Origin of the sequence: Mesorhizobium sp. M6A.T.Ce.TU.002.03.1.1 (assembly GCF_003997275.1) — a bacterium.
Lineage (GTDB): Bacteria > Pseudomonadota > Alphaproteobacteria > Rhizobiales > Rhizobiaceae > Mesorhizobium > Mesorhizobium mediterraneum.
Genome location: NZ_RZTI01000021.1, coordinates 1 through 55,140, shown reverse-complemented (window position 1 = coordinate 55,140; position 55,140 = coordinate 1). Strand labels below are relative to the sequence as shown.

Sequence of the window (55,140 nt, the reverse complement as noted above, 5' to 3'; positions counted from 1 at the left end):
ACACCGAGACGATGGACGACCTCATCGCCGACAAGATCGCGCCGCATGACTGGTCGGCGCATTCAGGCGGCTCGAGCTCGATCTTCATCAATGCGTCGACCTGGGCGCTGATGCTGACAGGCCGGGTGCTCGACGAAGGCGAGGGCGGCATCGAAGGCACGCTGCGCGCCATGGTGCGCCGGCTGGGCGAACCGGTCATCCGCAAGGCAGTCGCCGCCGCCATGCGTGAAATGGGCGAGCAGTTCGTGCTTGGACGCACGATTGCCGAGGCCGTCAGGCGCGGCCGGCCGATGACCCAGAAGGGCTATCTCTATTCTTTCGATATGCTGGGCGAGGCGGCTCGAACAGAGGCCGATGCCTTGCGTTATCTCAAGGCCTATGCCGACGCCATCTCCTCGCTCGATGCCGGCGCCAATGGTCCCGACATCCGCCAGAACCACGGCATCTCGGTCAAGCTCTCGGCGCTGCACCCGCGCTATGAAGTGACGCAGAAGGAAAAGATGCTGCCTGTGATGGCCGCGCGGCTTTTGTCGCTGGCGCTGGCGGCGCGTCATTCGCGCATGGGCCTCAACGTCGACGCCGAGGAGGCCGATCGCCTCGACCTGTCGCTCGACGTCATCGAACGGGTGCTGGCCGAGCCGGAGCTTGCCGGCTGGAACGGTTTTGGCGTCGTCGTCCAGGCCTATGGTCCGCGCGCAGCCTTCACCATCGACTGGCTCTATGCGCTGGCGAAGAAATACGATCGCACCATCATGGTGCGGCTGGTCAAGGGCGCCTATTGGGATACCGAGATCAAGCGAGCGCAGACGCTCGGGCTCGACGGCTATCCGGTCTTCACCCGCAAGGCCAACACAGATGTGTCCTACCTGGCCTGCGCGAAAAAGCTGCTGTCGATGACCGACCGCATCTATCCGCAATTCGCCACTCACAACGCCCACACCGTCGCCGCCATCCTGTCGATGGCCGGGGATCGTGACTCCTTCGAGTTCCAGCGCCTGCACGGCATGGGCGAAGCGCTGCACGAGACGGTGCGGCGGGCTGAAGGCACGCGCTGCCGCATCTATGCGCCGGTCGGCGCGCATTCCGACCTGCTTGCCTACCTAGTCCGCCGGCTGCTGGAGAACGGCGCTAACTCCTCCTTCGTCCACCAGCTCACCGACGAGGAGGTCGAGCCGGAGGATATTGCCCGCGACCCGCTCGAAACCGTCGAGAAACAGGGTCCCGCCGCCAATCCGGCGATCGCGCGACCATCGGCGATCTTTGGTGCCAGCCGACGCAATTCGAAGGGATTCGACATCACTGATCCGGTGACCCTGGCCGCGATCGACCAGGCGAAGAGCGAGTTTTCCGGCCCGGACCGCTGGCACGCCAAGCCGATCACGCGGGCCGCCGGCTACGGCAAGCAGCGTCCGGTGGTCAATCCGGCAAAACCCGACGAGGTGGTCGGCACAGTCAGCGAGGCCAGCGCCAAGCAGGTCGCGACCGCCGTGCGCATCGCGGTGGAGGCGCAGCCGGCATGGGCAAGGCGTGCCGTTGCCGAGCGTGCCGCCATCCTCAACCGCGCCGCCGATCTCTATGAAGCCAACGCCGTCGAATTCTTCGCGCTCGCTATCCGCGAAGCGGGCAAATCGCTGGCCGACGGCGTCGCCGAAGTGCGCGAAGCGGTCGATTTCCTGCGCTATTACGCCGCCGAAGCGGCCAATGCCGAACCGGGCACGGAAGCGCGCGGGGTGATCGCCTGCATCTCGCCGTGGAATTTTCCGCTCGCCATCTTCACCGGCCAGATCGCGGCAGCACTCGTCACCGGCAATTCGGTGATCGCCAAGCCGGCCGAGCAGACGCCGCTGATTGCCTTCCGCGCCGTCGAATTGCTGCGCGAAGCCGGTGTGCCGGAGGATGTCATCCAGCTTTTGCCCGGCGATGGTCCCTCGGTCGGTGGCCCGCTGACCGCCGATCCGCGCATTGCCGGCGTCTGCTTCACCGGCTCGACCGAGGTCGCCAAGCTGATCGAAAAGCAGTTGGCCGAGACCGCGCCGCCCGACGCCATGCTGATAGCCGAGACCGGCGGGCTGAACGCGATGATCGTCGATTCCACCGCGCTGCCCGAACAAGCGGTGCGCGACATCCTTGCCTCGGCCTTCCAGAGTGCCGGCCAGCGCTGCTCGGCGCTGCGCGTGCTCTATGTGCAGAAGGACGTCGAGAAGAAGATGCTGGAGATGCTGAAGGGAGCGATGGAAGCGCTCAGTCTCGGCGATCCCTGGCAGATTTCAACCGATGTCGGCCCGGTCATCGACGATGAGGCACAAAAATCAATCCGCGACTATTGCACCAAAATGGGTCTGCAGGGCCGGCTGATCGCCAAGCTCGAAGCGCCGAAGAACGGCCGCTTCGTCGCGCCGCATGTCTTTCGGGTCAAGGGCATCGAGGAGATGGAGCGCGAGGTGTTCGGACCGGTGCTGCATGTCGCCAGCTTCGACGCCGACGACATCGATGCGGTGATCGCCGCGATCAACCGCAAGGGTTATGGCCTGACCTTCGGCCTGCATACCCGCATCGAAGGCCGCGCCCAGCATTTCGTCGACGGCATCCATGCCGGCAATATCTATGTCAACCGCAACCAGATCGGCGCCGTGGTCGGCTCGCAGCCGTTCGGCGGGGAAGGGCTTTCCGGCACCGGCCCGAAGGCCGGCGGGCCGCATTATCTCAGGCGCTTCCGCAAGGGACCGCAGGCGGGCACGCCTGTTCTTGACGGCTGCAAGGTGACGGCGACAGAGCTTGCCGACAATCTGCCAGACCCAGCGCTTGGCGGCTGGTCGACGCGGGCGGACCGCGTTGCCGTGCTGAGGAAGCATCTGCGCGGCAAGGGTGCTGCGGCCATCGGCGCCGCCGCCAGCATCGACTTCGGCCAGGTCGATCTGCCCGGACCGACCGGCGAGGCCAACACGCTGTCGCTGTCGCCGCGTGGCCGTGTGCTCTGCCTGGGACCGGACGCCGACACGCTGCTTGCCCAGGCGATCCAGGCGCTGGCGGCCGGCAATGCCGTGCTCGCCGTCGCACCGGGTGCGCCGGCGGCACTCTCGGCATTGACCGGCAAGGGTCTGCCGCTTGCGGCCATCGACGGCCGTCCGGACCCGGTCGAGGCACGCTCGCTGCGGGTCGACGTCGTCGCCTTTTCGGGCACGCCCGAGGCCACGCGTATCGTGCGGAAAGTCATCGCCGACCGCGCCGGCCCGATCGTGCCGCTGGTCAGCGAAGTGCTCAACCCGGCGGCCTACGCGCATGAACGCGCCGTCTGCGTCGACACCACGGCTGCGGGCGGCAATGCCAGCCTGCTGGCTGCGGCGTAAGATTCCCCAAGGCCCGCTCGCCGCGAAAGTGCCGCGTGTTGACAAGAAGCCACGTCGACTAACAAGTGGGCAACTCGACAGGGGCGAGGCCGAACAGATGCAGCCACCACGGTTTGAGCTTCCGCGTGTCGGCGTGGTCATCACCTGTCACAATTATCGCGACTATGTCGAGGATGCGATCCGCTCGGTCCTGGTGCAGACCTATCAGAAATGGCACTGCGTGATCGTCGACGACGCTTCGACCGACGGCTCGGCCGATCACATCCGCCGGCTGCTCGAAGCGATCGATGACCGGCGCTTCAGCCTGTTGGCGCGTTCGCAAAATGGCGGCCAGCTTGAATCTTTCCGAGATGGTTTTGCCGCGGGCGACGCGCCGTTCGTGGCGTTTCTCGATGCCGACGATATCTGGTTGCCGAATTTTCTCGTGGCGCACCTTGCGGCCCATTTGAATGCGATGCGCCCGGCATCGCTGTCCAGTTCCGATGTCTTTCTGGTCGACCGCGATCGCAGCTTGCTGGCTGGCACCTACATTCAATTGCGAAAGCCGCGTTCCAGTCTGGACGGACCTGGCGTCGGCATCATCCCCGGCAAACAGCTTGGCGCGATGGCGCCGGAGATCGGCTATGTTTCGGACCATCCGATCACGTATTTCAAGCCCGGCGCCTATGGCTGGATGTGGGCGCCGACATCGTCGATGGTCTTTCGGCGCGCCGCGCTGGAACCGGTTCTGGCGTTCCCGTTCAAGGCCAGGATAGGGACCGACTATCTCGCGGCGACATGTGCGCATCTGGCGGCCGGCAGCCTGCTCCTGTCGGAATGTCTCGGCCTCTACCGCCTGCACGGGGCCAACGCATCCACCAACATCGCCTACACCGGCGGCAATGTGCAGCAATCGCTGGCATACCGAGCGCATGAGATGGTCATGGCGAATGATATCGTCGACTATGTCGTGGCCAGTGCAGAGCAGCTCGCCGCCGCCAATGGCCGGGGTTTTGTGCCCGGATTCCTGTCGCAGCACGCCAAGCGGTTTGGCAGCCTCGGCGACGATCCGCGTGTCATGCCATTTCTTGGTCGCCGAAGCCGTTTGCGACGGCTGCGCAAGCGCTTCGCCAAGCGCCTGGTTTGGGCGCTGCGACGATTGTTCGGCAAGGCCTGAGAACCGGCAGGCCCGGAAGCTTCACACTTCTTCGGGCGCGCAGCCGAACCTCAGCAGATTGCCATGCGGGACCCAGACATAGAATTCCTTCATGTTCCACGGGCGAACGGTGAAAGGGCTGAGTTTCTCGACGCCGCGCGCCGAAAATTCGGCATGCAGCGCCGGCACCTCGCCGCCTCTGATGTAGCAGGACGACACTTCCGGCAGCTTGCGGTCGTCGCTCTTCCAGAAGTGAATCTCCATCTCGTTGCGGCGCATGATGAGATAGTCGTCCATCTCGGGCCCGACGATGCCGAAACCGAGCTGGTCGCGGTAGAAATCGCGCGTCGCCTTGATGTCGGGCGAGGGCAGCACGGGAATGCTGCGCGCCGGGTCGGCTGCGGGCAAGGCCATGTCACGCGCCCTCGACGACCGAAAAGCCTTCGAACTGCGGATGGCCGAGATAGTGCACCTTGGTGGTGCCGGTATTGCGGTGCGCCGCGCGGAAATTCTCGGATTTGGTCCAGGCGACGAAATCCTCATGGCTCGCCCATACGGTGTGCGAGGCGAACAGCGTGTAACCTTCGGCCTCGTTGACCGGACCGCGCAGCAGATGAAATTCCTTGAAACCTTTCATCTCCGATAGGCTCGAATCACGGTTCTTCCAGACGTCCTCGAAGGCGTCCTCAGAGCCGTTCTGGACTTTGAAGCGGTTCATGGCGATGTACATTGGCTGTCCTTTCGGATTGCGGATTATGATGCTTGGTGGATTGCCTGCAACGATGAGGCGCAGGCTGTTAAAATGGACCGATCCGCGCTTTAAATACCCAACTTGATTTGCCAGTTTCGGTTGGAATGGGAGGGAACGGCGCTTGCTTGCGCACCAGTGTCAAAGCGAATTGATCAAGCTCCGCAGAACCTGAGCTTTCGGCGAGCTGTATCTCGCTGATGCTGCCGTCGGCCATGACAACGAATACGACCCTGGCATTGTTGCGAGCGCTCGCTTGTATCGATTTCGAAACACGGCGGTTGGCGCGGGCAAGCTTCTTCTGAACTTCACCGCTGTAGCGGGATTCTATCGCATTGCCTGCCACTGCCTGCTTCTTGCCCGTGCTGGAAGTCACCGCGTCGCGTTCCTCGCCATCCGCCGCGCCGCGGGCCTCGTTCGTTTCGCCCGCTCCGCCAAGTCCTGCTGTCGCGCTTGGCCTTGGGGTCGGGATCGGCGGCTGTCCGATATCGGTAGGAGGCGCGTCAGTTCTTTCGGCAGGAGCAGCCGGCTCTGCCGGCGATTCAATCTTTGGAGCCTCGCTCTGTTCGTCCAGGTGCGGGGTATCGGCCATCAGTATGTCTGGGGCGGCGGTGGGTTGTTTGGCGACCTGCGGCAAGGGCGCGGGGGGCTGCGCGGCCATTTCCCTGGCGGGCCGGTCGGCAGGCGGCTCGGGCTTGACCTCAGGTTTGGCCGGCTGCGGGTCGGGCACCAAGGTGACGTTCATCGCGCCCGGGACCTGACCATCCAAGGCGCTGCCGACCACGTTGGCGCCGGTTTGATCGGTGCCTTCCATCTGGATTGCGTCCTTGGAATCGAATGTGCCGGCAGGTGTGATGAGAAAAGCTGCCGCCACCGCGGCATGAAACAGGCAGGAGGCGATGATCGCCGCCGTCCATTTGCGGCTCATGGCTGACGGCCGGGCCGGCGCAAGCGGTTCGGTCGGTGCAATCGCCAGTTCGCCATTGGCGTCGGGGAGGGGACTGATTTCCTGCATGGTTCGCAACGAGACCTGCCGCGACCGGTGCGGACTTGTCAAATCAAGATCGTTGGCATCTAGCGGCCACAGAACGGAGGTGGCCAAAGGCCATGCCACGATGTTCCGTCCGAGTGCGGGCTCCAGTCCCACTGTGGTCTCAGACCCCGAAGGCGATGCCGGTCTTGGTCTCGGTCTTCAGCCTGCGCATGCAAGCGTCCGGCTCGATGCCGGTGCCGGCGCATTCGGTCGCGCTGTTGATCAACACGCGGCTGACCTTGGCGCAGTCGGCGCCGGCAAGATCGAAACGCGTCACCTTGGTCTTGCCCGCCGGCAGGTCCTTGAAATCGAGCACGGTCAGCCGGTCGACGACGCCAGCCTCGTTGAACAGCGCGATCTCGAACGCCGCTTTCGAGAGGTCGGCGCCGAGAGTGTTGTTGACCACGAACGTCAAACGGCAGCCCTTTTCGGAGGCCTGCGCACCATTGAGTTCAAGCGTGAGAGCAGGGACCGGCGCGGACTGTTGCGCCCACGCCGGACCCATCACAAGCGGCATTGCCAGCACCGAGGTCAGCAGGCGAAGCGATGCCGTCAAGCTTGCCATTGTCGTCAGCCTCCAAATCGCATTGTCGCCGCCAGCTTCAGCGTGACGCCGGGCTCGTAAATTACACTCGTGGCCGATGCATTCAACGGATTGGTGTATTTCACGTCGAACAAATTGTCGGCGCGGAAATCGACCTTGAAATTGTCGGTCGCCTGATAGCTTGCGAAGGCATTGACCAGCGTGTAATCCTTGGCCACGGCGTTGCCCTTCGGCTTTCCATTGTACTGAACCTCGCCGCCGACGGTCAGCTTGTCCTCCAGAAAGCGGAAGCCGAGTTGCGCGGTGACTTGGGAAGAGGGGACGGTGACGAGGTCTGCCCGCTCGCCTTCATAGGAGATGGTGTGGCCATCGATGATCGAGGCCGACAGCCCGGCGAAACCCCAACTGGCGTCATAGACGCCTTCCATTTCAAAGCCGCGGATCTTCGCTTTTGCGAAGTTCTGGTACTGGAAGCAGATCGGGATGCCTGGGCCGAATGGGCAGCCGCTGGTCGGGTCGAATGCTGATAGCGTTACACCGTCGATGTAGTCGTCGACGTCGTTGTTGAAGTAGGCCGCCTTGAAACGAAACGCGTCGCCGGCTTCGAGGATATCGTCGTGCTTATAGTTGACACCGAATTCGACGGTCTTGCCGGTTTCAGGCTTCAGATCGGGATTGGGGAGAAACGGAAAGCTGACGCCTGCCGGATGATTGCCACTGATGAGGGTTTCCGACAGTGACGGGGAGCGATATCCCTCCGCATAGGTGCCGTAGAGTTGCAGTCCCGAAAGGCTGGCGGTTTCGAACGGCGAGACGCCGACGGTGATGCGCGGCGACAGCCGGTCGCCGGAGGTTTCGCCGACATCGCTTTCGAGCTTGTAGCTGTCGTAACGCAGCCCGGCGATAACTTCGAGCCAGTCCCATGTGAGCTTGTCCTGGACGTAAGCGCCGGAAACGTTTCGCTTGCCCGAAGGGGTATAGAAACTGGCGCCGCCTGCGGCACCACCCGTCTCGACGTCGTCGCCAATCCAGTCGCCACCGTAGGTCAGCTCGTGCGCAATGCCGGCGGTCTCGAACCGCGAGGTGTTCCAGATGTCGATGCCCGAAGTGCCGATATCGAAGGTCGACATCGAACCCGCCGGCAAGACGATGGGAAGACCGGTGACTGGATCAAACCGGTTTTGCGGGACAAGGCTTGTCATTTCCATGTCGGTCTTGTTGTAGGAGGCGTTGATGTGGAGATCGAGCCAGCTCTTGTCTTCATCGGTGATGTTGTAGCGGCCCGTGAAGGTATTCGCCTCCAGGTCGACATCGTTCACCGATGTGCCGCCGCTGACCTCGTCCCACCCGTCGCTCGTGCCATTCCAGCCCAGCTTCAGTTCGCTGTTTTCAGTGGGGCGGATGGTCGTCTTGAGCAGGCCACTCAAGACGTCGAAGCCGGTGCCATTCACCGTATCGCCGCCGCCATCCTTGTAGTCGTCATAGTCGCGATAGACGATGTTGCCGAGGACATCCCAGTTCTCGTTGAAACGGTAGGCGCCGGCAGCGCTGGTCGTCCAGCCTTCGCCATTGCTCTCATAGCGCCCGGTCGCAGACGCCGCCCATGTCTCGCCGTCGCGAAGATAGTCGTTCGCGTCCTTGGTTTCGAACAAGACGACGCCACCAATGGCGCCCGAGCCGTAGGTGTTGGCGACCGGGCCGCGGATGACGTCGACAGATTTGATGAGCTCCGGGTCGATATAGAAGGTCGATTGCGTGCCATGATCGGAGCGCTGGAAATTCTGCCGCGCACCGTCGACGATCACCGCGACGCGGCCGAAATCCTGTAAACCACGGATATTGATGCTGGAACTGACGCGCCTTGCATCTGCCTGGACAGTTATTCCAGGCACACCCAACAGCATTTCGTTTGGCGTCGTCGCCATGCGGCGTTCCAATTGCTCCTGATCGACATGACTGACCGAAGCCAGGGAATCGATCGCCGTCTCGCCGGTGCGGCTGATGACCAGGATCTGGTCGAGCAGCGTTGCGCCTGCCGGGGCCAGCGCAGCCTCTTCAGGCGTCTGCGCTTGATCGGGCTGCTGCTGATCTGTTGCCGGTTGGGCGGCCTGTTGAGCATTGGCTGACTGAGCATTGGCCGGCGGGGTGAGCAGAGCGACGGCCGCAGCACCCGCCAGCAATGCGGCGATTCCCGTTGCCATAGACCGGCCTTTTGCCATCGATCGATGCGCCAGGCCTCGATGCGCCGGACCTGGGCTGCTATTCGCCAGCCCCAGCCGTCCCCAATTCGCCAACCCCATGCCCCAACTCCAAAATACCTGGTTCGATGCTGGCTGGCTTGAAGCTTGCTGGCATTTTTCGTCGTGTCCGGCGTCTTAAATCTTGACTCACTTAGTCCGGTATTGCACTGACTAATAAACATGATTATTCAAGTCAAGAAATGAATCGGCATCTACGCAACGCCTAGCCAGACGCCCGGCACAGGAAAGGGATCGAACCAGATGAACACGCACAATCCCAATGACTTTCGCTATCGCGTCCGCCGTTCCGACGACAATTCGGCTCGTTTCGATCGGGTTCCGTTGACCGTGAGAACCCTGTCCAGCAACACGCTGTTCCAGGGCGAGCACGAGATCGGCATCGAGCATCACGGAGCGCTCTACCGGCTGAAGATCACCCGCCAGGGCAAGCTCATCCTCAACAAGTAGGTAGTTAAGACATGGACCAGCGCGTAAAACCCGCCCCGCACGAGATCCGGCGGGCGCGGGCAGACAATCCGAAAGCGCGCGAGCGCGATCTGGCCGCCCAGCTTGGCATTTCGGAGGCCGAGCTGGTCGCCGCGCATTGCGGCGACGGCGTCGTCCGCGTCGAGCCGCGCGTCAACGATCTTCTGACCGGCCTCGAAGCCGTCGGCGAGGTCATGGCGCTGACGCGTAACGAAAGCGCCGTTCACGAGAAGATCGGCGTCTACGACAAAGTCGTCACCGGCAACCACAATGCCATGGTGCTTGGCGAGAACGTCGATCTGCGCATCTTCCCGAAAGTCTGGGCGCACGGCTTTGCCGTCGAAAAGCGCGACGGTGGCGATATCAGGCGCAGCCTGCAGTTCTTCGATGCGGCGGGCGAGGCGGTGCACAAGGTGCATCTGCGGCCCGCGTCCAACCTCTATGCCTATCAGAAGCTAGTGGCCGAGCTCGAATCGCCAAACCAGGAGGCGACGGTCGCAATTTCAGACGGCGGATTTGCCGACGAGACCGAGCCTTCCGAGGCTTCCGCTGATGTCGACGATCTGCGCGACCGCTGGAGCCGGCTGACCGACGTGCATCAGTTCTTTGGCATGCTGAAGACGCTGAAGCTCGATCGCCGCCAGGCGATGCGCATGGTCGGCCAGGACTACGCCTGGCTGCTCGACAACGATGCCGTCAGCGCGATGTTCCATCATGCCGCCGAGGGCGAGATGCCGATCATGTGCTTTGTCGGCAATCGCGGCTGCATCCAGATCCATTCGGGCCCGATCATGTCGATCAAGCCGATGGGACCGTGGATCAACGTGCTGGACGAGACCTTCCACCTGCATCTGCGGACCGACCACATCCATGAGGTCTGGGCCGTGCGCAAACCGACCAAGGATGGCCACGTCACGTCTCTCGAAGCCTATGGCGCCGACGGCAAGATGATCATCCAGTTCTTCGGTAAGCGCCATGAAGGCGAAAGCGAGCGCGAGGACTGGCGGTTCCTGGCAGAGAACCTGCCGCACATTCCAAGCCCGACCGCAGCCTGAGGACAACGACAATGGCTCCTTTGCTTAAACGGGCGCGTGTTTTCAGAACGACGCTCGGGGTCGCGATCGGCCTTGCCCTGGCCTTTGCCGCATTGCTGCCTGCCCGTGCCGCCGAGGGCACGGAGGTCTTCGCCGACCCGTCGAAGATAGCGGCTATCGGCGGTTCGATCACCGAGATCGTCTTTGCGCTCGGCGAGCAGGATCGGCTGGTCGCCCGCGATTCGACCAGCCGTTATCCCGAGGCGGCGCTCAAGCTGCCTGACGTCGGTTACATGCGCCAGCTGTCGCCGGAAGGTGTCCTATCGGTCAACCCGTCAGGCATCCTGGCGCTGCACGGCAGCGGGCCGAAGCAAGCCGTCGACGTGCTGAAGAAAACGAGCATCCCGTTCATCGAGGTGCCCGAGCGCTACGACCATGAAGGCATTCTCGAAAAGATCCATATCGTCGGCAAGGCGCTTGGCGTGGACGCCAAGGCCGATGCGCTGGCAGCCGAGATCGATGCCAAGCTGAAGGCCGCCGAAAAGCAGACCGCTTCGATCAAGGAGCGCAAGCGCGTCCTGTTCGTGCTGTCGATGCAGGGCGGCAAGATACTCGCATCCGGCAGCGAGACTGCCGCCGACGGCATCATCAAGCTTTCGGGCGGTGTCAACGCGGTTGACGGCTATTCCGGCTACAAGCAATTGTCCGACGAGGCGCTGGTCACCGCAAAGCCGGACGTGATCCTGATGATGAACAATGCCGGTCCCGCCGCATCGGATGACGAATTGTTCGCGAACCCGGCCATTTTGTCGACACCTGCGGGTGCTGCGCGCAAGGTGATCCGCATGGATGGCGGCTATCTGCTCGGCTTCGGGCCGCGCACGGCCGACGTCATCCACGACCTTGCCGCCTCGCTTTATGGCGGGCAGGCCGCGGACTGAGCGGGCTTCCAATGGTGGATCAATCGATCGCTGGTGCGGGCACCATGGCGACAGCATCCGACGGCGACCGTTCGGGGCGGGCGCGCATCGTCATTCTGCTTTTGTGCCTGGGACTTGCCGTTGCCGTCCTGCTGTCGCTGACATCAGGCGCATCCGATGCCTCGGCCGTCAGCGTCGTTGGCGACTGGCTGTTGGGCGCAGCACCCGGCAATGAGGCGCTGAGCGCCCGCGACCGCCTGATTGTCTATGACATCCGCCTGCCGCGCGTCATCCTCGGTGTGCTGATCGGCGCCGCGCTTGCCGTCTCCGGAGCGGTCATGCAAGGGCTATTCCGCAACCCGCTGGCAGATCCCGGTCTCATCGGGGTTTCGGCCGGGTCGAGCCTCGGCGCGGTGGCTGTCATCGTGCTTGGCGCCACGGTGCTGGCGCCGATAACTTCGGTGCTGGGCACGCTCGCTCTGCCGCTTGCCGCGTTCTGCGGCGGGCTGGCGACGACATTGGTGCTCTATCAGGTCGCCACCCGGCAAGGCCAAACCTCGGTTGCCACCATGCTGCTTGCCGGCATCGCGCTGGCTGCCCTTGCCATGGCGCTGACCGGCATCCTGATCTTCATGGCCGACGACCGGCAGTTGCGCGACCTGACCTTCTGGCAGCTCGGCTCGCTCGCCGGCGCGACCTGGCAAAAAATCGGCTCAGTCGGGCCGATCATCGTGCTGGCGTTGGCGGCGATGCCGTTCCTGGCGCGCGGCCTCAACGCGCTGGCACTGGGCGAAGCCACCGCCGGCCATCTCGGCATCCCGGTGCAGCGGCTGAAATACACTGCAATCATCGGCGTTTCGGCGGCGGTCGGGGCATCTGTCGCGGTCAGCGGCGGCATCGGCTTTGTCGGCATCGTGGTGCCGCATCTGTTGCGCTTGGCTATCGGCCCGGACAACCGTTATTTGCTGCCGGCGTCGGCCCTGCTTGGCGCTTGCCTGCTGCTTCTGGCCGATGCCATCGCCCGCACCATCGTTGCGCCGGCCGAGCTGCCGATCGGCATCGTCACCGCGATCGCGGGCGCTCCGTTCTTCCTCTGGATCCTGCTGCGCAAGCGTGGGGTCATCGACCTGTGAGAGGGTTTTTATGATCGATGCGCGGGATGTCTCGGTGGCGATCGGCGGCAAGCGTATCGTCGCCAATGTCGATTTCGACATGCGGCCCGGCGAAATCGCGGCCATCGTCGGCCCCAATGGTTCGGGCAAGACGACCTTCCTGAGGGCGCTGTCCGGCGATCTTGCCTATTCGGGAGAGGTCACCATCAACGGCCGCGACCTCTCGGTGATGAAACCGGTCGAGGCCGCGACGATGCGCGCCGTCCTGCCGCAGGCGACGACGTTGTCCTTTCCCTTCACGGTGCGCGAGATCGTCAGGCTCGGCCTGCTCGGCGGGCGCTCGGGCGCGCTTCCCGGTGAGGACGAGCGCCTGCCCGAACGGGCGCTGGCGCGGGTCGACCTCGACGGCTTTGCCGGCCGTTTCTACCAGGAGCTTTCGGGCGGCGAGCAGCAGCGCGTGCAGTTGGCCCGCGTGCTCTGCCAGGTCTGGGCGCCGGTCCTCGACGGCAAACCGCGCTATCTCTTCCTCGACGAGCCGGTTTCCAGCCTCGATATCAAGCACCAATTGATCATCATGAACATCGCCCGCGACTTCGCCAGACGGGGCGGCGGCGTGGTCGCCATCCTGCACGACCTCAATTTGACGGCCATGTATGCCGACCGGATTTTCGTCATGCATCGCGGCAGGCTAGCCGCCACTGGCTCACCGCAGGACGTGCTGAGCGACGATCTGATCGAAAAAGTGTTCGATTGCCGGCTGAGGGTAGGCGTGCTGCCGGCCGGAGACATGCCGTTCGTATTGCCGCAGTCGGTCTGTTGATATTCAGGTGATGCCGGCCTGCAAATGGCGATTTCCTGCGCTTCCGTACTCACGTACCCAAACGTACGCTCCGTTCCGGTTCTCGGAACCCACCTGTTTGGTCGCTTCGCGCCCGTCTTCGACTCCGGCTCGGCCTGACCTGAATCTCAACAGACCTAGCCAAACCGCGATGCGACCAGGATCAGGCGGCCGGCGCCCTTTGCACCAGCATGTCGATGCCGAGCAGGTGTCGCACATTCGGACGCGCCGCCACCATGTCGGCGATCGTGTAGCGCTCAAGCACGGCGAAGAAGGCGTTGAGCGCCTCGCGAAGCGCCGAATTCAGCGCGCAACTGTCGACCAGCGGACATTCGGCGGCATCGTTCTCGAAGCATTCGGCCATGGCGAAGCTCTCTTCGGTCACGCGCACGACGTCGAACAGCGTGATGGATTCGGCCTCGCGGCCGAGCCTGACGCCGCCGTTCCTGCCGCGCACCGTCTCGACCAGACCATGCTCGACCAAAGGCTGCAGGATCTTGAAGAGAAAAAGTTCAGACACCGAATAGGCGGCCGCGATCTCTGGGATGCGGCTCAGCCGATCGGTGTTCGCGGCGCAATACATCAGGATGCGCATGGCGTAATTGGTCTGGCGTGTCAGCCGCATTTTGTCCTCACGAAGCATTAGCTCAAGCCTAATATGGCCTATACCTTGGAATAATTCCAGACAAGCATCGCATAATAGGTGAATTTTTTTGTCAAGTTTGTGTGCAGGGTCGTGCAAAACATCACCCCGATTAATCTGGGGCGCATTCGGGCGGGCGGATTACTAAATTAAGTCCGCGAGATCGACCAGGAGTAGTTCATCCATGTCACAATCAGCACCGACTTTGGCATCCGCCCGGTTCGATGCCGACGCGGACGCCAAGCTTTCGGCGCTTCGGCGCACCAAGTTCGTCGCCACCGCGGCGCTCGCGCTCTGCGTCCTCATCTTTGCGGTGGCCAAGTCCTTCGAGGGCCACTATCCGTGGCTGGGGTTCGTCGCCGCTTTCGCCGAGGCGGCGACGATTGGCGGGCTGGCCGACTGGTATGCGGTGGTAGCGCTGTTCAGGCGGCCGCTCGGCCTGCCGATCCCGCACACCGCCATCATTCCGGAGAACCAGAACCGCATCGCCGACAATCTCGGCCGCTTCATCGAGGTCAATTTCCTGGCGCCCGAGCCGGTGCGCGAAAAGCTTGCCGAGGTCGACTTTTCCGCGCTCGTCGCCGACTGGCTGGCCGACCCCAACCGCGCCGCCGATCTATCGCATTTCGTCGGCCGGCTGGTGCCGCAGACGCTGGCGGCCGTCAAGCAATCGGGCCTGCGCGGCTTCGTCACCAGCCGCATGCTGGAGCAGATCGAAAAGGTGCCGCTGGCGCCGCTCGCCGCCGAGTTGCTGTCGGCCCTGACCGACGACCGCCGCCACCAAAGGCTGTTCGACGAATTCACCAAGGTCGTCGGCCGCTTTTTGAGCGACGAGCAGGCGCTGGCGAGCATGCGGGAGAAGATCCGCGAGGAACTGCCGTCGCTGTTCAACCTTTTTCGCGCCGACGCCTATCTGCTGAAGAAGATCGTCGCCTCCGCCGGTTCGCTGCTCGACGAGGTGAGGGCCGATCCCGAACACCCGATGCGCGCCGAATTCGACCGTTTTGTCCTGACCTTCGTCGAGCGGCTGAGGACATCCAAGCAATACGCCAAGCGCGCCGAGAAACTGAAGCGCGATTTCCTCGCCAGGCCGGAGCTGAAGGCGCTGGCCGGCGACATGTGGGAAAGCCTCAGCCTGTTCATCGAGCAGGACGCCAAGGCGTCGAATTCGATGATTCGCGCCCATCTCGCCAATATGTTCGTCGAAGTCGGCCGCCATCTTGCCGGCGACGCGCAGATCAGAGCCGACATGAACCAGGGGTTCGTCGTGGCGCTGTCTTCCTTCGTCGAAAGCCAGAAGAGCGGCGTCTCGAAATTCATCGCCGATCAGGTCAAGCGCTGGGACCTTGCCCAGCTCACCAGGCTGATCGAGATGAACATCGGCAGGGACCTGCAATATATCCGCTTCAACGGCATGGTCATCGGCGGCCTTGCCGGCGTCGCGCTTTATACGGTGGAACGGCTGTTCCTCGTCGGCTGAACCGCGATGTGTTGCGCCTTCGAATGGACCGCGAAGCGCCAGTGCCCTATTCTTCTCCTCAGGCGCTGCATTCGCAACAAGAGGGGAGAAACCACCATGGCAAAGCAACCGGATCCCGGCTCTTTCATGGACATGTTCGGCAGGTTCGGCCGCGACCTGAAGCTGCCGAACGTAGACGTCGAGGCGATCCTCAACCATCATCGCAAGAACCTCGAGGCACTGGAAAAATCAGCCAGGGCAAGTGCCGCCGGCGCGTCGTCGCTATTCTCCCGACAACGCGAGATGCTGCAGGACACTCTGCACGAAATCGCCGACATGGCGCAGAGCTACAGAGCGCCGGGCGATCCTCGGGAGTTGATGGCCAAGCAAGCGGCGTTCGCCAGGAAATCCTTCGAGACCGCATTGAAGAATGCCGGCGAAGTGGCCGAACTGGCAAGGAAATCCGGCACCGAATCGGTCGAGATCCTGCGCGACCGCATCAAGGAGGCGATGGAGAAAATCCGCACCGCCTACGACAAGAAGTAGGCTATTCCCAAGCCAAAGCAGACGGACTTTTCTCCCGCCTATCCGGCTCCTGAAAGTCGTATTGTTGATTCTCGGCCTCGGCGAGGCACAAAGTTTCTCTTGGCCCGGATAGCCTGTTTTGCGGCGCTGGACACAGGCGTTGACGCGATCCGACCGAGGATGCCGCAGCGGAACGCGCGGAGCGAATTGACAGAGGCGGCCGGTTCGTGGTCGGGAGGCAGGACAAGTGATCGGGAAAGCAGGCGATCGGGAAAGCAGGAATGACGCAAACACGGCCGAGGACGCCGCCGACCTACGAGCAGCTCAGGATGATGACCGGGCAGGAGCTCGGTGTGTCGGACTGGACGACGGTCGACCAGAGCCGCATCGACCAGTTCGCCGAATGCACGGGCGACCGCCAATGGATCCATGTCGATCCAGAGCGGGCGAAGCGGCAAAGCCCGTTCCGCACCACCATCGCGCACGGCTATCTGACGCTGTCGATCATCGGCGCGCTGGCGCTGGACATGGGCATCGTGCCCGAAAACACGCAAGCCGCCTTCAACTATGGCTTCGACAAGGTGCGGTTCCTGGCGCCGGTCAGGGCCGGCGCGCGCATCAGACTGCGCATCACGCTTTTGTCCGTGGAGGACAAGGGCCCCGGCCAGTATCTGATGAAGGCCGCCAACATCGTCGAGATCGAAGGTGAGCAGAAGCCGGCGCTGACGGCCGAAACGCTCGTCATGCTTTACGAGCGGCGCAAGCGGGGCAGGGCCTGAGGCGAAGCGCCAAGGCCTGCATTTCCGTGATAGCGAAAATCAACGCGACATCGCCTCCTCGAGTGTCCTGAAAATTCTCTCGTCTGCCGACTGCGCGACGTTGAAGCGCAGGAAACGGCTGGCAGTTTGAGACAGGCTGAACGCATTGCCGGGCGCCAGCACGATATTGGCCGACAAGGCGCGGCGGGCCATTTCAGCTGCATCCACGCCTTCCGCTAGGCTGCACCACAAGAACATGCCGGCCGGCTGGTCGATCCACGGCGTGATGCCGATCGCCTTCAGCCGCGTGCTTGTCTCAGCCATGGCGCGTGAAAGCCGCGTGCGCAACAAATCCACGTGCTTGCGATAGAGACCGTCCTTCAGCAGCGTCAGCACCAGTTCGGAGGCAAGCCTGCCGCTGCCAAAGGACGTGGCGATCTTGAGGTCGGTCAACCCATCCATCCAGTCGCGTGGAGCCGCGATGAAGCCGCAGCGCACCGACGCCGAAAGCGTTTTTGAGAAGCTGCCGATATGGACGACGCGACCAAGCCCGTCGAACGCCGCCAGTCTGGGCGCGGGGGTGTGTTCGAAGTCGGCAAAGATATCGTCTTCGATGATCGTCAGATCCGATTGGTCGGCGAGCTTGAGCAATCGATGGGCGACGACCGGCGACAGAATTGCACCCGTCGGATTGTGAAGTGCGGAATTGGTGATGTAGAGACGCGGCTGGTGCTCCGTCAGCGCCTGCGCGAACAGCTCGATATCCGGTCCCGACGGCGTATAGGGAACGCCGACCACCTTGGCCCGGTGAGCGCGCAACAGGGCATGGAAGTTGAAATAGCAGGGGTCGTCCACCAGCACCGTGTCGCCCGGCTCGAGCAGGAACCGGCAGAGGAGGTCGATCGCCTGGGTTCCCGATTCCGTCAGCATGATCTGGTCGGGAGACGCCTCGATGCCGTGCCCTGCCATGCGCCGTGCGAGCAGATGACGCAGCGGCGGCAGCCCGAGAGGCGTGCCGTAATCCGTCAGCGTGACATCATCACCTCGTGCCAATGTCCGCAATGCCCGGCGCAATCCAGCCTCCGGCATCCACGATGCAGGCAGCCAGCCGCAGCCGGGTTTGAGCACACCGTCGCCGGCTTCCAGCGACTGGCGCGAAACCCAGAGCGGATCGACGGCACGGTCAAGCCTGGGGCCGATCTCGGCCAGCGATAAGGGAGCCAGCGGTCCGGCGGCATAGAAACCCGAACCTGGACGCGAGCGGATGATGCCTTCCGCCGCAAGACGCTCATAGGCTTCGACCACGGTGGATTTGGAAACCTGCACGGTTTTCGCGAAAGCCCGGATCGAAGGCAATCGTGTTCCCGGTGTCAGGCTGCGCGCGGCGATCCTCTGCCTGATCGTCGCCATGACGCTTTCGACAAGCGTCCCGCTGCCCCCACTTGCCGTCGTCTGCTCATCCATCCGTACTGCTCAACCTACCATGACAGTTTTGCAAAACTGTACCTCATTGTCTCTGGTGGCGCCATGCGTCCGGCCCGATAGAGGCGAGAGCATCAGGAGCGTGCGATGGACAAGACGGCGGGTGGTTGGATGAACGGATTCGTGGGCGTGCTGATTTTCAGCGGATCGCTTCCGGCAACGCGTGTTGCGGTGATGGATTTCGATCCGGCCTTCCTTACCGTCGCCCGTGCTGCCACGGCAGGCATACTCGGCCTCGCGCTTCTGCTCATTTTTCGCCAGAAGCGCCCGGAGCGGCAGGGTCTGTTGTCGCTGGCCATCGTGGCGCTCGGCGTCGTGGTCGGCTTTCCCTTGCTGACCGCGTTGGCGCTCAAGCATATCACCTCGGCCCATTCCATCATCTTCGTCGGCCTGTTGCCGCTGGCGACCGCGATCTTCGGCGTTATTCGTGGCGGCGATCGCCCCAAACCGGCTTTCTGGCTGTTTTCGTGCCTTGGCAGCGCCCTTGTTGCCGGTTTTGCGGTGACGCAAGGCGTCTCGGCCTCGCCGGTAGGCGACATGCTGATGCTGGCCGCAATCATCCTGTGCGGACTGGGTTATGCGGAAGGAGCCACGCTGTCGCGTAAACTTGGCGGCTGGCAGGTGATCTCATGGGCGCTGGTGTTGTCGCTGCCGGTCATGCTGGCCCTGACGCTCATCACCATGCCGCCGTCGCTCGAAAGCGTCGGCAACGCCGCCTGGATCGGACTGGCCTATGTCTCGCTGTTCAGCATGCTGATCGGCTTTGTGTTCTGGTATCGCGGACTGGCGCAAGGCGGCATCGCCGCGGTCGGGCAGTTGCAGCTTCTCCAGCCTTTCTTCGGCCTCGGGCTGGCGGCAATGCTGCTGCACGAGCAGGTCAGTCCTGCCATGATAGCGGTCACTGCCGCCGTCGTGCTTTGCGTGGTCGGCGCGAAGAAATATGCGAGATAGGCGTCAGCCCTTCTTCCTTCTCTCCCCTTGTGGGAGAAGGTGGCCGAGCGAAGCTCGGTCGGATGAGGGGTGCTGGCCGGATCACTCCATTGAAGACGTAAACGCCTAAAATCCTTCGATATTTCACGCCGCGTTTCTTCCAACACCCCTCATCCGTCTCGGCGCTGCGCGCCGATCCACCTTCTCCCACAAGGGGAGAAGGGAGAGCCGCACGGCTAGAACTTCGTCACCACGCCGATTCCGATGCCTTCGAAGCCGCCCATCGCCATCAAGGCCGCGGGCGCCTCGTCGAGGCTGATTCGCTTGCCGACCAGCAGTTCAGGCTTGAGCTTACCGGTGCGGATCATCTCCATCATCGCCTGGTAGCGGTAGGCCTGCATGCCGTGGCTGCCGCGGATTTCGAGCTCGAAGGCGATCACCTTGTCCATCGGGATCTGCGGCCTGGCGTGTTCGCCGAGCATCAGGCCGACCTGCACATGGCGGCCGCGCCTGCGCAGGTTCGCGATCGAGTTGAACGAGGTACTGGAATGGCCGAGCGCGTCCATCGACATATGCGCGCCGCCATTGGTGATCTGCTTGACCGCCTTGACCACATTCGGCGTCTTCGAGGCGTTGATCGTCGCCACCGCGCCGATCTTGCTGGCAAAATCCAGCTTCTCGTCGGTCAGGTCGATCGCGATCACGTTGGCGCCCATGGCGCTGGCGATCATGATCGCCGACAGGCCGACGCCGCCGCAGCCATGCACCGCCACCCATTCGCCGGGCGTCACCCGGCCCTGGTCGACAATGGCGCGGAACGAAGTGACGAAGCGGCAGCCGAGGCTGGCGGCGGTGGCGAACTCCATCTCGTCCGGCAGGCGGACCAGATTGGTGTCGGCATGGTCGATGGCGACATATTCGGCGAATGAGCCCCAGGCGGTGAAGCCTGGCTGGGACTGGTGCTCGCAGACCTGATGGTTGCCCGAACTGCATTCGAAGCAGTGGCCGCAGCCGACGGCGAACGGCACGGTGACACGCTCGCCGGCCTTCCAGCGGGTCACCTGGCTGCCGGCGGCCACCACGACGCCGGCCAACTCGTGGCCGGGCACGTGCGGCAGGCTGATGCCGTCGTCATGACCCATCCAGCCATGCCAGTCGCTGCGGCAGAGCCCGGTCGCCTCGACCTTGATGACGACGCCGTCCAGGGCCGGCTCCGGATCGGGAACGGTCTGGATCGTCGGCGTTTCACCGAACTTTTCGAAGACGACGGCTTTCATCGGCAATTCCTCATGCTTTTATCCAACTCGCTCTATTCGGCATCGATCTGGTTCTCGGGTGCCGCCTTTTGGAAGGCCGGCAGCGCCATGCAGGCGGCGTGGATGCGTGTGATCGTCGGGTAGGGCGCCAAGTCGACGCCGAAACGGGCGTTGCTGGTGACCTGAGCGACCAGGCAGATGTCGGCCAGCCCCGGCGTGTCGTCGTGGCAGAATGTCCCGGTTTCGGACGAGGAAGCCAGAATTTTTTCAAGTGGCTGGAAGCCTTCGTTCACCCAGTGCCGGAACCAGTTGACGACGTCCTCGTCGCCGGCGCCGAACAGAGTGCGCAATGATGTCAGCACACGCAGATTATTCACCGGATGGATGTCGCAGGCGATCATCTGCGCCAGCATCCTGACGCGGGCCCGGCCAAGGGCGTCCTGGGGCAAAAGCGGCGGTTCGGGCCTGGTCTCATCCAGAAATTCGATGATTGCCAGCGACTGCGTCAGCAGCGTGCCGTCGCCCATGATCAGTGCCGGCACCAGCCCCTGGGGATTGACCGAGAGATAGGCGGGCTCGAGATGCTCGCCGTGCCGAAGATGATGCGGCACGTATTGGTAGGTCAGGCCCTTCATCTCCAGCGCGATCCGCACCCGGTAGGAGGTGGAGGAGCGGTAGTAATTATGAAGGACGAGGTCGCTCATTCCTGCACATTCGGCCGATTTGCCCGACCGGGCAAGGCTTGGTGGTCCGAAAATTGCCATCTCAGAGACCGTTTGGAAATTCTACTCTGGCGGCCATCTGATGGCGTTTTCTGCGCTTCCGGTGCTCACGGACCAGATGTCCGCTGCGCTTCGGTTCTCGAAACCACCATCATATGACTCGCCAGAGCGAATTTCGAAACAGTCTCTCAGCCCTTCGGCCAAGAATGGCGATGTACTATTTGCCAATAATCTGGCCATGGTCACTGGGCTATTCTATCCTGCCTGAACCGAAACGAATGCCATGACCGCAGTCAACGATCGCGCCCGGTTTCTGATCATCGACGACCACCCGCTGTTTCGCGAGGCGCTGCACAGCGCTGTGCAAATGGCCTATCCGGACGTCGACACTGTCGAGGCGCGTTCGATCACCGAGGCATTTGAGCTTCTGGCGGATGCCAAGCCCTTCGATCTCGCGCTGCTCGACCTCAGCATGCCGGATGTGCATGGCTTCGACGGGCTGCTGCAGCTTCGGACCCGCTATCCGCGCCTGCCGGTGGTCATCGTTTCGGGGCATGAGGAGCCCAAGATCATTTCCGAGGCGCTGTCCTATGGCGCGGCCGGCTTCATCCCGAAATCGGCGCGCAAGAGCGATCTGGCCGCCGCCATCCGCTCGGTGATGGAAGGTGCGATCTACGTGCCCGAAACCTACGAAGGCCAGCCGCCGGACGCCAACAGCACCGACCGCGCCGAAATGGTGCAGCGGCTTGCCAAGCTGACGCCGCAGCAATTGCGGGTGCTGCAGATGCTGCGCCAGGGCTTGCTCAACAAGCAGATCGCCTACGAGCTGCAGGTCGGCGAGACCACGGTCAAGGCACATGTCTCCGAGATCCTGCGCAAGCTCAACGTCTACAGCCGGACGCAAGCCGTCATCGAGGTTTCGAAGCTCGACAGTGCCGAGCTGTTTCGCGGCCAGGCGGGGTTTTAGGCGCCGGCTGCGGACAGGCGTCCGTTACGCACGACGAAAGTCACGGCGATCGAACATAGAGTTCTTGCGGTCGATGGCGTCGAGCGCGCCTGCCGTGCCGGCCACCGCGAACGTTGGGAATTTGGCCGAGATCTCCCACCTTTCGTCATCCCAGGGCGAAGCAGGAGCGAAGCTCCGTCGCGGAGACCCTGGGATCCTGCCGTAACCTTGGCCGAAGGGTGCCGTGGAGCAGAATTCTGCACCGCAGCGGTGCTCTCAAGTCGCGGCATGGATCCTGGGGTCTGCGCCGAATTACGGTGACAGTGCACCATTTTTCTGTCGTCGCCTGCCTCGCTTTCCTGGTTTCACGGCTTTGCCGATTTGCTCGGCAATCCGGTCCAGAAACGCGTCATTGCCCAACGGCCGACCGATGCTCTCGGCCTTACGCAGCGCGTCGAAGGCCGCGACATCCGTGTCGAGCAAATCGAACAGCCCCGTCGCCGATAGCAGCCGGTCCTTCATCGGCCTCAGATCCGTAACGCCGTCGGGTTCATCCGTCAGATGCGCTCGAGCGCTTGACCAGGGCCAATCTGCCGCCTGCTTCACCAGTCCTGCGCGCACAGGGTTCAGTCCGACATAGCGCACTGCCGACAAGAGGTGATCCTCGTCGATGGCGACGGCACCGAAGCGACCTTGCCAGAAATGCCTGGTTCGCTTTTGCCGCGCGTGGATGGTCCCTGCATAGGCGCGGTGCACTTTGGCGAGCGCGCCGCAGACCGTCCGCGTCAGCCGGCGCCAAGATCAGGTGCACGTGGTTCGGAATCAGGCACCACGCCCAGATGCCGACATCGGCGAGCTGGCAATGCTCGACCAGCAGTCTCTTGTAAAGTGCATAGTCTTCGAGTGTGAAAAACACCTTAGCGCGCCCGTTACCTCCGCTGCGTCACGTGGTGCGGCATACCGGGAGCGACAATGCGGGCAAGGCGAGCCATGCGCTCAACCTACACACAATGACGGCTGTCCAACATGACAAAGTGCACTGTCACCGTAATTAGATCTATCTCCGTCTCCTGGTGCCAAAGGAGCTGGTGCGATCGGGGCATTCGGGGATATAGTAGCGATACAGCGGTGGGGGCCGATATGAATCCGAAATTTCTAGTTGTTGTAGCCATGTTGGCTCCGTTTGCTCCGGCTAACGCCCATTCGGATGAGTATGCGTCCGCGGTTTTTCAGGTATACGGCGACAATTGCTCTCTTGATTTTCTCAAGAACATAGCCGTGCAGCGGCCCTGCGGAAGAGGACATCGAGAAGATCAAGCGATACTTTGAAGGGAAATACCACTCTGAATGCACCCCGTTTTATAAAAACGAGGTCTACCCTCGGGAAGTCCATTTTCAATTATCCAGATGGGATATCTTCGGGAGGGACGGATCGAGCGTATTGAATGACAAAGAACTCATGCGGTTCGGAAGTTATTTACGTCTTTCTAACTTTGCCAAGCAGTATGAGTGTGGAAATCTAATTGATAAATATGTCGATGACTACGGCTATTTGGAGTCAAAACTTGTATCTCATGATGTGGAATCTGTGTCCAGATATTGGATTGAATTTGAAGAATACATAAAGTTTCAGGCCCGCATGGCCTTTAAGAACGAAATGTGCCAGTTCATTAGCACATATAGCGATATGAAGATCGTCACCGTTAAAGACGAGAAAGAAACGATTCAAGCTCGCTACGCGGAATTGGTTGATACTCTGGTTAGAGATCCAAGCTTTCTTAGTGGCGTACTAAACGGAAACCATAACAGTCAATTCACCGAGGTCGGTGGAAGCTATCAAGGGTTTCTCGAATATGTCCAGGGAACATTTGGGGTTCTGACAATCGATCTCGCGCTGTTTCAGAAGCTCCAGAAACACTATTACCCGGATGCCAGTGGGAACTGGACCGGACTTAAGACCGACGAGGAATATGGCCCAATAGACCGCTAGGACGATATCGACCTTAGCGGCAGGGTGCCTTAGGGATAGTCGTCGCTGCCCTTTCCACTGGCTTTTCGCGCTGTCGAGTGTCGGGAATAACGGTGACAGTGCACCATTTTTCTTGCCGCTTGCGGTCTTCTGCGAGTGTCTTTTGAGGAGAAGGGATCAAGCCAGCAAATGCGCCAGCAGCGCGCGCAGTTGTGCCGGTTTCAGCGGCTTGCGCATCAGCTCGATGCCGGCCGCGCGGGCGGCTTTGGCAATTTTTTCCGAACCGTCGGCGGTGACGATCAGCGCCGGCACGGCACGGCTGAGATAATCGCGGACCTCGGCGATGGTCGTGGTGCCGAGATCGCCGCCGTCGAGATGCTGGTCGGCTATGACGATGTCCGGCACCCAGTCCGTATCGCCAAGCATGTCGAGCGCATCACCGGTCGAGGTGGCGGGGCGCACCAGGCATTGCCAGCGCTCGAGCAGCGACGTCATCGCCTGCAGCACCTCGATGTCGTTCTCGACCAGCAGCACCTTGGTGCCGAACAGACCGTAGCCGCGCGGCCGCTCCATGTCGGCGGTGCTGGCAATGGCATCGACGCTAGCGCCGATCCCGACCGGAACGTCGATATGAAAAATCGTGCCATGTCCGACCTTCGACGAAAACGTCACGGGATGGCCGAGTGCGGCGGCGATGCGGCGCACGATGGCCAGGCCCAATCCCAGCCCGCCGCCGGCAAGCCCGGCATCGGTCGGGATCGTGCCGCGGTGGAATTCCTCGAACACGGCCTCGCGCTGGTCGTCGGGTATGCCGCAGCCGGTATCGGCGACATCTATGCGGATCGTGTCGCCGCGATGCCTGGTGCCGACCAGCACGCCGCCGGAGCGGGTGTAGCACAGCGCGTTGGAAAGGATGTTCTGCAGGATACGGCGCAGCAAGGTGCGGTCCGAGCGCACGACGGCGTTGACCGGCCGGAACTTTAGCGTCAGGCCCTTCATTTCGGCGACCGGCAGGAAATCCGAGCGCAGCGACGAAAACAGCATCTCCAGGCTGACGTCGCCGATATCGGGCTGCACGACACCGGCGTCGAGCTTGGAAATGTCGAGCAGGGTGCGGAGCAGATCCTCCATCGTCTCCAGCGACCGCTCGACCTGCCGGACCAGTTTTTTGCCTTCGTCGCTGGTCTGCACTTCGGCCAGCGCCGAGACGGAGAGATGCGCGGCGTTCAGCGGTTGCAACACGTCGTGGCTGGCGGCGGCCAGGAACCTGGTCTTGGACAGGTTCGCCAGCTCGGCGTTTTCCTTGGCCGCGCTGAGATCGATATTGGACTGTTCCAATCTACGCAGTGTCGAGTGCAATTCCTCGGTGCGCGTACGCACTCGATTCTCGAGCGAAATCGCGGTCTGGAACAGCGAGAACGCGTTGCCCTGCTGTTCCATAGAGCGCTCGACGCGGCTGACGAGGGCTGCGTTGATCTTCTTCAGCTTCTCCAGGTCGTTGATGTTCCTGAGCGGCATAAGAACCTCCTACTCCGCCGCCTGCCGCTCTCCGAAAGCGATGCCGGTGAAAGTCTGGTTCAGATGCATCGACCGGTACTGTTCGCCATAGGTGCCGAAGCCGATGACGTTGTTGACCTTGTAGAGTTCCGAAATCTCTCGAAAGACCTGGCGGTTGCGCGCGTCGAGCCTGCGCAGCACGCAGTCGAAACCGAGGATCATGTCGATGCCGCCAAGCCTTTCCTCGACATCCCTAAGGGCGGCCCGCGTCGATTCGACCATGTTCTTGGGCTGGGCGATGGAAAGGACGACGCCATCGTCGATGGCGCAGAAGAACGACAGCGAGCCGTCCGCGTGCATCTTCTGGATCGAGCGGCAGTAAAATTCGCCGCCCACTTTCAACACCACCGGGTGCGAGGCAAAACTCAGCGGCGTCAGCATCTGCGGGATGACGCCGACCGAGGCGGCATATTCCTCGGCGGCATTGGTGGCGTTGAATTCGCGCACGGTGCGGTGATCGGGATCGGATGCGGTCACCACCAGCTTCTCGTCGGTGGGGACGAAATTGTCGGTCTTGAACACGTGGAAAGGAATTTCCGTGGTGATCAGCACGATGATGGCGCTGTCGGAGGCAACCTTGCCGTTCGAGATCAGCCGCGTCGTCTCGAATTTCAGATCATCGCCCGCCGACCCGCCGATCAGCGGAATGTCGTCGAGCCCCCAATGGATGGCGGAGGTCACGGCTTCTTCGGCATAGGACAGCCCGTCGATGAAGCAGAGCGCGAAAGTGGTGTCAGCTCGCTCGTGCCCGACGCGCCCGCGTAACGAACGCCTCAGCGCCTCGACTTCGCCGGTGATCCCGTCCATGCCCGATGAGGACAGATTTTCGACCATGGTGCTGGCTGCCGAAAACGTTGCGGAGGGAAGCAGCATGGCCAGGACCTGGCCGTCCTCCAGGCCTTTGGGCGTAATCTCGCCGGCCGTCGAACAGCCGGCATAGAGGAGCGCCGGCGCTTGGGCTTTCAGCGCTTCCGAAAGGGCGACTGCCTCGACGAGGCTCTGCGAGAAAAACAGCAGGGCGAAGCCGGCATCGACGGCTGCGGCTTCCACCGCCACCGCCCGGGCGAACGCATCCGCGTCGGGTTCGTCGGTAGTGAGCACCGATAGGCCGCATGCATAGCGCGTCCGTGAACTGGCCAGCGGCTTCCTCCTCCATTCCTCCGACGCGCTTTTTGTGCGCGTCTGGCGCGCCGGCGTCGAGGGCATTGTTGTCTTCAAGCGCCACTTTGGCAATGAGCCAACATGACGGATTTGAATTTTCTGCTATTTTTGACGGCGTCAGCGTTCAGAAACTTCAAATCCAGAACCACACTGGCCAGAACTACACTGGAAGGGAGCGTGATCCATGGACGCCCAGGTCAGGAAGCTGTTCGAAAGGTATGAGCAGCTTTTCCGGAAATCCCTCGCCGGCGATGCCGACATGGACGAAGTCGCATCGGTCTACGCCTCCGCCTTCATCGCGGCGTCGCCTGCCGGCGTCATGGTCGGGAACAACGACGACCAGTTCAAGCAGGCTATGGAGCAAGGCTATGCTCATTATCGGGCGATCGGCACGAAGGAGATGCGAATACGCGATGTTCGCATCTCGCCGATAGACGAGCATCATTGCGTTGCCCACGTCGCCTGGACGTCGATCTATGCCCGAAAAGACGGACCGGACGTCACGATAGATTTCGACGTCCACTACCTCGTGCAGCAGCTGGGCGGAGAGCCCAAAGTATTTGGGTGGGTATCAGGCGACGAGCGGGAGGTTCTGAGAAAACACGGCATCGGCTGAAATCGGCTTGGCCAGCCCGGCCGCTGATGGCCGGAAGGCGGCATCGCACAGCGACCGTGTTTCGCTTCGTTGCGCCATTTCCTGTCTTTGCGTGACCGAAAGTACAATAGGCGGATTTTCGGACGAACTGCATTCTCGCAATCTCGGCATTCCGCGGCACTTTTTCCCCGTGCTTTATGCGGTATAAGAATAGCGGACAGATGGAGGGCTCGGGCAACACCGACGCCAGAACGACCAAGGTAGCACCCAGGGAGGTTTCATGTCGGACATATCGTTGACGGTCAACGGAAAGCGGGTAAGCGGCGCTGCCGAAGACCGTACGCTTCTGGTTCATTTCTTGAGGGAGAATCTCGGCCTGACCGGGACGCATGTCGGCTGCGACACCTCGCAATGCGGCGCCTGTGTGATCCATGTCGATGGCAAGGCGGTAAAATCCTGCACGATGCTTGCGGTGCAAGCCTCCGGGTCGAACGTCGTGACGATCGAAGGCTTGGCGGACGGCGCTGACCTGCATCCGGTGCAGGCGGCGTTCAAGGAGCATCATGGGCTGCAGTGCGGTTTCTGCACGCCGGGCATGATCATGGCGGCGACCGACATGATCAACCGTCACCCCGAAGGCCTCGACGAGGCCACGGTACGCGCCGAGCTCGAAGGCAACATCTGCCGCTGCACCGGCTATCACAACATCGTGAAAGCTATCCTCGCCGCATCGGAGACGATGGCCAAGGGGGCGAGGGGCAAGGCTAAGAAGGCCGCTTAGGGAAGAGGCGAATAGGGAGTGGCGAATAGCGAATAGGGTAAAAAAAACCCCAGCTCGCGTTCGCAGAGGAACCAGCAAGTTCACGATCCTTATCTTCCTATTCGCTAGTCGCTATTCGCTTCATGAAAATTCGGGAGGAATTTCTGCGATGGGCATTGAAGGTGTTGGCGCTCGTGTAGCGCGCAAGGAAGACAGGCGGTTCATTACCGGCGCCGGCCGCTATGTCGACGACATGGTGGTTCCCGGCATGAAGCATGCGGCCTTCGTGCGCAGCCCGTACGCGCATGCACAGATCAAGAAGATCGATGTCAAAAAGGCTCAGGCCATGCCGGGCGTCATCGGCGTGCTGACCGGCAAGGAGCTCAAGGCCGACGGCATCGGCAATCTCATCTGCGGGTGGATGATTCATTCCAAGGACGGCTCGCCGATGAAGATGGGGGCATGGTCGCCGCTGGCCTTCGACAGGGTCCGCTATGTCGGCGACGCGGTGGTCATCGTGGTCGCCGAAACCAAGGGCCAGGCGCGCGACGCGGCCGAAGCGGTCGACATCACCTATAAGGAATTGAAAGCAGTCGTCGATGCTCCGAAGGCGCTCGAAAGGAGCGCACCACAGATCCATCCGGAAGCCGACGGCAACCTGATTTTCGACTGGGAGCTCGGCGACAGCACGGCGACCAACGCGGCGATCAAGGCCGCTGCCCACGTCACCCGCATGAAGATCGTCAACAACCGGCTGGTGCCCAACGCCATGGAGCCGCGTGCGGCACTAGGCTATTACAACAACGCCGAGGACCACTACACGTGCTGGACGACCTCGCAGAACCCGCATCTCGCGCGCCTGGTGATGAGCGCCTTCTACAATGTCGCGCCGGAAAACAAGCTGCGCGTCATCGCGCCGGATGTCGGCGGCGGCTTCGGCTCGAAGATCTACATCTATCCGGAAGAAATCATCTGCCTGTGGGCCTCGAAGAAGACCGGCGTGCCGGTCAAATGGGTGGCCGACCGCACCGAGAGTTTTCTCACCGACGCCCATGGCCGTGACCATGTCTCGACAGTGGAAATGGCCTTCGACAAGGACAACAGGATCACCGGACTGAAGGTCGACACCATCGCCAATCTCGGTGCCTACATGTCGCTGTTCTCGTCCTGTGTGCCGACCTATCTCTACGCGACGCTGTTGTCGGGCCAGTACGATATTCCGGCGATCCACGCCAATGTGCGCGCCGTCTACACCAACACCGCGCCGGTCGACGCCTATCGCGGGGCAGGGCGGCCGGAGGCCACCTATCTGCTCGAACGCACGATGGAGACCGCCGCTCGCGAATTGGGCGTGTCACCGGCGGAGCTTCGCCGAAAGAACTTCATCACATCGTTCCCGCACCAGACGCCGGTCATCATGAATTATGACGCCGGCGATTATGCCGCCTCGCTCGACGCGGCGATGGCGGCTGCCGATTATGCCGGCTTTGCCGAGCGCAAGGCCGCCGCCGCAAAGAGAGGCAAGCTGCGCGGCATCGGCTTGAGCAATTATATCGAGGCCTGCGGCCTGGCGCCGTCGGCGGCGGTCGGCAGTCTTGGAGCGGGTGTCGGCCTTTGGGAAAGTGCCGAGGTGCGCGTCAATGCCGCCGGCACGATCGAGGTGCTGACCGGCTCGCACAGCCACGGCCAGGGCCACGAGACGACCTTCGCGCAACTGGTCAACCAGCGCTTCGGCGTGCCGATAGACAGCGTCTCGATCGTCCATGGCGATACCGACAAAGTGCAGATGGGCATGGGCACCTATGGTTCGCGCTCGGGCGCCGTCGGCATGTCGGCCGTCGCCAAGGCGCTCGACAAGGTCGAGGCCAAGGCCAAGAAGATCGCCGCGCATCTGCTCGAGGCCGACGAGGGCGACATCGTCATCGAAAACGGCGCGTTGAAGGTCACCGGCACCGATAAGAGCGTGCCGTGGTTCCAGATGGCGCTTGCCGCCTACACGGCCCACAACCTGCCCGGCGGCATGGAGCCGGGGCTGAAGGAGACGTCGTTCTACGATCCGTCGAACTTCACCTTCCCGGCCGGCTGCTATGTCTGCGAGGTGGAGATCGATCCGGAAACCGGCGTCACCGAGATCGTCCAGTTCGTCGCCGCCGACGATTTCGGCAACATCATCAACCCGATGATCGTCGAAGGCCAGGTGCATGGCGGCGTCGCCCAAGGCATCGGCCAAGCCTTGCTGGAAGGCACCCGCTACGACGCCAGCGGGCAGCTTTTGACGGCGAGCTATATGGACTACACCATGCCGCGCGCCGACGACCTGCCGTCGTTCAAGGTCTCGACCTCGAACACGCCGTGCCCGGGCAATCCGCTCGGCATCAAGGGCTGCGGCGAGGCCGGCGCCATCGGCTCACCGCCGGCGGTGATCAACGCCATCACCGACGCCATCGGCATCACCGATATCGCCATGCCGGCATCGCCGTCCACGGTCTGGGCAGCGATCCGGGCGACGAAACACTGAAACAGGAGTGAGTAGTGAATAGTCAGTAGTGAATAGTTACGATTGAGGCAAAATCGACCGGCATTACTACTCACTACTCACTACTCACTACCAACTACCCACTATTTCACGGGAGACTCCCAATGTACTCAGTCAACTATCACCGCGCCGCCTCCGTCGCCGATGCCGCCAAGCTGCTCAAGAGCGGCGATGCAAAGCTTTTGTCGGGCGGCATGACGTTGATCCCCGCGATGAAGACACGGCTTGCCGCGCCTTCCGACCTGGTCGACCTGTCGCGGATCAAGGACCTGCAAGGCGTCAAGGTGTCGGGCAAGACCGTCACCATCGGCGCGGCCACCACGCATCACGATGTCGCCAGCGACGAAAAGCTGAAGAGGGCGTGTCCGGCGCTCGCCCATATGGCGTCCCGGATCGGCGACCCGGCGGTGCGCTACAAGGGCACGATCGGCGGCTCGATCGCCAACAACGATCCGGCGGCCGACTATCCGGCAGCACTTCTGGCGCTCGACGCCACCATCGTCACCAACAAGCGCGAGATCGCCGCCGGCAAGTTCTTCACGGGCCTGTTCGAGACGGCGCTGAAAGACGGCGAGATCATCACTGCCGTGACCTTCACCGCGCCGGCCAAGGCGGCCTATGAAAAGTTCCGCAATCCGGCCTCGCGCTATGCGATAGTCGGGGTTTTCGTGGCCAAGGGCAAGGACGGCGTCAGGGTCGCCGTCACCGGGGCCGGCGACGACGGCGTCTTCCGTTCGAAGGAAATCGAGGCGGCGCTGACCAAGAGTTTCACGGCCGCCGCCCTCGACGGCATGAAGATTTCGGCGAAGAATTTGATGAGCGACATCCACGCCTCGGCCGATTATCGGGCCAATCTGATCGCGGTGATGGCCAAGCGCGCCGTGGCTGCCGCCAACGGCTGAAGATATCGATTGCCGGCCCTGGGATTGCCAGCTTTGGGAAAGGGGCCTTCGCGGCCCCTTTTTCGTCGCTCTCGGGTCAGATGGCCGGACATGCCAGAGTGTTGCCATCTCGCACTTGCACAACATTCTATTGCACTGCAATATGCCTGGAGGAAATGCGAGCCGGGGCTCGGAGCGCACAGTCATAGTCTGCAGCCCTTTCGCATCATTCAAATGCGAAGGGACCGGCATGACGGATATCTCCGCGACGCAGCTTGTCGTGTCTCGGTCCGCCGCCGACACATCGTCACGAACAAGGCTGGCCTATCTCGACGGATGGCGCGGCCTGTCGATCGCACTGGTGCTGATCGGCCACTTCTTTCCCGTTCCCGGAATCAACCTCGGTGTCATGGGCGTCGAGTTCTTTTTCGTGCTCAGCGGCCGGCTGATGGCCGAGATTCTCTTTATCGAACGCTATCCGCTCAAGGCGTTCTTCAAGCGCCGGTTCTCCCGCATTTATCCGGCGCTGCTGGTTTTCGTCGTCGCTTCGATGGTTGCCTTGTCCGGCACCTTTGTCGCCTTCAAGTGGAAGGCGGCGCTGACGGCGCTGACATTCACCTACAATTATGCCGGAATTCTCGTTAGCCGCGCCGGCGCGCTCGACCATATCTGGTCGCTGTGCGTCGAAGAACATGCCTATGTCATCCTGGCGCTGATCAGCTTTGTTGTTTCGGGGCGTGCCCGCGTTGTCGTGCTGCTCAGTGCGCTGTCGGTGCTGGCCATGGCGAACGGCGCGATTTCGTACTGGGTCTTCGGCATGGACTACGAATCCACCTATTGGCGAACCGACGTGCACATCGCCTCGATCCTGCTGTCGGCGGTGATATGTCTGCTCAAGGCCGACGACAGGCTGCCGGCCTTGTTCAAGGGGCCGCATGTCGCGGTTGCGGCGTCCGTCGGGGCGGTTCTTCTGTTCATGGATATGGTGCCGACGCCAATCCACTATCTGATCGCGGTGCCGCTGTTGGCGCTTGCCGTCAATTCGCTCGACTTCAGCGCTCGTTACCTGACCGGATTTTTGTCCGCCTGGCCTATGGCGACGCTGGGGCTGTGGTCGTATTCGCTCTATCTGTGGCAGCAGCCGTTCTACAAGTTCGTCTATTCGCAGGGCAGTGCGCCGCTGCTGATGCTGGCCGGGGCGTTCGCGTGCGCTTTGTGCAGCTATTACATCGTCGAAAAGCCGGCTCGCGCTTGGCTGAACCGCAACTGGTAGAGTTGTCGCCTCAGCCGGTGATCTGCCTGGTATAGTAGCGCACCGCCTTCTTGCCGCCATGGATCACCGCATCGCCGACCTCGACGAAGCCGAGCGCTGCGTGAAAGGCATCCGAAGCCGGATTGGGCGGCTCGGCATTCACCTCGCAAGTGACGACGGTCTGGCCGGCACGCGAAACATGGTCGAATAGATCCTCATAGAGCCTGCGGGCATGGCCGCGGCCACGCGCTTCTCCCGCGACGACGACACGGTCGACATAGACGAAGCGCGGATAGCGCTCGCGAAACCACAGGAAGTTCGGGCTGTCGTAGCGGGCCTGCTGGTCGAAGGTCATGATGAAGGCTTCGAGCGCACCGATGCGACGCGCATAAAACGCCTCGCCGAGCAGGAAGGACAGGCGCTCTGGCTCAAGCCACGACAACTCGGCCGCGTGCTCGTTGTTGAGGGCGAGGACGGCGGGCTCGTCCTGCGGCGAGACTTTTTCGATCGGCAAGCGTGCTTGCGTCACGTGTTTTCTTCCTTCCGGGATCATGCTCTCGCCGCCGCAATCGTCGTCGCCACCAGCGCCGCGTCGGTCACCGTGTTGCGGTACTCGCGGTCGAGGTCGGTGCCGCCCATGCCAACCTGGGGATTGCGGTAGCGCATGGCGCTCGGCACGTCCTTGAGTGCGGCGAAGTGCATTTCCGTCAGTCCGGTTTTTTCCCGCACCTCGGCGATATTCCTCGGGTCGAGCCCGCCGCAGCCGAGAATGATGATGCGCTTCCCCGCCTGCCGGACGAGGTCCGCCAGCAGGGCTATGCCTTCCAATGCGGTGTCGCGCTGGCCGCTGGTCAGCACGCGGCCGACCTTGCTGCGGATCAGCGCTTCCAGCGCTTCTGCCGGATCGCGCGTCATGTCGAAGGCACGGTGGCAGGTCACGTTCAAGGACCCTGCCGCCTGTGCCAATTCGCTCATGCGCTTTTCGTCGATGGTGCCGTCGGCGCTCAGGCAGCCGACGACGACACCGGCCACGCCAAGCTCGCGCAGCGCGCGCACATCGGCGAGCATCGAACTGTATTCGGCCTCGCTGTAGAGAAAATCGCCGCCGCGCGGCCGCACGATGACGTGGAATGGGATCGTCGCCAGCTCAAGCGCGGCGCGCACGGTGCCAAAACTCGGCGTGATGCCGCCTTCGACGAGGCTGGCGCACAGCTCGACCCGGTCGGCGCCGGCGACCTGGGCGGCGAGCAGGCCATCTATGCCTTCGACGCAGATTTCGATCAGCGGCAGGCGAGGGCGTTCGGTGTCGGTCACGGGGGCATCCGTTGCTGATTCAAGACGTGCAGCCCTAGCATCGGGCCCCTTGCCGTGAAAGCCGGAACTATTGGCTCAACGCGCGACAGGTCGTTGCCGTTTGCATTGCCGCCAGTTCCTCACTTGACACATTCATAACCCGTGAGTTATGCGTCAATTCATAACCAATCAGTTATTGTTTTGCATGGACGGCGCGACATCCGGCTCGGCAGAACGCACTCGCACAAAACACGTCTGAACGAGACCACCATGCAAGCAAGACTGAAAGACCCTGTGCTTCTCATTCCCGGCGCGCTGCAGGCGCTGCTCGCGCTGGACAAGTCGACGGAAACGGCTGACCTGCCCAATGTGACACGCAAGCTCGTCCATTTGCGCGCCAGCCAGATCAATGGATGCAGCGTCTGTATCGACATGCATGCGCGCGAATTGAAGAAGGCCGGCGAAAAGGACGAACGCGTCTTCACCGTATCCGCCTGGCGGGAGACGCCGTACTTCACAGACGCCGAACGCGCGGCTCCTGCGCTTGCCGAGGCAACAACCCGGCTCTGCGACCGGCCGGACCCGGTGCCGGACGCGATCTGGGACGAGGCCGCCCGGCACTATGACGAGAAGGCGCCTGCCGCCCTGGTCGTCCAGATTGCCCTGATCAACGCCTTCAATCGCCTCAACGCCGCCACCAGGCAGATGGTCGGCGCCTGGGGGTGAGCCGGAGCGGCTCGCCGATCTGCGCCGTGGCTGGTTTCGCGGCGGCGCGTCAGATCCGCAAATTGTGCGCGTTCGCGCGCACGAAGTCGATGAAGGCCCGCAGCTTGGGCGGGACGAGGCGGCGGCTGGGATAATAGAGGTGGAGCGGTTCGTAGCTGGGACAGAAAGGCTCCAGCACCTTGACCAGCGCGCCTGAGGCGAGAAGTGGCGCAGCGAGGCCTTCGACGGCGAAGGCAAGGCCAAGCCCTTGCGCGGCGGCGGTAATGCAGAGCGGAAGTGTGTTCACGATCAGGCGTGCGTCCGGCGTGAACTCGACATGGCGTCCATCGACGACGAACTCCCAGGGCGAGATTGCGCGGGTGCGGGTGAAGGCGAAGGCGATGCAGCGGTGGGCGGCGAGGTCGGCCAGCCGCGTCGGCGTGCCGTTCCTCGCCAGATAGTCCGGGCTCCCCAACACGACCGTCTGCAGCGGCCCGCCCAGACGCGCGCCGATCATATCCTTCTCGAGAAGCTCGCCGATCCGCAGACCGGCATCGAAGCCCTGAGCGGCGATATCGACGAAATTGTCGTCGAAGATCACGCTAAGCCGCACTTCCGGGTAAGCGTCCATGAATGGCCCCATCAGCGGCTCGATCAGCAGCGGCGCGGCGATCCACGGCAGGCTCAGGCGCAGCGTGCCGGCGGGGCGATCGCGGGTCTCGCGCAGCGCCGCGCCAGCTGCCCAGATCTCCTCGGCCGCTGGGCGCACGTGGTCGAGGTAGTGGGCGCCGGCTTCGGTCAAACCGACGCTGCGGGTCGTGCGGTTGAGGAGCCGCACCCCCAGACGCTCCTCGAGCCCCTTGACGGCCTCGCTCAACGAGGCCGGAGCGACGCCGAGCTCGGCGGCGGCGCGGGTGAAGCTCTTGGCCTCCGCGACCTTCACGAAGGCGACAATCCCGCTGAACTGGTCGAGGCGCATTGTGAGGAAATTCCAAATAGCCTTGTCGAACTATACGGATTTTTCCGGTGAACAAAAAGCGTCATGTTGGGTCCGACGAAACAGCAAGGAGACAGGACCGATGACCAGGCTTGCTTCGCTTGCCGCCGGCGCTCTCCTGGCGGTGTCTACCGCCCCCGCGAACAGCGGTCCGCAGGAAGACCGCAACATCCAGCTCATCAAGGACTATTACGCTGCTTACGCGACCGGGAATCCGGAGGCGGTCCGGCCCTTCCTCGCGCCCGACATCGTGTGGCGCATTCCCGGCCATCATCCGCTCGCCGGCGACAAGCGCGGACCGGAGGAAGTGGTCGCCTTCTTCCGTGGCCTGGCCGACGGCAAATTTAGGGCTGAGCCGATCTTCTTCCAGGCACAGGGCGACCTCGTCGTCGACATTCATCGCGGCTGGTCGAACGTCGGCTCAGGTCCCGAGATCGACCAGCTCTACGCCCTGATGTTCCGGATCAAGGATGGCAAGATCACTGAAGCACAGAATTTTTTGACCGACATGTACCAGTCGGACGCCTTCTACTGGGCGCACTACCCGCTGAAGCCACTGCCTGGCCGACTGACGGATGATCGCTGAGACGGTGGCTTTCCTCAACTTGCCGCGCTTCTCGCTCCAAACCAAAGGAGACTTGCGATGCTGAAAACCCTGACACTAGCCGCGGCAACCGCCGTCGCGCTCGCCTCCACTGCCTTCGCCGCACAGCGCGTCGAGCGCGTCACTTTCGCCTCGCATGGCGAGCAGATCGTCGGCGACCTCTATCTGCCCGAGGATCTGGACGCGATGGAAGCTCGGCCCGCGCTGGTCGTGACCGGCGCCTGGATGACGGTGAAGGAACAGATGTCGGCCCGCTACGCCCGCGAGATGGCCGACCGCGGCTTCGTCGCCTTGACCTTCGATTTTCGCGGTTGGGGCGAAAGCGGCGGCGCACGTCGCCAATACGAGGATCCCAGCGCCAAGATCGCCGATATCGAGGCGGCGGTCGCCTATCTCGCGACCCGGCCCGAGACCGACAAGGACCGCATCGGCGGGCTCGGCATTTGCGCCAGCTCCGGCTACATGGTCACTGCCGCCGCTAAAAATACGGCGATCAAGTCGGTCGCTCTCGTCGCACCCTGGCTGCACGACGCCGATGTGGTCGAACAGACCTATGGCGGCAAGGACGGCGTCGCCAAGCTTGAAGCCGCGGGCGATGAAGCCGAGGCGGCGTATCACCGCACCGGCAAACAGGCCTTCCTGCCCGCCGCCAGCCTGACCGACGATCGCGCGATCATGTTCAAGGTGCCTTACTACACCGAGCCCGATCGCGGCATGATCCCGGCCTGGCGCAACGAGGCCGATCCGGCCTTCTGGCGCGGCTGGCTGAAATTCGATGCGATCCAGGCTGCTCCCCGTCTGCATCAGCCCTTTGTGATGATGCATAGCGAGGCGGCTGCCATCCCGCAGGGCGCGCACAAATTTTACGCGCGGCTGACCGGGCCGAAGCAGGAGCTGTGGCTCGACAACGTCACCCAGTTCGACTTCTACGACCGTGCCGGGCCGGTGAAAGCGGCGAGTGACGCCGTCGCCGCGCATTTCCGCGCCACGCTGGGTAGTGCAGGGGAGGCGGGGCAATGAGCGCCGTCCCCCGCCGGCACGTCGTCCTGGCCTCGACAGTTTTCGCCGCGATCCTTGCTGCCACCTCTGCGTCGGCCTTGAACACCTCGCAGTCCACGGCTGCGCTGACGCTCGAAGACAGGACCGCCATCGCCGAGGCAGTGGCGGGGATCGGGCTCTATGCCGATTTGCGCGAATGGAACCAGGTCAAATCGTATTTCGCGGACCGCGTCACGACCGACTATACGAGCCTTTTCGGTGGCGAGGTCGCGACCAGCGACCGCGACGCGCTGATTGCCCAGTGGCAAGACCTGCTGCCGGGCTTCGACGCTACCCAGCACCTCATCACCAACATCGTTGTCGAAGGCGCGGGCAACGATGCCGTTGCGCGCAGCCATGTTCGCGCGACCCACTGGATCGACACCCGGTTCTGGACGGTCGGCGCCAGCTATCTCCACCGACTGGTGCGGACACCAGAAGGCTGGCGCGTCAGCGCCATCTCCATCCGCCGCTTGTACGAAGAGGGGAACCGCGCCGTTCTGGCCGCCGCCGCGGATCGGGTGAACGCGGAGGAGAATTGAGCAGCCGATTCGAGGTTGCTCGGAGCGTCATCAATGGGAATATTGATCGACATGTCGGGGTAGGCTTGGCGCATGCGGTATCAGTGCCGCGAACTGCGGAGGCAAGACATGACCCTTTCACTGCAGGAGATTTCGGATCGGCTTGAGATCGAACAGCTGCTTATTCGTTATTGCTACGCCGTGGACGATCGCGACTGGGAAGCCTATCGGAACGTATTCACACCCGATGCCGTGCTTGACGACACTGTGACGGGCGGAATCAGGAGCGGTGTGGAAGAGCATATTGCTTTCATGAAAGGCGCCCTGTCGAAGATATTGATCTCGCAGCATGCCATTTCGACAGTTCTTCTTGAAGTCCGAGGGGACGAGGCCAGCGCGCGCGTGCATTGTTCATGCCCAATGGTCGTCGACCTCGGCGAAGGCAAAAGGCAGGTCTTCTTCCAAGGGCTCTGGTATCGCGACCGCGTCGTGCGCACGACCGAGGGTTGGCGCATCAGCGAACTCGTCGAGGAAGGATATTGGACTCACAATTTACCGGAAGGGTTCACGTTCTGACCTCTGTGGCGGGCTGTAAGGGTCCGCCACGGACGCTGTGTTCAGAAATGCCAGCTACTGGCGCAACACCGTGTTCTTGGTGCCTTCTTCGACCTGATCTATGACCAGCAGCTTCACCGGATCGGCGCCGACATTGGTGGCCTGATGCCACTGCCCGATCATTTCGATGATGAAATCGCCTGACTTGTATGTGTTGCTCTTGCCGGTCTCGACATTGGTGACCTGAAGCGTTCCACCCTGGACATAGGCATAGCGGGGAAACGGGTGCTTGTGGACCGGCAAGGTCGCGCCCGGCGCGATCTCAAAGGACGAAACCAGGACCTGCACGTTTTTCTGCGGCAGCACTATCGGCTGGCCGGAGGCGGTTTCCGTGCGTGAGGCAAGTGGAGACACGACAACCGGCGTCCCGCTGCTGTCCAGCGCTTGAGCGGCATTCGCAAATAGCGAGGCCGCGAGCAGCAGCGTCGTCGATACCAGGATTTTTCGCATGATTCCTCCCAAGCCCAGCTTCACCATCGCGCAGCAAATATCCGCGCGCAAGCGTCTCCTTTCGCGAGGCTTAGGCGCCTCTCCTGAACATGCCAGGCGTCATGCCATGCGCAGCCCGGAACGTGCGGGAAAGATGGCTCTGGTCGGCGAAACCTGCCGCAATGGCGGCATCGGCGAGGCCGAGCCCCTGTTCGATCAAGGAACTGGCGCGACGCCGTCTCCGGTCGCGGATATAGGCTGCGGGCGTCAGGCCAATCGCCTTCTTGAAATCCCGGATGACCTGGAACCGGGTCACGCGCGCGGCGTCGGCAAGCCGCTGCAGGTTGAGTTGCGAGCCAAGTTCGCTTTCGACAAGATTCTCGTAGAGCGAGAACCTCTGCCACGATCCCGAGCTTTCGACCTCCTCTGCCAGCCCGCCCCAATCGCCATGCCGAACGATGAGATGCCTCAAGGCGACGAGCAGCGACGCTTCGGCCTGCGTCGCGTCCTGGGACGTCGAGCCTTCATGCGCCGCCGCCAACGCTGTTGCGAGACCGCCGTCCTCGATGATCGCGTGCGAGAAAATCGGAGCGCCGTCGCCTCCCAGCTCGCGCGCGACCGCCGTCATCAGCGGCACCGAGGGATAAAAGGTCCGGTAGGCCCAGCCTTCATCAGCACCTTGTTCCCCGTCATGCCACTCCTCGGGATTGACGACGGCAATAGTGCCTGCCGGAGCGACAACGCTGTGGCGTCCGATGCGAATGCGTTCGCAGCCAGAAGTAATCAGCGCGATCACATAGGTGGGGTGCGTGTGCAACTCGTAACGATGCTGCGTGAAGCGCGCCTTGAACAGGCCAAGGTCAGGGAAGCAGGGATGACGCCAGTATTTACTGGTTTCGTTCGCGTGCACGTCTTTCGTCCCTACTGCGGTCAATCTGGTTCAAGACGCCTCTTGTGCGACCTTCTAATCGTGATTCCGATCAAACCGCCCCCGTTGCCGGCGTAGAAGGAGAGCATCGTGCTCCATAATGACCCCATCGCCGCCCTGACGCCAGAGGTCGTAGCCTGGCGCCACCACATCCATTCCAATCCCGAACTCGGATTCAACGAGCACGAAACCGCACGCTTCGTCACCGAGAAACTGCGCTCCTTCGGCTTCGACGAGGTTCATGAGGGGATCGGCGGCACCGGTGTTGTCGGCATCCTGCGCAGCGGCACGGGCACACGCGCCATCGGTCTTCGCGCCGAGCTGGACGCGCTTCCGGTCGTGGAGAGGACCGGCTTGCCCTATGCCTCCAGGAATGAGGGCGTGATGCACGCCTGCGGCCATGACGGCCACACCGCCATGCTGCTCGGCGCCGCCAGACTGCTCAGCCAATCCCGTGCCTTCGATGGCACCGTCTATTTCATCTTTCAGCCAGCCGAGGAAAACGAAGGCGGCAGCATGCGCATGATCGAAGACGGCGTGTTCAAGCGCTTCCCGGTCGAGGCGATGTATGCCGTCCACAACTGGCCGGGGGTCAGGCTCGGCACGATCGCCGCTCGCGTCGGACCGCAGATGGCGGCGGTCGACAATTTCGAGCTGACTTTCGAAGGTCTTGGCGCACATGCCGCCATGCCACAGCTCGGCGACGACCCGATCCTGGCCGCGGGCGCGTTTGTCCAGGCCGTTCAGCGCATCGTCAGCCGCTCGGTCGACCCGCAAAGCGCGCTGGTCGTCAGCCTGACACAGATCCATGGCGGCAATGTCGGCAACATCGTGCCGGGCAGGGTCTGGCTGCAAGGCACTTGCCGGTTTTTCGAACCCGATCATTCCGATCACTGCGAGAAGCTGATCGACGAGATCGCCCGGGGCATTGCCGCGGCCCATTCGCTCAAGGCCACGCTCGATTACAAGAAGGGCTATCCGCCGCTCATCAACACCGCCCACGCGACAGCTCGCGCCGTCAAGGCGGCCGCCGCAACCGTCGGGAGGGATAACGTCTCGACCGAGTTCAGCCCGAGCCTGGGCTGCGAGGATTTCGCCTTCATGATCCGCGAGGCCGGCGGCTGCTACGTGTGGATCGGCGCCGGCGATGTCGGCCCCGGCGAGGGCCTGCACGGCGATCGCTATGTCTTCAACGACGAAATCGTGCCGACTGTGATGCGCTATTACGTCAATCTGGTTGAGCAAACGCTTGCCGTCTCGTGAACCGTCAGAGGGGAATTGATGGTCCAGCGAGAACTGCCGATCTGAACGCGCTTCGTCGTCAGCGCGCCAACCCGGCGCATTTCACCCGGCCGTGGCCTCGAGTTGCTCTACGGGAACGGGACTTCCGAGCGCCGCCTGCGCCGTATCGGCCTGGATTTCGTCGACATGCGCCATCACCAGAATAACTCCTTGAACAAGGTTGGGCTCACCCGGTTTTTTGGCGAGTGTCTGGAGAAGCCCACCAGCAAAGCCGCCGCAGGCTCCTCCGACGAGAGTCAGGCCAGCCGCCGCTCCGACAGGATCAATGCCGGTGGTTCCAAAAGTCCACAGGCCGATTAACAGACCAGCTGCCGCGCCAAGGGCGGCACCGCCCGGACCGCGCAGGACAGCGCCGATTTCGTCGTCGTAGGGTCCGATGACGCTGATCTGTTCGTGAGAAACTCCTGCCGCCTGAAGCGCGGCAACGGCACGCGCTGCCTGGTCGCGGGAATCGAAGAGTCTGCTGATTGTTCTCATTTGACGCTGCCCATAACATAGTCGCCCGCCGCTCGTTTAGAAGCGGCGGGCGTCTCCTCCCTCTCGTTCAGGTCACTGAATGATTTTGACGATCTTGCGTGTGCCTGGATCAACGACAACGGTCCGATTGTCCACGACAACGTACCGGTATTCGACGTCGGGAACTTCATGAAGCTCGACCGTATCGGGTAGCGTTGAGCCGATATTGAGTTCCACCCCGGGGAGCTCCACCGATGCGAGCGGCTGCTTTTCCACATATTCCCTAATGACGGTCTCCTGCTCAGGCGCGATGATCACGTCCTGAGCGGCAGCGGTGCCGACACCTGCCAATAGCAGAAATCCGGCGGCTGCAGTGGAAAGACGCATTTTCATGGTTGCCTCCTTATGTGAGCTCTCTTGGCATCATTCTTCGCGCTAGACTCCCTCAAACATGAGACCGCTGCAAACGTTCCTTGGCTGGGCTTCGGTCCGATCCGTGAGGCCCTGCCGTTGGACTTAAGTCTGATCTGCTGCGCGCAATGGGGCCGGATGTCGAGCGGTCCGGAACCGCGATTGCCCGGACTCGTTCGGCGCAAATTTACGGGACGAGTTCATGGAGAGGGGTGGCCGCCACCCTCATTCGGCAGCCCGCTTCCGACCGACATTTCTCACCCGTGTCAAACTCGCCAGGAGAAAGGAAATGGCCGACGAGAAAAGCAACCAAGACTTCCTCGACCGCAGGCGCCTGTCGGTCGACGAGTACTACGAGGTGGAACATTTCGCGCGAGAAAATGGCGTTTCGCCGAGCCAAGTCAGTAGGCTGATCAAAAAGAACGGTAACGATCGGATGACGCTCACTCAAGCGGTGAGAGCATTGCGCGACCAGAAGTGAAAAATACGCCGCACCTTCCGCCGCGATTGGCGATCAGGCGTTGCACCATCTGTGCCGGGGAGATCGAAAGCATCGGAACTGGCGCTTCATGGCTTTGCTGCCTCGCTCAACGAGGGCAGTGGAGCTTATGCGAAAAAACCGCCGGGTGTGGTTTCCGTCCAGTCTGTAAAGCCCTAAGTTCCCTAGGGATTGATCAGTTGCAGATCAAAGATGGCGTCGCTTAGCGTCGTTCGACAACAGATTGGCCGGTTCTCTCGAATCGCGCCGCTGGCGCGACGCGCCGCCGACTGGGCCGTTGGGGATATGGCGCCATACAGAGCGACAGGACTGATCGATCGATGGAACGCACTGTCGCTGGCCACTCAGTTTCTGCTCGCGGGCGGACTATTCTCGCTGTCGGCGATGATCGTGGTGGGAATTTCCGTGACAAGCCAGATAGAAGCCGCGGTCACCCGGAACTCGGCTTCTGCGACAGCTCTCTACGTCGACAGCGTTATCGCGCCGCTGCTCCCCGACATGCGCAGGAGCGAAGTGCTGGAGGAGAGCGTTGCTCATGCGCTGGATGAAACGCTGGGGCAAGGCGCGCTCGGCAAAAGGCTCCAATCCTTCAAGCTCTGGCGCCGCGACGGAACCATCCTCTATTCGACCAACAAAGATTTGGTCGGGAAGCGCTTTCCACCCAGCGACAATCTCCGGGCCGCATTCGCAGGCGACATGGTCGCTGAATTCGACAAACTCGATGACCTGGATAGCCAGGCTGAGCGGGACAGCGGCTTGCATCTTCTTGAAATCTATAATCCGGTACTTCAGCCGTGGTCGGGCGAAGTCGTGGCTGTTTTGGAATTTTATGAGATCGCCACCGATTTTGAAACGAACCTCCGGCAGGCACTCGTCCGAACCTGGCTCGATGTCGCTGCCGTCACCGCAATTTTTTTCCTCGGGCTTTCGGCGATCGTCTTTCGCGGCAGCCGCACGATTCGTTCCCAGAGCCGGTCATTGAAGCAGCGCATTGCCGAACTTTCCGATCTGCTTGCTCAAAACCGGATGTTGAGATTGCGGGTGCAGCGTGCTTCGCAGCGCGCCACGGCGCTTAACGAACGTTACCTCAGGCGGATCGGCGCGGACCTGCATGACGGGCCGGCGCAACTGGTTGCCCTCGCTGCACTGGGCATTGACAGTCCCGTGCTTGCCGATCCCGCCACGCCGGCTGCGGCGCGTGCACGCGAATTGCAGGCCATCAAGGCCAATTTGGACGACGCGATGCGAGAAATCAGGAATGTCAGCAAGGGCCTTGTGCTGCCGCATGTCGAGAATGCCGAGCTGACCGAAATACTCGAGCTTGCCGTGTGAGCGCACGAAGAGCGGACCGGCGTCAAAGTGATGCTGTCCATGACCGGGGGGCACACATCCTTGTCGCCAGCGGCCAAGATCTGCCTCTTTCGCTTCATCCAGGAGGCGCTGAACAACGGTTTCCGCCACGCCGGAGGTGCCGGCCAATCGGTCGCGAAACATTTCGACGGGGAGCGCGTTTTTATCGAGGTTTCTGATACCGGCCCCGGTTTTGACCCGAAGATCGTCCACCCTGAAGGGCTGGGGCTCGTCGGGTTGCGTGAGCGGGTAGAAAGCCTCGGTGGCCAGTTTGCCGTAACATCTTCACAAAATGGCACGATGGTGAAAATGGTTCTCAATACAGTTGAGATGGGACAGGCGTGATGCCAGCAGCCATAAAACTCGCCGTCATCGATGACCACCCGCTGTTCAGGGAAGGCGTCGTGCGCACTCTCGAGCAGATCGGCGGCTTCGAGATTATTGCGCAAGGCAGCAGCAGAGATGACGCCCTGCGGATATCGGAAGACCAGCAGCTCGATATTCTCCTGATGGACATCTCGGTGCCTGGAGGGGGCCTGAGTGCGATCGAGCCGGCTCTGCAGCGACACCCGGATCTGAAAATTGTGATGCTGACGGTTTCGGAGGAGAACCAGGACGTCGTGACCGCCTTGCAGAGCGGGGCACGAGGCTATGTCCTGAAGGGTGTCGGGTCGAGAACCCTGGCCGCCATACTGCGCACGGTGGCGCTAGGCGAAAGATATGTTTGCCCGCAATTGTCGGCGCGTGTGCTGGTCGACTTGTCTACCCGATCAACCACGACGGCGAAAGCCGACGTGCTGGCCGAACTCACCAGTCGCGAAAGAGAGATCCTGACGCTCGTTGCCGCGGGATTGAGCAACAAACGGATCGGTCTTCAGCTGAACCTGCACGAGAAAACCATAAAGCACCACATGACGCGCATTCTTTCCAAGCTCAACGTGAGCAACCGGACCGAAGCTGCGATGACGTTGCGCGACGCCACCGAGCGTCAGCATTCGCCTGTTCCCCATTCTGCCTGAAGCAAATGGGGCCTTGCGGCCCGTGAACTGGTCATCACTCGATCATGGCGAGCAGTCTTGCCCGATCGGAGTTCGTTGCCTGCCGCCGAATGATGGTGCGGCCCATGGCATCCCGCATTTCATAATGGCGACCGTCGATGCGCTCGCTGAGCCCGTTGGAATGCACCACACCCACACTTGGCCCGTGCACTTCGATCCGGTCTCCAGTGGCCGCATTGATATATAGTTTTGGCTTGTTGCCGGGGTTTACCGCGGTGACCGCATCTTCGGGGGGATTGTCTTTCGGTGATTTTGATTTGCCCTTGCCCGCGCCGTTGGAGTTTGAATTCCCGGGGGTTCCAGAATTTCCAGCGTTCCCAGAATTTCCAGCATTCCCGGAGTTTCCGGCGTTTCCAGAATTTCCAGCGTTTCCGGAATTCCCGTTGCCACCATTCTGTGCCCAGGCGACCTGCGGGCTGAGCGTCAGGGATAGGCGGTCTTGTCCCACACGGTAGGGGCTCATGACGAGAACCAAGGTCGATGCAGCGAGGCAAATGGCGACGCGAAGCCTTCGTCGCCGCACGACAGGCGTCATCAATAAATTTGCCAATGTCACGTTAGAAATATCCTCTAACCGTTACGGTCTGCGCTGCATTATGCCTATTGTTTCCGAGCCAATCCTCTGTGCGCTGCACCGACTTGTCACGCTTCCGCCATCACAAGGCGATGTCAAGGCCCACCGGTCTCAGGGGAGAAACCGGTGGGTCTCGCTAGCGCAGGAAGGGACTCATTGCTGCGCAAGCGTGTTGCCTTCATCGATCGGGTCCCATCAGCCGATAATAAGCCCAACGGCCGCAACCCCGAACACCAAGCCAAATACCGGGAAAAGCAGCCAACGTGCCTGCTGAATGCTGTGGTCCATTGCAGCCTCCTGTCAGGGGGGTCGGCATCGCAACGACGCCTGCCGGAGCCCGGTTCCTGAAACTCCCCTATTGGGGGCTTTTGCGATAGCAGCCCCGGACCAAAGCACTGCCTGTGCCAGCCCATGGTCTGCCAGCCGGTAGACTGAAGTCCTGCCCGGGGTTGATGAAGGCACCGTCGAGGGATGATCGATGAGGGTTCGGCCGGAAGGGTCCTCGACACGCAAAATGCCCGCCAGCTTGAACAGCGGGGTGTATTGGCGACGTAAATGGCTGTCGCCGTCCGATGAGTGGCCCTCCACCTTCAAACGATGAATGGTGAGGGGTCCGCCGCGGGTGCGGCGAGCCCCCTTCACGCCCGACAAGGGCGTTAGGTCAGAATAAGGACGATCTTGAGCGTATCCGGGTCGACGATGACGATTCGGCCATCAGCCAACACGAAATACTCGTAGGATTCGTAAGCCGGGACGATCTTGACAATTCGCGGTGGCAGACGATGCAGTCTGACCTTCTGCCGCGGGACCTCGATGCCCACGGAGATGTCAAAATCGATGTCGGAAACCGGTTCGACCTTCTCCTCCTTCAGGACCTGGGTGATTTCCGTTTTCTGTTCAACGGTCACATTCTCGATCGAGCCGGTCGAGGTCTCATCCTGCTGAGTGGAGGTCTTGCCCTGGGTTTGCTGCTCGGTGGTGGTACCGGCCTCGCCCTGGGACTGCTGCTCGGTCTGGACCTTGGCCTTGTCCTGCGCCTGTTGCTCGGTTGTGGTGCCAGCCTCGCCCTGGGTCTGCTGCTCGGTCTGGACCTTCCCCTTGTCCTGCGCCTGTTGCTCGGTGGTTGCGCCGGCCTTGCCCTGAGCCTGCTCATCGGTCCGCACCTTCGCTTTGCCTTGAGCCTGCTCCTCGGTGGCGGTACCGGTCTCGCCCTGGGTCTGTTCGCCCATCTTCGAGCCCTTCGGACAATCGGCCGAGCCGGGTGCGCAACCGGTGCCGGCGCCCGGTTGGATTTCGGCCGGCTGCTGTTCCTGAGCAAGTGCTGCTCCACAGCCAACGCCGATGGCCAGCATACTGGTGATCAGAACTTTTTTCATGAGATAATCTCCTTCGAAAAGTCTGTCCCTTCAGGGGGGGAACCACCTCCAAGAAATTTTGTTCCAGGCGAATTGACCAGGCGGAGCACTGTACGCGTTCCACAGCGACCAATCTTCGAACATGAGCCTGCGGTTTTTCCTTTGAGAATGGAACACTGTCCCGCCACGAAAGTTTAAACGCCAGCAGCATCGTATTGTCCCCTCATACAAATGCTGCGAGATCGGTGGCCCCGATCAGCCCGCGTCCTCTCCCCGAGGGCGCGGGCTTTCTGCTGTTGTGAGAGCCTGCTGTAGATCCGCATGCAGTCTCAATCTTACGATGAGTTTGCTTCAATCCCCAAATTGATGTCCTTCCTTGACAGCAAAAAGTGCTGTTCACATATTTTCCCGCAGCCGTCGCTCACGGCTCTCGTGGAAGCTCAAACACTCGTTCAGTTGAATGGAGGTTCTAATGAACGACAGGACTTTCGACCGGCCTGTTTTCGTCAAGAAAGGGGCGTTTATGGTGGAGGAAATCGGATGCTTGGCTGATGCTTTCGAGTTCCTGGAGGAATGGCCGAAGAACCGTAGAGGGCCAATCTTTGACACGGCGTTCCGAGCTTGCCAGCGCGCTTATGATAGCCAAGTTCCCATTTCAGTTGCACGCGAAGCTTTTGCCGGCTTCGCCAGATCGGCCAAAATCCTAGCGGACGTCTCTGCAGCTATGCCCTGGATGACGGCACCGAAAACCGGTCGTGGTGGCGTGACGGCCTAACCGATGTAGTGCCTGGCGAAAGATGGCCGGCGCCGCAGGGGGCGGGGAAGGTGGGGTTGCCTAGGTTGGCGCCGGCCAAGCGGCGTTGGGGTTCGCCACGAAGAAAGAGTAGCAAAATTCGCCGGATTGATTATGGCGTGATCGCGGAAGTTCGCCGGGTCTAGCCATAGCAGGCGCACCTCGATGCTTCCGATCCTGTCCCGAGCTGGGCGAGATACATCAGGGTCCGGCTGCGTACAACAGGCGCAGAACGCCCGTGCTGCTCCAATATGCGATCATGACTTTGGTCATGAGATTTTTCTTTCCAAAGCTATAGGATCCGCTCGCTCGTGGCAGGCTACGCCGCCATATTTGCGGTGACTGTCCGGTGAGTCGTGGCCGGTCTCAGACATACCGGCTGCTAACGATCTGGCCACTCGGCTGTAATGCCGGACGAGACTCGTGTTTTACGACGGCTATATTAAACTGGATTAAATCGCGGTTGACCATACTTCGCCACTTTATCAAGACTAGCCCGGTTTCACGGTTTTTGTCTTTGATAAAAGGCGGCGAAATAGTAAGGTGGCCTGTAACATTCGCTTTAGGGAACTGAGCCTCAACTTTCGTTTAAGGAGAGATCATGAACAAGATCATGTCGGGTTTGCTAGCGGTCGCGTTATCGGTATCGTTCGCGACCACCATAGCAGTGCCTGCTGACGCAGCTCAGGTATTCCTGCCGCAAGCGCCGTCCGTTTCGACTGATGTGCAGACGGTTGACCATAATCCGTGGGGGAAGCGCCACAACCGCAAAAACCGCAAATTTTCGCGCCACGATGGCTCCCACTGGAACGGCCATCGCGGTTATCGTGAGTACCGTCGCGGCCATCGCCGTCATGGCGACTACTGGTTCCCGCTGGCTGCATTCGCCACCGGCGCGGTGATCGGCAGTGCGATCATCAACAACAACCAGAACCGTGTTAATCGTGGCGACGCCCATGTCGAGTGGTGTTACGACCGGTACCGCAGTTACCGCGCGTCCGACAATACGTTCCAGCCCAACTACGGACCTCGACAGCAGTGCAATTCGCCCTACTGATTCGGCGAGCTGAGATGTTGACAGAGCCCGTGCCGGCGACGGCGCGGGCTTTTTATGCCGACTGACCGCATCACCGCACCCCGCTTCGGCGGGGAGGCTGCCATTTCCTGATAGCTTCAATGGGTATGCGTGGAAATTGGCTCCCCGGGCCGGATTCGAACCAGCGACCAACCGGTTAACAGCCGGTTGCTCTACCACTGAGCTACCGGGGAACAGACGCTCTCATGTGAGTGGCGCAGCCTATAGCAAACCCGTTTCGGCTTTGCAAAGAAGCATTTCGTATTTTTCGGCGCTTTTTCGCGCGACGACTTCTCGCAATCATGTGCGCGCGTCCTCATATGAGCCGTCTGACGGGCTGCGCGGAACCGAAAAGGTGGTTGCGGCATTCGTCAGCTGGTGCTTTTACTTTGCCCGAACGGACCACCAACCAGACATGAGCGCAGCAAGCCACAACCATCCACCGGCACGGAAAATATCGGTCTTCGGCCGTCAATTCACCATGCCGCGCTCGCGCGGCCTCAGGATTGCGATCGGCGTCGTGCTGATCTTCGGCGGCATTCTCGGCTTCCTGCCGATCCTGGGCTTCTGGATGATTCCGATCGGATTGCTGGTGCTCTCCTACGAGTTTGCCTTGGTGCGCCGCCATCGGCGCCGGCTCGTCGTGTGGTGGGAGCGGCGGCGGCGGCCGAACTGACGACGTGGCAAGCCTCTGTGAGGGGGGCGTCTTTCCAGCCCGACTCAGCCCCGGCTAATGCCCGGAGCGCTTTCCCGGCCCTCGCAATTCTCCTTCAGAATGGCGGAGCCTTCTGCTTACCCGACGTAGGGTCCAGGCCCCAGGCTTCTCTTTGCCATATTCCGTACTTAACGGTTAACTAATGTATTAATTGCAGCATGCGTATCGACGATTCGACACGTGGCATCATGGCCCAGAGGAAACCGTGCGGAATGCACCATGGCCGCTTGACGGCATTTTCGCCGCAACCTATTGGAACCGGGTGGAACGCCGGGAGCAATGAGGCCTCGTGGCGGAGTGGTTACGCAGAGGACTGCAAATCCTTGCACCCCGGTTCGATTCCGGGCGAGGCCTCCAATTGCCCAAGCTCCCGCGCACCAGCGCCAGGGGGCTCGAGTTCCGGTCGAAATGAGCCGCGGTCCCGGCGCGGCAAGCGGATTGGTTTGGGCAGATTGGTTGGAACATGAGCGCTGATTTTGCCGAACGCCGGGTGAAAATGGTCGATGGCCAGATCCGCACCACCGACGTGACCAGCGCGCCGCTGCTCGACGCAATGCTGGTCGTGCCGCGCGAGGCCTTTGTCGCCCCCGTTCAGCGCGATCTAGCCTATATCGACGAGGACATCCGCATTGCCAATGGAGCGGATGGCCCACGCTATCTCATGGAGCCTTCGCCGCTGGCCAAGCTGATGCAATTGGCCGAAATCGACCCTGGCGATTCGGCTCTCGATGTCGGCTGCGGCACCGGCTATGCGGCGGCGATCCTGTCGCGGCTGGCAAAGTCGGTCGTCGCGCTGGAAAGCGATCCGGCATTGGCCGAGACCGCCATGTCGACGCTTTCGGCGCTGGGCTGCGACAACGTCAGCGTGGTCAAGGGATCGCTGCCGGAAGGCCATGCCGCGGAGGCGCCCTACGATGTTATTTTCATCGGCGGCAGCGTGGAGAAAGTGCCGGCGTCTCTGCTCGACCAGCTTGCTGAGGGCGGCCGTCTCGTCGCCGTCGAAGGGCAGGGGAATTCGGGTGTGGCCCGTTTGTTTCTTAAAACAGGGGGGGTTGTAACCGGAAGAGGGGCATTTAATGCGGCAATTAAGCCACTACCGGGATTTGAACGTATCCGTGCGTTTGAGTTCTGAATGATTTTGGCTTGCAGCAGAGGCGTTGTCATGTTCGCTTGCGCTTGAACAATCGTTGCTGATCCGCATGACTGGGGTACTCTTGGGGGCTGACAGCAGGGAACCTGAAACACACCGCGCCGGCTGCTCGAATGAGAGAAGCCGGCGCGGTGCGGTTCCCATGCAAAACGAATGAGGGAATAACGTGCCGTCTTTACGCAAGAGTCTTTTTGCCGCCGTCCTTGTTTCCGCGACCGCGCTTTCTCCGGTGGCCGCCTCGGCGGAAACCATCCTTGGTGCACTTTCAAAGGCCTACCAGAACAATTCCTCGCTCAATTCGGCTCGTGCCGGCGTCCGCGTCACCGACGAGGGCGTCGCCATCGCCAAGTCGGGGTGGCGCCCGACCATCACCGGCTCCGCGAGCATCGACTACTCCAGCAGCCATTTCAATGCCCGCGGCAATGTACCCGGCGTGAACCAAAGCACGCGTTTGACCACGGGTAACTTTGGCGTCCAGATCGACCAGACCCTGTTCGACGGCTTTCAGACCAAGAACAATGTCGCCGCCGCTGAATCGCGAGTCCGCGCCTCGGTCGAGAGCCTGCGCAACACCGAAGAGAATATCTTGTTCAACGCGGCAAGCGCCTACATGGACGTGATTCGCGATCGGCAAGTGGCGGTGCTGACGGAGCAGAACCTGCAATTCCTGACCGAGCAGGCGCGCGCGGCGCGCTCGCGCTTCGAAGTCGGCGAAGGCACCCGCACCGACGTCGCGCAGGCCGATGCCGAGCGCTCGTCCGCCGTGGCGGAACTGGCCGCCGCCCGCGCCCAGGCGCTGGCAAGCGCTGCGACCTATCGCCAGATCGTCGGCGATGAGCCAGGCAGGCTCAGGGCCGCTTCGCCGCTGTCGAAGCTGTTGCCGTCGAACCTCGACGCGGCAATCGCGATTGCATCCATTGAGCACCCCGCCATCCTCGCCACCCAGCATCTGGTCGACGCGGCGGCATTTTCGGTGAAATCGGCCGAAGGCGCGCTGCTGCCGCAGCTCTCGGCCTCCGCCGGCGTTTCCAGCGCCTATCAAAACACCGTGCCGCGCTTCGATCCCGGGCAGGGGCGGGATGGCACAACCAATTCGGCCAGCATCGGCGCCACGCTGACTATACCGATCTATTCCGGTGGACGGAACTCGGCGACGGTGCGCCAGAATAAGGAATCACTCAGCCAGGCGCGGATCGAGGTCGATGTAAGCCGCGACACCGTGCGGCAAGCCGTGACCTCGGCGTGGACGCAATATACCGCCGCTCAGCAAACCGTCGTAGCCAACAGGCAGGTGATCGCCGCCGCGCAGCTTGCCTTGAGCGGCGTCATCGAGGAGCGCAATGTCGGCCAGCGCACCACGCTCGACGTTCTCAACGCGCAGGCCACTCTCATCACCGCCAAGATCAACCAGGCCAGTTCCGAACGCGATTTGGTGGTGGCGAGCTATGCCATCCTGTCGGCGGTCGGTCGCCTTTCGGTCGATCGCCTCGCCCTTCAGGTGACGAAATACAGACCTGAAGAACATTACAATGCGGTCAAGGACAAGTGGATCGGCCTGCGCACGCCAGACGGCCGCTAATCGCTCCACCAGTTCCAAATTCCGCCCAATTTCCGGCATTAGAGCCCGCGCGTTCCCAAGGAATGCGCGGGCTCTAATCTGTTGAAATCCAACACACCCTCAGATTGGGGATTCTCGTAAGGCGATCCGTCGGTTACGCTGTTGCCATGATTCGAATCCGGCGTGGCCGGACTGGAAATCTGCAACGAGTCACAAGGGCGGCGGATGTGACGATGGCGACGGCAAGCAGCGTGCAACGCGAACCTTCCATGGAAGAGATACTGGCTTCCATCAGGAGGATCATCGAGGACAATGATACCGGTCGCAAGCAGCCGGACGAAGCGGACGACCTGCTGCAGGATTTGGCGTCGGTGACTGTGCCAGCACCGGTGGCCGGGGCGCCGCCGGAGGCAGGCAGGGCGCCGTCGGGGGCAGGCGGGACGCCGCCGGAGGTGGATGCGTTTCGCGCCGAATTGCGTCCGGGATTTGACGCCAGAAGGCCGGCCACGCTGGCTGAGGTGCAGAGGCCTCCATCGGCCGCCGAGCCCGTCGTCGCGCGCATGGAGCCGCCGGTGCGTTCCGATCCGGCTCCGCTCAAAGCTCCCGTGACGCTTGCCGGGGTCGCTGGCGAGCCGGCCCCGACCGCCAAGCCGGATGCGACGGCAACGGTTGCGGAAACGACCGACAGCATCGTTGCCGACTGGCGGCGTGAGATCGCCGCAGTCGGCGAAGCGATGACCGCGGCCAAGCCGGACAGGGCTGAAGTGCGACTGGCGCCGGATGCCGAACCGAAGGCCGAGGTTTTCGAGGACGCGGCCGAACCTGCTTTCGAGCCGGCTCCGCCGCAAAGCGGATTGGCGCGCCCGGCGACAAACGAGGCATCGTCGGCTCGTCCGGCGATCCTTTCCGAACATACGGGCCGGCAGGTCGCCGCCGCCTTCGGCGAGCTTTCCGATGCGTTCGCCAGCCGCAGCAAGAAAACCTTCGACGAGATGGCCGAAGAGATGCTCAGGCCCATGCTGCAAGACTGGCTGGACAACAATCTGCCGACGCTGGTCGAGCGGCTGGTGCGCGAGGAAATCGAACGCGTGGCGCGCGGCGCGCAGTAACAAATCCGACAGCGGATGAGACCACCACCGCGGCGGCGGTCTCGTTGGCCTGGGAGCTCAACCGCTTTCAACCGATGTGGCAAAGGCGATCAGGTTTCCGTCGGGATCTGCCACGATGAAGGTGCGGGCGCCCCACGGTTCGGTCCGCAACGTCTGATGAAAGCTGGCCCCAGCCGCCTGGTACTCCAGGAACAGCGGCTTGATGGCGTCGACCGCGATGGTTGCCGACAGCAAGTCGTCTCTTGCTCTTAAGCCGTTGTCGAACAGAGGCTTGTCGACATGGCGCAGATTCAACCGCGCGCCGTCGCGAAAGACCTGGGCATAGAAGGGCGGTTCGCCATAGGTGAAGCGCGTCGTGAAGCCGAGCTTCTGTTCATAGAACGCACGGGCGGCAGCGATGTCGCAGACAAAAAGCTGCGGCTCGGCCAAGGCAAGGAAGGGTTTTTCGGCATCGGATGTCGTGCTGTCGGTCATGGTTTGAAGGCCTTTCTTCAGCGCCTGCCAGCTTTCGAAACCAGCCTTCTTGGCAACCAGTTCCTGGGCGTCAGCAAGCTTGAAGCTGTGATCCAGGATCTGGCGATCGGTCAGATGGCGCAAACGCGGCAGTATCGACCCGATCGCAGCCGCGACGGGATAGTACCGCTCGCGATGCCAGCGCAGGTGGAGCTTGGCCTGTTTCCTGAAGTTTTCGAAATTCGACATGTTCGAAATTCGGCTTGGGCGCGGTGAGGGTTAAGGTGTCGTAGGCGGGCAATGCCCCTCCGGCGGGTAGCCGATGCGCCCTACAGCAGCGTTGGCAAGGTATTGCGGTTCGCGATCGCCGGTCAAGAGGCTTGGCTGCATGGAGGATCGCTTATGCGAATTGCCTCGAACTATGAGGCCCCTATCTATTGGCCATGCCATCTGCGGCCGGTTGACTTGCCAACTGCCTTCCGATTTACACCAAACCCAACAATCCCGACAGCTCGGACGCCTTTCCATGCTCGAAAAAACCTACGACGCCAAAACCGTCGAGCCGAAGATCGCTAAAATCTGGGAAGAGGCCGACGCGTTTCGTGCCGGCGCAGGCGCCGAGGAGGGGGCCGAAGCCTTCACCATCGTCATCCCGCCGCCGAACGTCACCGGCTCGCTGCATATGGGCCATGCGCTCAACAACACGCTGCAGGACATTCTGGTGCGCTTCGAGCGCATGCGCGGCAAGAACGTGCTGTGGCAGCCCGGCATGGACCATGCCGGCATCGCCACGCAGATGGTGGTCGAACGCCAACTTATGGAGAAGCAGATCCACCGCCGCGACCTGACGCGCGATGAGTTCATCGAGAAAGTCTGGGAGTGGAAGGCCGAATCCGGCGGCGCGATCTTAAACCAGCTGAAGCGGCTTGGTGCCTCGGCCGACTGGAGCCGAGAGCGCTTCACCATGGACGAGGGCCTGTCGCAGGCGGTGCTCGAGGTGTTCGTCACGCTCTACAAGGAAGGGCTGATCTACAAGGACAAGCGCCTTGTGAACTGGGACCCGAAGCTGCTCACGGCCATTTCCGACCTGGAGGTCGAGCAGCAGGAGGTCAACGGCAATCTCTGGCATTTCCGCTATCCCGTCGAGGGCGCGGTCTTCGATCCGGAAAATCCGAAAACCTTCATCACCGTGGCGACGACGCGCCCCGAAACGATGCTCGGCGATACGGCGGTGGCGGGGCATCCGGACGACGAGCGTTTCCGGCATCTGGTTGGCAAGAACC

The 55,140-nt window shown here is 62.0% G+C and carries 55 protein-coding genes, 2 tRNA genes and 1 pseudogene (1 of these 58 only partly in view); 35 read left to right on the top strand and 23 right to left on the bottom strand.

Going from position 1 to position 55,140, the window contains the following annotated elements; translation table 11 throughout:
- Positions 1 to 3,347, top strand: the 3' portion of a protein-coding gene (gene putA, locus EOC93_RS09575) for a bifunctional proline dehydrogenase/L-glutamate gamma-semialdehyde dehydrogenase PutA (RefSeq protein WP_127204475.1). Its footprint begins 265 nt before the window's first position; only the last 3,347 of its 3,612 coding nucleotides appear in the window; its start codon lies off the left edge, out of view; its stop codon occupies positions 3,345 to 3,347.
- Positions 3,348 to 3,444: 97 nt separating this feature from the next.
- The gene (locus tag EOC93_RS09570) at positions 3,445 to 4,503 is read left to right on the top strand and encodes a glycosyltransferase (RefSeq protein ID WP_127204474.1); all 1,059 of its coding nucleotides are present in this window, start codon (positions 3,445 to 3,447) and stop codon (positions 4,501 to 4,503) included.
- Positions 4,504 to 4,524: 21 nt separating this feature from the next.
- Here the strand turns inward: EOC93_RS09570 and EOC93_RS09565 are convergent, their stop codons facing one another.
- The 5 genes from EOC93_RS09565 to EOC93_RS09545 all read right to left on the bottom strand — a co-directional run bounded on the left by EOC93_RS09565 (position 4,525) and on the right by EOC93_RS09545 (position 9,008).
- On the bottom strand, positions 4,525 to 4,896 hold the full coding sequence (locus EOC93_RS09565; RefSeq protein WP_127204473.1) for a VOC family protein: 372 nt from the start codon (positions 4,894 to 4,896) through the stop codon (positions 4,525 to 4,527).
- 1 nt (position 4,897) lies between these two features.
- Positions 4,898 to 5,212: an antibiotic biosynthesis monooxygenase gene (locus EOC93_RS09560; protein ID WP_126106172.1), complete on the bottom strand. Its 315-nt coding sequence runs from the start codon at positions 5,210 to 5,212 to the stop codon at positions 4,898 to 4,900.
- A gap of 67 nt (positions 5,213 to 5,279) precedes the next feature.
- The gene (locus EOC93_RS09555; protein ID WP_348627595.1) at positions 5,280 to 6,332 is read right to left on the bottom strand and encodes a TonB family protein; all 1,053 of its coding nucleotides are present in this window, start codon (positions 6,330 to 6,332) and stop codon (positions 5,280 to 5,282) included.
- A 52-nt stretch (positions 6,333 to 6,384) separates the two neighbouring features.
- Positions 6,385 to 6,828, bottom strand: coding sequence for a hypothetical protein (locus EOC93_RS09550; RefSeq protein WP_127204472.1), 444 nt, complete (start codon positions 6,826 to 6,828; stop codon positions 6,385 to 6,387).
- Positions 6,829 to 6,833: 5 nt separating this feature from the next.
- Positions 6,834 to 9,008: a TonB-dependent hemoglobin/transferrin/lactoferrin family receptor gene (locus EOC93_RS09545; protein ID WP_245461421.1), complete on the bottom strand. Its 2,175-nt coding sequence runs from the start codon at positions 9,006 to 9,008 to the stop codon at positions 6,834 to 6,836.
- Positions 9,009 to 9,308: 300 nt separating this feature from the next.
- On the opposite strand from EOC93_RS09545, the gene hemP reads away from it, so the two are divergent.
- Genes hemP through EOC93_RS09520 form a run of 5 tightly spaced genes read left to right on the top strand, consistent with a single transcriptional unit; the run spans position 9,309 to position 13,419 of the window.
- On the top strand, positions 9,309 to 9,515 hold the full coding sequence (hemP, locus tag EOC93_RS09540) for a hemin uptake protein HemP (RefSeq protein WP_095494491.1): 207 nt from the start codon (positions 9,309 to 9,311) through the stop codon (positions 9,513 to 9,515).
- An 11-nt stretch (positions 9,516 to 9,526) separates the two neighbouring features.
- On the top strand, positions 9,527 to 10,588 hold the full coding sequence (locus EOC93_RS09535; RefSeq protein ID WP_127204470.1) for a hemin-degrading factor: 1,062 nt from the start codon (positions 9,527 to 9,529) through the stop codon (positions 10,586 to 10,588).
- Between the two features lie 11 nt (positions 10,589 to 10,599).
- The gene (locus tag EOC93_RS09530) at positions 10,600 to 11,508 is read left to right on the top strand and encodes a hemin ABC transporter substrate-binding protein (protein WP_127204469.1); all 909 of its coding nucleotides are present in this window, start codon (positions 10,600 to 10,602) and stop codon (positions 11,506 to 11,508) included.
- A gap of 11 nt (positions 11,509 to 11,519) precedes the next feature.
- On the top strand, positions 11,520 to 12,620 hold the full coding sequence (locus EOC93_RS09525) for an iron ABC transporter permease (RefSeq protein WP_127204468.1): 1,101 nt from the start codon (positions 11,520 to 11,522) through the stop codon (positions 12,618 to 12,620).
- Between the two features lie 10 nt (positions 12,621 to 12,630).
- Positions 12,631 to 13,419, top strand: coding sequence for a heme ABC transporter ATP-binding protein (locus EOC93_RS09520; RefSeq protein WP_095486638.1), 789 nt, complete (start codon positions 12,631 to 12,633; stop codon positions 13,417 to 13,419).
- A 181-nt stretch (positions 13,420 to 13,600) separates the two neighbouring features.
- Here the strand turns inward: EOC93_RS09520 and rirA are convergent, their stop codons facing one another.
- On the bottom strand, positions 13,601 to 14,062 hold the full coding sequence (rirA, locus tag EOC93_RS09515) for an iron-responsive transcriptional regulator RirA (protein ID WP_095486744.1): 462 nt from the start codon (positions 14,060 to 14,062) through the stop codon (positions 13,601 to 13,603).
- Positions 14,063 to 14,264: 202 nt separating this feature from the next.
- On the opposite strand from rirA, the gene EOC93_RS09510 reads away from it, so the two are divergent.
- From EOC93_RS09510 to EOC93_RS09500, 3 genes are all read left to right on the top strand, one after another.
- Positions 14,265 to 15,560: a DUF445 domain-containing protein gene (locus EOC93_RS09510; RefSeq protein WP_127204467.1), complete on the top strand. Its 1,296-nt coding sequence runs from the start codon at positions 14,265 to 14,267 to the stop codon at positions 15,558 to 15,560.
- A gap of 96 nt (positions 15,561 to 15,656) precedes the next feature.
- A complete protein-coding gene (locus tag EOC93_RS09505; protein WP_127204466.1) occupies positions 15,657 to 16,085 on the top strand; it encodes a phasin family protein in 429 nt (142 codons plus the stop codon).
- A gap of 260 nt (positions 16,086 to 16,345) precedes the next feature.
- Positions 16,346 to 16,843 carry a MaoC family dehydratase gene (locus EOC93_RS09500; RefSeq protein ID WP_095486635.1) on the top strand — a complete coding sequence of 166 codons (498 nt, stop codon included), beginning with the start codon at positions 16,346 to 16,348 and terminating at the stop codon, positions 16,841 to 16,843.
- Positions 16,844 to 16,882: 39 nt separating this feature from the next.
- Here EOC93_RS09500 and EOC93_RS09495 read toward each other — a convergent pair whose 3' ends face one another.
- Positions 16,883 to 18,286, bottom strand: coding sequence for a PLP-dependent aminotransferase family protein (locus EOC93_RS09495; protein ID WP_095486634.1), 1,404 nt, complete (start codon positions 18,284 to 18,286; stop codon positions 16,883 to 16,885).
- 105 nt (positions 18,287 to 18,391) lie between these two features.
- On the opposite strand from EOC93_RS09495, the gene EOC93_RS09490 reads away from it, so the two are divergent.
- The gene (locus EOC93_RS09490) at positions 18,392 to 19,255 is read left to right on the top strand and encodes a DMT family transporter (RefSeq protein WP_127204465.1); all 864 of its coding nucleotides are present in this window, start codon (positions 18,392 to 18,394) and stop codon (positions 19,253 to 19,255) included.
- A gap of 215 nt (positions 19,256 to 19,470) precedes the next feature.
- Here the strand turns inward: EOC93_RS09490 and EOC93_RS09485 are convergent, their stop codons facing one another.
- On the bottom strand, positions 19,471 to 20,511 hold the full coding sequence (locus EOC93_RS09485; RefSeq protein WP_127204464.1) for a zinc-dependent alcohol dehydrogenase family protein: 1,041 nt from the start codon (positions 20,509 to 20,511) through the stop codon (positions 19,471 to 19,473).
- A gap of 32 nt (positions 20,512 to 20,543) precedes the next feature.
- The gene (gene maiA, locus EOC93_RS09480) at positions 20,544 to 21,194 is read right to left on the bottom strand and encodes a maleylacetoacetate isomerase (RefSeq protein WP_127204463.1); all 651 of its coding nucleotides are present in this window, start codon (positions 21,192 to 21,194) and stop codon (positions 20,544 to 20,546) included.
- Between the two features lie 301 nt (positions 21,195 to 21,495).
- Here maiA and EOC93_RS09475 point away from each other — a divergent pair, with 301 nt between their 5' ends.
- The gene (locus EOC93_RS09475) at positions 21,496 to 22,179 is read left to right on the top strand and encodes a response regulator transcription factor (RefSeq protein WP_126106185.1); all 684 of its coding nucleotides are present in this window, start codon (positions 21,496 to 21,498) and stop codon (positions 22,177 to 22,179) included.
- 291 nt (positions 22,180 to 22,470) lie between these two features.
- On the opposite strand, the gene EOC93_RS34715 is transcribed toward EOC93_RS09475, so the two are convergent.
- Positions 22,471 to 22,812, bottom strand: a complete 342-nt coding sequence (locus tag EOC93_RS34715; protein ID WP_245461420.1) for a hypothetical protein — start codon at positions 22,810 to 22,812, stop codon at positions 22,471 to 22,473.
- A gap of 787 nt (positions 22,813 to 23,599) precedes the next feature.
- On the opposite strand from EOC93_RS34715, the gene EOC93_RS09465 reads away from it, so the two are divergent.
- Positions 23,600 to 24,148 carry a hypothetical protein gene (locus EOC93_RS09465; RefSeq protein ID WP_127204462.1) on the top strand — a complete coding sequence of 183 codons (549 nt, stop codon included), beginning with the start codon at positions 23,600 to 23,602 and terminating at the stop codon, positions 24,146 to 24,148.
- Between the two features lie 156 nt (positions 24,149 to 24,304).
- Here EOC93_RS09465 and EOC93_RS09460 read toward each other — a convergent pair whose 3' ends face one another.
- Together EOC93_RS09460 and EOC93_RS09455 are read right to left on the bottom strand one after the other, a co-directional pair.
- Positions 24,305 to 25,645: a hybrid sensor histidine kinase/response regulator gene (locus EOC93_RS09460; protein ID WP_127204461.1), complete on the bottom strand. Its 1,341-nt coding sequence runs from the start codon at positions 25,643 to 25,645 to the stop codon at positions 24,305 to 24,307.
- Between the two features lie 9 nt (positions 25,646 to 25,654).
- On the bottom strand, positions 25,655 to 26,890 hold the full coding sequence (locus EOC93_RS09455; RefSeq protein ID WP_101954494.1) for an FIST signal transduction protein: 1,236 nt from the start codon (positions 26,888 to 26,890) through the stop codon (positions 25,655 to 25,657).
- A 139-nt stretch (positions 26,891 to 27,029) separates the two neighbouring features.
- On the opposite strand from EOC93_RS09455, the gene EOC93_RS09450 reads away from it, so the two are divergent.
- The 5 genes from EOC93_RS09450 to EOC93_RS09430 all read left to right on the top strand — a co-directional run bounded on the left by EOC93_RS09450 (position 27,030) and on the right by EOC93_RS09430 (position 32,890).
- A complete protein-coding gene (locus EOC93_RS09450) occupies positions 27,030 to 27,461 on the top strand; it encodes a nuclear transport factor 2 family protein (RefSeq protein WP_127204460.1) in 432 nt (143 codons plus the stop codon).
- A 259-nt stretch (positions 27,462 to 27,720) separates the two neighbouring features.
- Complete coding sequence (locus tag EOC93_RS09445) at positions 27,721 to 28,221, top strand: (2Fe-2S)-binding protein (RefSeq protein WP_127204459.1); 501 nt, start codon at positions 27,721 to 27,723, stop codon at positions 28,219 to 28,221.
- A gap of 148 nt (positions 28,222 to 28,369) precedes the next feature.
- Positions 28,370 to 30,718 carry a xanthine dehydrogenase family protein molybdopterin-binding subunit gene (locus EOC93_RS09440; RefSeq protein ID WP_127204458.1) on the top strand — a complete coding sequence of 783 codons (2,349 nt, stop codon included), beginning with the start codon at positions 28,370 to 28,372 and terminating at the stop codon, positions 30,716 to 30,718.
- Positions 30,719 to 30,840: 122 nt separating this feature from the next.
- A complete protein-coding gene (locus tag EOC93_RS09435; protein ID WP_095485532.1) occupies positions 30,841 to 31,638 on the top strand; it encodes a xanthine dehydrogenase family protein subunit M in 798 nt (265 codons plus the stop codon).
- Between the two features lie 229 nt (positions 31,639 to 31,867).
- Positions 31,868 to 32,890 carry an acyltransferase gene (locus EOC93_RS09430; RefSeq protein ID WP_127204457.1) on the top strand — a complete coding sequence of 341 codons (1,023 nt, stop codon included), beginning with the start codon at positions 31,868 to 31,870 and terminating at the stop codon, positions 32,888 to 32,890.
- Between the two features lie 10 nt (positions 32,891 to 32,900).
- Here the strand turns inward: EOC93_RS09430 and EOC93_RS09425 are convergent, their stop codons facing one another.
- Both EOC93_RS09425 and EOC93_RS09420 read right to left on the bottom strand, forming a co-directional pair.
- Positions 32,901 to 33,398 carry a GNAT family N-acetyltransferase gene (locus tag EOC93_RS09425; protein WP_245458007.1) on the bottom strand — a complete coding sequence of 166 codons (498 nt, stop codon included), beginning with the start codon at positions 33,396 to 33,398 and terminating at the stop codon, positions 32,901 to 32,903.
- 20 nt (positions 33,399 to 33,418) lie between these two features.
- Positions 33,419 to 34,183, bottom strand: a complete 765-nt coding sequence (locus EOC93_RS09420; protein ID WP_126106191.1) for a copper homeostasis protein CutC — start codon at positions 34,181 to 34,183, stop codon at positions 33,419 to 33,421.
- Between the two features lie 249 nt (positions 34,184 to 34,432).
- On the opposite strand from EOC93_RS09420, the gene EOC93_RS09415 reads away from it, so the two are divergent.
- Entirely contained in the window at positions 34,433 to 34,888 is a 456-nt protein-coding gene (locus EOC93_RS09415) for a carboxymuconolactone decarboxylase family protein (RefSeq protein ID WP_126106192.1), read from the top strand.
- Between the two features lie 49 nt (positions 34,889 to 34,937).
- Here the strand turns inward: EOC93_RS09415 and EOC93_RS09410 are convergent, their stop codons facing one another.
- A complete protein-coding gene (locus tag EOC93_RS09410) occupies positions 34,938 to 35,846 on the bottom strand; it encodes a LysR family transcriptional regulator (protein ID WP_095485528.1) in 909 nt (302 codons plus the stop codon).
- 100 nt (positions 35,847 to 35,946) lie between these two features.
- Here EOC93_RS09410 and EOC93_RS09405 point away from each other — a divergent pair, with 100 nt between their 5' ends.
- The 4 genes from EOC93_RS09405 to EOC93_RS09390 all read left to right on the top strand — a co-directional run bounded on the left by EOC93_RS09405 (position 35,947) and on the right by EOC93_RS09390 (position 38,603).
- Positions 35,947 to 36,450 carry a nuclear transport factor 2 family protein gene (locus tag EOC93_RS09405; RefSeq protein WP_127204456.1) on the top strand — a complete coding sequence of 168 codons (504 nt, stop codon included), beginning with the start codon at positions 35,947 to 35,949 and terminating at the stop codon, positions 36,448 to 36,450.
- A gap of 57 nt (positions 36,451 to 36,507) precedes the next feature.
- On the top strand, positions 36,508 to 37,488 hold the full coding sequence (locus EOC93_RS09400; RefSeq protein ID WP_127204455.1) for a CocE/NonD family hydrolase: 981 nt from the start codon (positions 36,508 to 36,510) through the stop codon (positions 37,486 to 37,488).
- Positions 37,485 to 38,048, top strand: a complete 564-nt coding sequence (locus EOC93_RS09395) for a nuclear transport factor 2 family protein (RefSeq protein WP_127204454.1) — start codon at positions 37,485 to 37,487, stop codon at positions 38,046 to 38,048. The genes EOC93_RS09400 and EOC93_RS09395 overlap by 4 nt, the downstream gene beginning before the upstream one ends.
- A 108-nt stretch (positions 38,049 to 38,156) precedes the next feature.
- Positions 38,157 to 38,603, top strand: coding sequence for a nuclear transport factor 2 family protein (locus EOC93_RS09390; RefSeq protein WP_164759098.1), 447 nt, complete (start codon positions 38,157 to 38,159; stop codon positions 38,601 to 38,603).
- Positions 38,604 to 38,657: 54 nt separating this feature from the next.
- Here the strand turns inward: EOC93_RS09390 and EOC93_RS09385 are convergent, their stop codons facing one another.
- Entirely contained in the window at positions 38,658 to 39,092 is a 435-nt protein-coding gene (locus tag EOC93_RS09385; RefSeq protein WP_127204452.1) for a cupin domain-containing protein, read from the bottom strand.
- Between the two features lie 70 nt (positions 39,093 to 39,162).
- The gene (locus EOC93_RS09380) at positions 39,163 to 39,981 is read right to left on the bottom strand and encodes an AraC family ligand binding domain-containing protein (RefSeq protein ID WP_127204451.1); all 819 of its coding nucleotides are present in this window, start codon (positions 39,979 to 39,981) and stop codon (positions 39,163 to 39,165) included.
- A gap of 108 nt (positions 39,982 to 40,089) precedes the next feature.
- On the opposite strand from EOC93_RS09380, the gene EOC93_RS09375 reads away from it, so the two are divergent.
- Positions 40,090 to 41,262, top strand: coding sequence for an amidohydrolase (locus tag EOC93_RS09375; RefSeq protein WP_127204450.1), 1,173 nt, complete (start codon positions 40,090 to 40,092; stop codon positions 41,260 to 41,262).
- Between the two features lie 81 nt (positions 41,263 to 41,343).
- Here the strand turns inward: EOC93_RS09375 and EOC93_RS09370 are convergent, their stop codons facing one another.
- Together EOC93_RS09370 and EOC93_RS09365 are read right to left on the bottom strand one after the other, a co-directional pair.
- The gene (locus EOC93_RS09370) at positions 41,344 to 41,778 is read right to left on the bottom strand and encodes a hypothetical protein (protein WP_126106200.1); all 435 of its coding nucleotides are present in this window, start codon (positions 41,776 to 41,778) and stop codon (positions 41,344 to 41,346) included.
- Between the two features lie 72 nt (positions 41,779 to 41,850).
- Complete coding sequence (locus EOC93_RS09365) at positions 41,851 to 42,150, bottom strand: DUF1236 domain-containing protein (protein WP_095485521.1); 300 nt, start codon at positions 42,148 to 42,150, stop codon at positions 41,851 to 41,853.
- A gap of 307 nt (positions 42,151 to 42,457) precedes the next feature.
- Between EOC93_RS09365 and EOC93_RS09360 the strand changes: the two genes are divergently transcribed.
- From EOC93_RS09360 to EOC93_RS09350, 3 genes and pseudogenes are all read left to right on the top strand, one after another.
- Positions 42,458 to 42,649, top strand: coding sequence for a DUF3606 domain-containing protein (locus tag EOC93_RS09360; protein WP_095485520.1), 192 nt, complete (start codon positions 42,458 to 42,460; stop codon positions 42,647 to 42,649).
- 303 nt (positions 42,650 to 42,952) lie between these two features.
- A pseudogene (locus EOC93_RS09355) lies at positions 42,953 to 44,362 on the top strand (sensor histidine kinase).
- Positions 44,362 to 45,036, top strand: coding sequence for a response regulator transcription factor (locus tag EOC93_RS09350; protein ID WP_095485519.1), 675 nt, complete (start codon positions 44,362 to 44,364; stop codon positions 45,034 to 45,036). Before EOC93_RS09355 ends, EOC93_RS09350 begins: the two are co-directional and overlap by 1 nt.
- Positions 45,037 to 45,070: 34 nt before the next feature.
- Here EOC93_RS09350 and EOC93_RS09345 read toward each other — a convergent pair whose 3' ends face one another.
- The gene (locus EOC93_RS09345) at positions 45,071 to 45,631 is read right to left on the bottom strand and encodes a hypothetical protein (RefSeq protein WP_127204449.1); all 561 of its coding nucleotides are present in this window, start codon (positions 45,629 to 45,631) and stop codon (positions 45,071 to 45,073) included.
- Positions 45,632 to 46,305: 674 nt separating this feature from the next.
- Positions 46,306 to 47,025, bottom strand: a complete 720-nt coding sequence (locus EOC93_RS09340) for a DUF1236 domain-containing protein (RefSeq protein WP_127204448.1) — start codon at positions 47,023 to 47,025, stop codon at positions 46,306 to 46,308.
- 451 nt (positions 47,026 to 47,476) lie between these two features.
- Between EOC93_RS09340 and EOC93_RS09335 the strand changes: the two genes are divergently transcribed.
- Positions 47,477 to 47,779 (top strand): DUF982 domain-containing protein, encoded by a 303-nt coding sequence (locus tag EOC93_RS09335; RefSeq protein WP_095485598.1) that lies wholly within the window; start codon positions 47,477 to 47,479, stop codon positions 47,777 to 47,779.
- A 619-nt stretch (positions 47,780 to 48,398) separates the two neighbouring features.
- Positions 48,399 to 48,854: a BA14K family protein gene (locus tag EOC93_RS09330; protein WP_127204447.1), complete on the top strand. Its 456-nt coding sequence runs from the start codon at positions 48,399 to 48,401 to the stop codon at positions 48,852 to 48,854.
- 137 nt (positions 48,855 to 48,991) lie between these two features.
- On the opposite strand, the gene EOC93_RS09325 is transcribed toward EOC93_RS09330, so the two are convergent.
- Positions 48,992 to 49,066: transfer RNA gene (locus EOC93_RS09325), tRNA-Asn, on the bottom strand.
- A 221-nt stretch (positions 49,067 to 49,287) separates the two neighbouring features.
- Between EOC93_RS09325 and EOC93_RS09320 the strand changes: the two genes are divergently transcribed.
- The 5 genes from EOC93_RS09320 to EOC93_RS09300 all read left to right on the top strand — a co-directional run bounded on the left by EOC93_RS09320 (position 49,288) and on the right by EOC93_RS09300 (position 53,404).
- Positions 49,288 to 49,548 carry a hypothetical protein gene (locus tag EOC93_RS09320; protein WP_029353198.1) on the top strand — a complete coding sequence of 87 codons (261 nt, stop codon included), beginning with the start codon at positions 49,288 to 49,290 and terminating at the stop codon, positions 49,546 to 49,548.
- A 322-nt stretch (positions 49,549 to 49,870) separates the two neighbouring features.
- Positions 49,871 to 49,944 (top strand) — tRNA-Cys (locus tag EOC93_RS09315).
- Between the two features lie 106 nt (positions 49,945 to 50,050).
- Positions 50,051 to 50,719, top strand: a complete 669-nt coding sequence (locus EOC93_RS09310; protein ID WP_127204446.1) for a protein-L-isoaspartate O-methyltransferase — start codon at positions 50,051 to 50,053, stop codon at positions 50,717 to 50,719.
- Positions 50,720 to 50,903: 184 nt separating this feature from the next.
- Positions 50,904 to 52,316 carry a TolC family outer membrane protein gene (locus tag EOC93_RS09305; RefSeq protein WP_127204445.1) on the top strand — a complete coding sequence of 471 codons (1,413 nt, stop codon included), beginning with the start codon at positions 50,904 to 50,906 and terminating at the stop codon, positions 52,314 to 52,316.
- 212 nt (positions 52,317 to 52,528) lie between these two features.
- Entirely contained in the window at positions 52,529 to 53,404 is an 876-nt protein-coding gene (locus tag EOC93_RS09300) for a PopZ family protein (RefSeq protein ID WP_095485484.1), read from the top strand.
- A gap of 57 nt (positions 53,405 to 53,461) precedes the next feature.
- Here the strand turns inward: EOC93_RS09300 and EOC93_RS09295 are convergent, their stop codons facing one another.
- Positions 53,462 to 54,106: a VOC family protein gene (locus EOC93_RS09295; protein WP_127204444.1), complete on the bottom strand. Its 645-nt coding sequence runs from the start codon at positions 54,104 to 54,106 to the stop codon at positions 53,462 to 53,464.
- A gap of 277 nt (positions 54,107 to 54,383) precedes the next feature.
- Between EOC93_RS09295 and EOC93_RS09290 the strand changes: the two genes are divergently transcribed.
- Positions 54,384 to 55,140: class I tRNA ligase family protein (locus tag EOC93_RS09290; RefSeq protein ID WP_164759097.1), on the top strand; the 757-nt coding region annotated here is incomplete at its 3' end.

Bases quoted from the DNA above. Each gene is read 5' to 3' on its own strand.
- EOC93_RS09455 (WP_101954494.1), bottom strand. From the start codon at position 26,890: ATGCCCTCGACGCCGGCGCGCCAGACGCGCACAAAAAGCGCGTCGGAG.
- EOC93_RS09495 (WP_095486634.1), bottom strand. From the start codon at position 18,286: ATGGATGAGCAGACGACGGCAAGTGGGGGCAGCGGGACGCTTGTCGAA.
- EOC93_RS09360 (WP_095485520.1), top strand. From the start codon at position 42,458: ATGGCCGACGAGAAAAGCAACCAAGACTTCCTCGACCGCAGGCGCCTG.
- EOC93_RS09330 (WP_127204447.1), top strand. From the start codon at position 48,399: ATGAACAAGATCATGTCGGGTTTGCTAGCGGTCGCGTTATCGGTATCG.
- EOC93_RS09405 (WP_127204456.1), top strand. From the start codon at position 35,947: ATGACCAGGCTTGCTTCGCTTGCCGCCGGCGCTCTCCTGGCGGTGTCT.
- EOC93_RS09400 (WP_127204455.1), top strand. From the start codon at position 36,508: ATGCTGAAAACCCTGACACTAGCCGCGGCAACCGCCGTCGCGCTCGCC.
- EOC93_RS09395 (WP_127204454.1), top strand. From the start codon at position 37,485: ATGAGCGCCGTCCCCCGCCGGCACGTCGTCCTGGCCTCGACAGTTTTC.
- EOC93_RS09450 (WP_127204460.1), top strand. From the start codon at position 27,030: ATGGACGCCCAGGTCAGGAAGCTGTTCGAAAGGTATGAGCAGCTTTTC.
- EOC93_RS09475 (WP_126106185.1), top strand. From the start codon at position 21,496: ATGACCGCAGTCAACGATCGCGCCCGGTTTCTGATCATCGACGACCAC.
- EOC93_RS09440 (WP_127204458.1), top strand. From the start codon at position 28,370: ATGGGCATTGAAGGTGTTGGCGCTCGTGTAGCGCGCAAGGAAGACAGG.
- EOC93_RS09460 (WP_127204461.1), bottom strand. From the start codon at position 25,645: ATGCCGCTCAGGAACATCAACGACCTGGAGAAGCTGAAGAAGATCAAC.
- EOC93_RS09525 (WP_127204468.1), top strand. From the start codon at position 11,520: ATGGTGGATCAATCGATCGCTGGTGCGGGCACCATGGCGACAGCATCC.
- EOC93_RS09485 (WP_127204464.1), bottom strand. From the start codon at position 20,511: ATGAAAGCCGTCGTCTTCGAAAAGTTCGGTGAAACGCCGACGATCCAG.
- EOC93_RS09560 (WP_126106172.1), bottom strand. From the start codon at position 5,212: ATGTACATCGCCATGAACCGCTTCAAAGTCCAGAACGGCTCTGAGGAC.
- EOC93_RS09340 (WP_127204448.1), bottom strand. From the start codon at position 47,025: ATGAAAAAAGTTCTGATCACCAGTATGCTGGCCATCGGCGTTGGCTGT.
- EOC93_RS09320 (WP_029353198.1), top strand. From the start codon at position 49,288: ATGAGCGCAGCAAGCCACAACCATCCACCGGCACGGAAAATATCGGTC.
- EOC93_RS09545 (WP_245461421.1), bottom strand. From the start codon at position 9,008: ATGGCAACGGGAATCGCCGCATTGCTGGCGGGTGCTGCGGCCGTCGCT.
- EOC93_RS09295 (WP_127204444.1), bottom strand. From the start codon at position 54,106: ATGTCGAATTTCGAAAACTTCAGGAAACAGGCCAAGCTCCACCTGCGC.
- EOC93_RS09370 (WP_126106200.1), bottom strand. From the start codon at position 41,778: ATGAGAACAATCAGCAGACTCTTCGATTCCCGCGACCAGGCAGCGCGT.
- rirA (WP_095486744.1), bottom strand. From the start codon at position 14,062: ATGCGGCTGACACGCCAGACCAATTACGCCATGCGCATCCTGATGTAT.
- EOC93_RS09500 (WP_095486635.1), top strand. From the start codon at position 16,346: ATGACGCAAACACGGCCGAGGACGCCGCCGACCTACGAGCAGCTCAGG.
- EOC93_RS09570 (WP_127204474.1), top strand. From the start codon at position 3,445: ATGCAGCCACCACGGTTTGAGCTTCCGCGTGTCGGCGTGGTCATCACC.
- EOC93_RS09530 (WP_127204469.1), top strand. From the start codon at position 10,600: ATGGCTCCTTTGCTTAAACGGGCGCGTGTTTTCAGAACGACGCTCGGG.
- EOC93_RS09385 (WP_127204452.1), bottom strand. From the start codon at position 39,092: ATGCGAAAAATCCTGGTATCGACGACGCTGCTGCTCGCGGCCTCGCTA.
- EOC93_RS09445 (WP_127204459.1), top strand. From the start codon at position 27,721: ATGTCGGACATATCGTTGACGGTCAACGGAAAGCGGGTAAGCGGCGCT.
- EOC93_RS09435 (WP_095485532.1), top strand. From the start codon at position 30,841: ATGTACTCAGTCAACTATCACCGCGCCGCCTCCGTCGCCGATGCCGCC.
- EOC93_RS09535 (WP_127204470.1), top strand. From the start codon at position 9,527: ATGGACCAGCGCGTAAAACCCGCCCCGCACGAGATCCGGCGGGCGCGG.
- EOC93_RS09390 (WP_164759098.1), top strand. From the start codon at position 38,157: ATGACCCTTTCACTGCAGGAGATTTCGGATCGGCTTGAGATCGAACAG.
- EOC93_RS09505 (WP_127204466.1), top strand. From the start codon at position 15,657: ATGGCAAAGCAACCGGATCCCGGCTCTTTCATGGACATGTTCGGCAGG.
- EOC93_RS09310 (WP_127204446.1), top strand. From the start codon at position 50,051: ATGAGCGCTGATTTTGCCGAACGCCGGGTGAAAATGGTCGATGGCCAG.
- EOC93_RS09520 (WP_095486638.1), top strand. From the start codon at position 12,631: ATGATCGATGCGCGGGATGTCTCGGTGGCGATCGGCGGCAAGCGTATC.
- EOC93_RS09415 (WP_126106192.1), top strand. From the start codon at position 34,433: ATGCAAGCAAGACTGAAAGACCCTGTGCTTCTCATTCCCGGCGCGCTG.
- EOC93_RS09550 (WP_127204472.1), bottom strand. From the start codon at position 6,828: ATGGCAAGCTTGACGGCATCGCTTCGCCTGCTGACCTCGGTGCTGGCA.
- EOC93_RS09300 (WP_095485484.1), top strand. From the start codon at position 52,529: ATGGCGACGGCAAGCAGCGTGCAACGCGAACCTTCCATGGAAGAGATA.
- EOC93_RS09510 (WP_127204467.1), top strand. From the start codon at position 14,265: ATGTCACAATCAGCACCGACTTTGGCATCCGCCCGGTTCGATGCCGAC.
- EOC93_RS09490 (WP_127204465.1), top strand. From the start codon at position 18,392: ATGGACAAGACGGCGGGTGGTTGGATGAACGGATTCGTGGGCGTGCTG.
- EOC93_RS09410 (WP_095485528.1), bottom strand. From the start codon at position 35,846: ATGCGCCTCGACCAGTTCAGCGGGATTGTCGCCTTCGTGAAGGTCGCG.
- EOC93_RS09335 (WP_095485598.1), top strand. From the start codon at position 47,477: ATGAACGACAGGACTTTCGACCGGCCTGTTTTCGTCAAGAAAGGGGCG.
- EOC93_RS09365 (WP_095485521.1), bottom strand. From the start codon at position 42,150: ATGAAAATGCGTCTTTCCACTGCAGCCGCCGGATTTCTGCTATTGGCA.
- EOC93_RS09565 (WP_127204473.1), bottom strand. From the start codon at position 4,896: ATGGCCTTGCCCGCAGCCGACCCGGCGCGCAGCATTCCCGTGCTGCCC.
- hemP (WP_095494491.1), top strand. From the start codon at position 9,309: ATGAACACGCACAATCCCAATGACTTTCGCTATCGCGTCCGCCGTTCC.
- maiA (WP_127204463.1), bottom strand. From the start codon at position 21,194: ATGAGCGACCTCGTCCTTCATAATTACTACCGCTCCTCCACCTCCTAC.
- EOC93_RS09350 (WP_095485519.1), top strand. From the start codon at position 44,362: ATGCCAGCAGCCATAAAACTCGCCGTCATCGATGACCACCCGCTGTTC.
- EOC93_RS09430 (WP_127204457.1), top strand. From the start codon at position 31,868: ATGACGGATATCTCCGCGACGCAGCTTGTCGTGTCTCGGTCCGCCGCC.